This window comes from Lacibacter cauensis (assembly GCF_007830055.1).
Classification (GTDB): domain Bacteria; phylum Bacteroidota; class Bacteroidia; order Chitinophagales; family Chitinophagaceae; genus Lacibacter; species Lacibacter cauensis.
The window spans coordinates 57,672-115,342 of sequence record NZ_VLLE01000004.1; the positions used below are offsets into that span (position 1 = coordinate 57,672).

Consider the following 57,671-nt stretch of genomic DNA (forward strand, 5'->3'; position numbering starts at 1 on the left):
TGCACAATTTCATGATGGCACTGATCTCTTCTGTTGTGCGTGGCTTCACTACCACTTCGGGAGGGAAATGAAGATTCTCTGTTTCATCATGCGCATACCTGCTGAGCGACTCTTCATCAACAAAAACAAACTGTTCGCCAACAATGGACTTCAATTGTTCAACAATCTGCTTGTCCACTTTTGCATATCCGTCAACTGCAATCATGTGCTGAAATTTTGGGCGAAATTCGGAAAGGTAGTGCAGGCGGCAAAATCTAATAAACGAACCATTTTATTAAAACCTCGGACAGAGGCTTTGCCTGCGTTGGCTTTTATCGCCAAAGTATTCGCTGTAATAACCGTTTTTGATCAAAGAAAATTCATAGGCCCCGTTTGCATTATTGAAGCGTGCAAGGTTACTTGTTGTAGCATCATAGGTGAACGTAAAGCGAATGTCTTTCCATTCAAGCCCAATCATAGCAACCGCAGCATCATTCCAGCGGTAATAGGCTCCGCCAAAAACTACTACACTTCCATCGCCCAAAACATTGTGTGCAAGGTTACCGCCAAACACCAACTCATTGGCTTTTGCCTGTGATGAAAAATAAGCGTTGGGATTGACAATCCAATCGTCATTTACTTTAAAGCTTCCGTTTAAGAAACCAATGTAACGGCGTGGCACTTCATTAATACCGTTGCTGAAAAATGTTTCTTTGGGTTTGTTGATGTGATGTACCGAAACACCTGCATTGATATAGGTATTCTCCGTCGGGAAATACGCATAATTCATTCCTACCTGTAAATCGAAATAAGAAGTATTCGGATTATTTAAAACAGATTCGCCGGTAGGTGCGCCTGCATCAAAAAACTTTCCGTTCCATTGATTGTCGAATGTAAGCTTTGTAACATCTAATCGCTTGTTGGCATAACCTGCATTAAACCCTGCGCTCAACAAACTGCTTAAACCAATCATCTGGTGATATGCAACTGAAGCATACACTTTATTGGAACGGAGGTTACCTCGCCCGGCAACATCATTCAACAACACTGCACCTAAACCCACCCATCCGTTTTCAATTTTATTGCGGAACACCTGCGCATCGCCCCATACACTCGATGTACGGTAGGGCACAGGTATTGAGGTCCACTGATTACGAAAGTTGCCGCCAATACGATAATCTGCTTCAGGAATAAATCCTGTATTCGCAGGGTTGGTTGTTAACGGCGAATTCATAAACTGAGAAAAATGCAAATCCTGTGCTGCTGCAGTTATATGCAGCAACAATAATAATAACGCAGCACCGGTAATTCGTTTACACATCATAGCTCATCATTTAAGCATTTGTTTCGCTGTCGGTCTTGGGTTTGGTCAATCTGCAGGATATTCGGGTACTGAATTGCTCATTAACGTATCAACGTAACGTCTCCTTTCTTCTTTAGTTTTTCGCCGGTAAAATATTCCACATCTAAAGTCCAGGCGTAAGCATCCATTGGTTGTGGAATGCCTTTGTATTTCCCATCCCAGCCAATGTTTTGTGTGCGGCTTTCAAACACCATTAAGCCCTGTCTGTTGTACACACGCAACGTCATTTTGGTAATACCAAAACCACGTACCATAAACACATCGTTAATGCCATCGCCATTGGGTGTAAAGGCCGATGGCAGATCATTTACAATATTGATGATGGCTTCTACAGGAATACATACGGAATCCACACAACCTGCAGCATTGGTTACCGTTTGGCAAACAGTATTAATGCCCGGCGATGTATACTGATGAATGGGATCACGAAGATTGGATGTATCACCATCGCCAAATTCGTACAACCATTTTACAACATCGGCAGATGCTGTACTTGTAAAACGTGTAGGCGTATTTTCCTGCGATGGATTCGGACTGTATGTAAAGCCGGCTGTTGGCGGACCAACTGCCTGGAATGTACGTTCGGTAGAATCTACTGCGTTACAACTGTTCGGGTTAAAAATATATTGTTTGATGGTGTAGGTGCCGGGTGTATTGTACGTAAACCCGGGCGAACGGTTAGTAGATGTTTGTCCATCGCTGCTTACCCACAGATAAGTCAACGCACCAAGCGATGTATCTACTACATTAACCGTATCCGGTACACATACATTCGATACACGGAAGCCGGCTTTTATGTTATCAATAACCTGGAAGTTGACAAAGCCCGATGAATCGCCAAGGTTGCAATAATTTGAATCGATCAATACCAAACGAACATTGTACGAACCAACACCCGGGAACGTATGTGCAATTGGCGGAGCAAAGCCGGGTATGGTATCATTCTTCGAACCATCGCCCCACACCCACATAAACGATTTCAGACCAAATGGTCTTGATGCTGTTCGTATATCGCTGGTGTTTGTGAAATTAAACGTTAAGCTGTTGCAGTTCTGTCTTGCAAAGTTGAAACCAACATCAACCGAATCGGTCGTAACACGAATACGCATCATTGCCGAATCTTTTACATTACAGGAGTTACTGTCAATACCAATCACTTTTACATCAAAGAAACCGGTAGTCGTGTACGTATGTGTGAAAGGGTTGGATGTGGTGGTATCGTTCCTTGAACCATCGCCCCAAATCCAGATGTATTGTTTTGCTTTACGGATTGTATCGGTAAACTGAATTGTAGCAGGCAAACAGAAGTTTAATTGTTTGGCACCAACAGCACGCAACGATACATCAATACCTGCCAGATCGAAACGCATCTTCACCATACCAAGATTACAACCGCTGCCTCCGGCCGGGTTTACATTACCGTACACACCCGCCGAAATAGGGAATGGCGATGTTAACGGGGTACCACTGTTTACATTTTTACAGTTGGCACAAAGCGCTTGGTAAATAACACCATTGGCGTCAAAACGGCTGGTACCACCATCTACGTGTTCCAAACCGCCACCGCCGCCTAACTGGCCAAAGAAGCTGCCGTATAATTGTGAGGCTGCATTTTTCTGTAATACAAAAAAGTAAAAATCGCTGCCATCGGTGTTTCGCTGAAATGCATCAGGTGTAACCGGCAAGCCAGTTGTGCCTGCACTGGGATAACCTGTACCTCCAAAGTTGTTGGCTCCACCGCCCCAACCGGATACGTACACGTTTTCGCAATTATCTACCAGAAAAGCAACCGGTGAAATATTAGGACTTAAAGCACCATTTGTTCCAAAGGTTGTTGAGTATACAAACGCACTTAAATCGGGACGCAGCTTCGCAATAAATTGTCTTGAATTGGGCACTGAGTAAGTTGCATTCAATACCGGCCAACTACCGGTAGTGGTGCCCATTACATAAGGAAACCCTTTACTATCGAACTGCACACCATATACAATATCGATATTACCTGTACCCAGGTATGTAGAACGGTTTAAACTAACCGAACCTCCATTGTCCTGTAAACGGGCAAGGTATCCATCGGCTAAACCACCATTATAAGTAGTTTGCAGTGTACCGCCCGCACCCAATGGAAAATTGGTACTGCCGGTACCGCCACCAACATAAATATTTGCGGGGTTTAGCGGATCGTAGCTCAACACAAAACCGGCATCATCGCCTGAGCCACCAAGTACTGTGCTCCAGATAACAGCGTTTGCATTGGCATTTATTTTCAACACAACTGCATCTTGGTTGCCACTTAAACCCGATTGAAACCCATTTTGAACAGGAAAGCTTGTGGTACTGCCTGCAGCACCCGGTGATCTTGTTGAGGAGGCCAGTAATATATTTCCATCGGCAGCAAAAATCACCTCACTGCGACCATCATCGCCATAAAAACGCTGTAATGAGTTTGCGCCGCCACGACTGGCTGTAATATTTACACCGTCATCACCGGTACCACCAATGCGTAATGAGCCAATGATTGCAGTACCTGTAGGATTGATTTTTGTAACAAAAATATCGTAGCCACCACCTGCACCAACCAGTGTTCCGGGAAAGTTTGCACCAGAGTTTGTACGTCCGGCAATAACAAGATTTCCTGCAGCGTCGGCAATTAAACTGTGCGGCTGATCGAGACCGTTACCCCCTAAATAGGTGGCATAAATCCGTGTTCTTCCATCGGGCGAAAGTTTGATGATCGCAATATCCGGCGGCACACCTGAGCCGCCTCCCGGACCACCACCACCTGTACTTTGTATGGCGCCTGCTGTAACAGGAAAGCCTGTTGGCTGTGCAATACCACCGCCAAAAAAACTTCCGTCGGCACCCGGTGTTGCTGTAAAACCCCAGTTATCTGCCGTGCTGCGGCTAAAAGATGAGAACACCAATGTAGGATCGATGATTAGCACTGTTGATTTATTGTAGGCACTTACATCGAAGCTCACCGTATTACCTGTTACCTTGTATTTATTACCCACTACTTCCCGTTTGCCATTTACAAACTGGTACGAATAAGGTTTCAACTCACGGGCTTCACCAACCGATGTAGAAACAATCAGCTCACTACTGCGGATGCTGATTTTGTCGGCGCCTTCGTAACGCATCTGAATATTGGAAACATCGGCACCAGGATGAACAACAAGATCGTACTTCAGCTGATCGTCTTGTACATAATAGCGCACATCGATATTCGGATAAACATTTTTATAGGTAATTGCCTGGTAAGTTTTACAACCGCTTGCCCATTTAGAAGGATCATTTCCAATAAAATAATTCTCAACGCCCGGTAATGGCTTTTCCATGATGGGGGTTGAATTGAAATTTCCTCCAAGGAATTTTACCCGAAAAGCATGTGCCCTCAATTTATCGGGAGCTGTACGGAATTGTTGTTTAGCTGTTGAATCAAATCCATGACCATGATTAAACTCAGCCAATCGGAGATAATCTTCCGGATGATTGATTAAGATACTGTACCCGTCTTTGGTTAAGAAGAAAGCACTGTTGCCGGCTTCGGTTTTAAAGTGCACCTGTGCATCCCACTGCCCTTTGTTTTCTACAAAATACAATTGTGCAAAGCTGCACAGCGGTACAGCCAGTAACAGAAACGGAACAGAAAGGAGTCGGAGTACTTTCATGAGTTTTGATGCTGATCTAATGGACTTTGAATTTAATTATTTAAAACGGAAATACCCCGGCACATATTTCATTACGCAACTTTACTCCATTCCGTTTTTCCTTTTTTCGACAACAGGTAGTTTTTTAACAGCAAATTTTCTGCCGAAGAAAGATCAGGATCGCTTTGCAGCAGTTCGTCGCTAAAGATTTTTGCCTGTTCCAGAATTTCTTTGTCTTGGACTATGCTTGCAAGCTTAAAGTTTAACGTACCGCTTTGTCTTGTTCCTTCAATATCGCCCGGCCCTCTCAGCTCAAGATCCTTTTCTGCTATCAAAAAACCATCATTGGTAGCACACATTATCTTTAACCGTTCTCGGGCATCATTCGTTAATTTACTCCCTGTTAAAAGAATGCAAAAACTCTGTTCGCTGCCCCGGCCAACCCTTCCACGAAGCTGATGCAGTTGCGAAAGACCAAAACGTTCGGCACTTTCCATCACCATCACACTCGCATTGGGCACATCTACTCCCACTTCAATTACGGTTGTGGCCACCATAATCTGCGTGTCGTTTGTTTTAAACCGCATCATGTTGGTATCCTTCACCTCGGGTTTTTGTTTACCATGCACCATGCTGATGTAGTACTGCGGTTCAGGAAAAAATGCTTTCACTTCTTCATACCCCTTCATCAGGTTTTCAAAATCCATTTTCGAACTTTCTTCAATCAGCGGATAAATGAAATAAGCCTGCCGTCCTTTGGCAATTTCCTGCTTTACAAAATCCATGATCGATGGCCGGGCTGTTTCGTACCGGTGAACGGTTGTAACAGGTTTCCGGCCCGGAGGTAATTCATCCATTACACTGTAATCCAGGTCGCCATAGGCTGTCATTGCCATGGTGCGTGGAATGGGCGTTGCCGTCATCACCAATACATGTGGCGGCAGCTTGCCTTTGGTTTGCAGTTCGGCCCGTTGGGCAACACCAAAGCGATGTTGTTCATCAACAATAGCCAGCCCAAGGTTTTGAAACTGCACCGGATCTTCAATGAGCGCATGTGTACCTACGATTAATTGAATATCGCCCGATTGCAAACCCTCTAATATTTTTTCTCTTTCCTTTTTTTTGGTTGAACCGGTAAGCAGTTTAACTGTTAGCGGCATTTCCCGCAAAAGATTCGACAGACTGTTGAAATGTTGCTGGGCAAGAATTTCGGTTGGCGCCATTAAACAGCTTTGGTAACCGTTATCGGCCGCCAGTAACATGCTTAACAAGGCAACAATGGTTTTACCGCTGCCTACATCGCCCTGCAGCAAACGATTCATTTGGTGACCACGTGCAGTATCCTGCCGGATTTCTTTCAACACTCTTTTTTGTGCACCGGTTAACTGAAAAGGCAAATGATGATTGTAAAAATTATTGAACAGCTCGCCCACTTTATCAAACACTACCCCTTTCGAAAAACGATGACGGTTACTTTTGATCATACCCATCCGCAACTGTGCAATAAACAGCTCTTCAAACTTTAACCTGCGCAAGGCAGCATCGTATTGCTCCTGATCGGCTGGAAAATGAATGGCGCAATAAGCCTGGTAGCGAGATGGAAATTTTAATTTCTTCAGAATAGGTTCAGGTAAATTTTCCGGCAAGTCTTTCGGGTGAAGTTGCGGCAACAAGGCTGCAGTAAGCTTGGCAATATTGCGGCCGTTGAGCCCACGCACTTTTAATTTTTCTGTTGCAGGATAAATGGGTTCCAATACCGATTTACCATCTGCATTATAAGGCGTACGTACTTCCAGTTCGGGATGTACAATCTGCGGCTTGCCCATGAAAAAACCCAACTTACCAAACACCAAAAACTCTTCGCCAATGGCCAACATTTTCTGCACCCAGCTGATGCCCTGGAACCAGGTAAGCTCCATTGTGCCACTGTTATCACGAATATGTGCCACCAACCTCTTGCCTTTTCGTTCGCCCACCACTTCAAAATCAGTTAAGCGGCCCGCTACCTGCACATATTCCATTTGCATATTGATTTGCCCGATGGGTGTAATCTTTGTTTTGTCGAGATGGCGGTAAGGAAAATGTTCGAGCAGATCGTTAAATGTAAAAATGCCGAGTTCTTTCTTTAACAGATCGGCACGCAAAGGCCCAACACCTTTCAGGTATTCAATGGGGCTGCTTAGTATAGAAGCTGTTGTATTGATAGTTGTAATTAAACCGTGAAATTATTGAAGAATCGTTTTGCAACATTAACGCCGTGCTTTTTCCCACAAAACAGACTGCCCCTTTGTAAAATACCGAACGAGTCCGGCCAGCATGGCTGCATGCATAAACACAATATAAAACGGCACAGTAAAAAGAACGAACGATTTTTTTTGTCTTGCCAAAACATAACCAACTGCGGCAAACACGTAAAACAATAATTGTAACGAAAAAAAGATACTATAAAAAAGTTCATCTGTTGTAAGCACAAGCATACCGTTAGCAAGCAACATTACAATTAAAGCCGGTCCGCAAAACAACCAGCGTAACACCCGGTGCGAAAAAAACTGGAAACTTAACAGCGGGTAGCGAAACGGATTCAATGCACGTTTTACAAGAAACAACGACTGCATACCACCAGCAGCGATTCGTGTTTTCCGTTTCCATTCATCGGCTAGTGAAAGCGATGCAGCTTCTGTGCTCACTGCATCTGCAGCATAAGCTACCTTCTTACCCTGCATATTAACAGACAGCGACAAAAAGAAATCGTCTGTTACAGCATTCGCAGGAATAGGAACATACAATGCCTTTTTAAAAGCAAACAACTCACCGGCTGCTCCTACAACTGTATAAAAGTTTGTTTCCTGTTGTTTCAACCACGATTCGTAACGCCAATACAATCCTTCACCCGATACCGTAACTCCTCTTGCATCAACCACTTTCTTTTCGCCGGCAACAGCGCCCGTTGCATCATCATTGAGTTTAAGAACAAGCTGTTTAATTGCCTGCGGAGCAAGTGATGTGTTAGCATCGGTAATAACAATTACGGGGTTTTGGGCTTTTTCCACAGCTTCATTCACAGCAACAGATTTACCTTTTCGCAAACCCGAATGCAGTACCAATACACCGGAAAAAGAAGAAGCAAGTGCAGCAGTATCATCGGTGGAACCTTGCGCTGCAACAATTACCTGCAGTTTTTCAGTTGGGTATTCTGCAGCAAATGTGTTTTTAATTTTATCCGCAATTACTGCTTCTTCGTTATATGCTGCTATTATAACCGTAATAAAAGGTAATTCTGCCTCTGCCCCGTTTTTCTTACTGCTTTTAAACACTGCCAGTACAGACAACAGCAACGGATATCCCACATAACTATAAAAAATAATTCCAACAGCAGTATTAAACAGTACAGCCCACATGCGCTAAAAATAAAAAGAATGAGGCGAACGCCTTCATGAAACTCAAAAACAAGACTAAAATACCTTCAAGTGGGTATGATACCAATTTATTTTAATCACTATTATTGCTCTGAAATTGTTACAACCACCCGTTACAACATGAAGCTGATCTTCTGTATATTATTAAATGTGCTGTTAGTAAATGTAACCGCACAAGTACCCGAGAAGTATGCGTTAATTGTAGCCATTTCTAACTATGCACCTTCCACCGGCTGGAATCCCCTTAATTCAGAAAACGATATTCCGCTTATTAAAGAGTCCTTAAAGCGTCAAGGATTTAAAGAAGCAAACATTCGCATTATTCGTGATAAAGAAGCTACCAAGCAAGGCATTTTGCTGGCCATGCAGCAACAGCTCATCACCAAAGCAAAACCCGGTGATATCTGTGTATTTCATTTTAGTGGTCACGGACAACAGGTAATGGATAATAATGGCGATGAAGCAGATGGTTACGATGAAGCGCTTGTTACCTACGATTCGCCCATGGAGTACGAAGGTGGTACTGAAAAACATTTGCGTGATGACGAATTCGGTTTTAAACTGGAAGAAATAAGAAAGCATTTAGGCAGCAACGGCAACCTGCTGGTAATTGTTGATGCCTGCCATAGCGGTACGAGTACACGTTCCGGATTAGGCAACTACAGAGGTACAACAACCAAATATGCACCAAAAGGATACAAGCCTGCAACAAATACAAAAACCATCAACGAAGGATTATTTAGTTTGGGCGAAAGCAAACCAGGCCTTGCTCCAATGAGTGCATTTTTTGCATCTGCTGCCTCCGAGCTGAACCAGGAATGTGGTGAAGAGCATTGCGGCAGCTTATCGTTGGCATTTTCAAAAGCATTGGCAAAAGCCGATGCCAAAACAAGTTATCGAGGTTTGTTTGATAACATTCGTTTAGAAATGAGCAAAATGGTACCCGGCCAAACACCCAATGCCGAAGGCGACCTTGATAAAGAAATTTTTGGCGGTGCGGCTTTAGGTAAACCCACTTATTACACAGCCGAAAAAATTATTGGCAAAAAGAAAATTACCATCGGCTGCGGAAAAATTTACAGTGTGTTTGCAGGTACAACCTTACTCATCTATCCATCCAATACCTACAACAAAGAAACTGTAAAACCTTTGGCAAAAGCAGTGATTACTGCCGCCGGCGATTACAGCAGCGAAGCAGAACTGGATACCGAACTAAGCGAAGATGTTTTGAAAACAGCTTGGGTATTTTTAGATGAAGTAAGTTTTGGCGATTTAACCGTACCTGTAACGGTAAAAATCAAAGACGCACAACTTCAGCAACAAGTACAAAAAATACTGAGCCAGAACAAACAGGCAAAACTTGTAGCAGAACAAGGTGATGTATTTATCGAACAAGGTGCAGATGGTTTTTCTGCAGATTCATTTTATATTTCTACATCGGGAGATTATCGTTTAGGTGCATACAGCAACAAAACAACAGATGAAGCCATTGCAGCTTTTATCAATACAAAAATTGCAGGTTATGCACGTGCTGCCTACCTGCGCAATCTCAACATGAAAAACGAAGAGCTGAATGTGGTGTTTGAATTTGTGCCGATAGAGTATAAAAAAGCAGAAGGAAATAACAATGCCATCATTAAAGATCTGCCGTTGAAGAGTATTACAGATGCATCGGGCAATATCGTTTTTCAACACGACGACCGTTACAATTTACGCATCATCAACAACGGACAGGAACGGTTGTACTACAACATTCTGGAAATACAACCCGACAATCTGGTGAATGTATTGTTTCCGGCAAACAATCAGCAACCCATGGATTGTTTCATCAACCCCGGCGATACCGTTCGTTTAACCCGCATCTTTCGCATTGGCCCACCCGATGGTATGAATGTAATTAAACTGGTTGCAGCACGCTCTCCTTTAAACCTGCGTCAGGTGTTTGCAAACAATGGTCTTTCACGTGGTGACGTACCTAAGCCCAACAATCCGTTTGAAAAATTAATGCAGGGTATTAATAAAACAGATGCTGTACAAACGAGGGGTAGTGGCGAAGAAACCATACAGCCCGATGCTGTAAATATTTTTTCAGTACCATATAAAATCGTTCCTAAAAAACAATAATTCTTTCATCATCAATTTTAAACCTCAACAAAAAAACAAACAGTATGAAAAAGTTAGTATTTCTCATGTTCGCCGTAATTGGTTTAACCGTTGCATTCGGTAACAAAGCAACTGCACAAGCTGCAACTAAAAAGAAAGTAGCTGTAATTGCACAGGAAGTAAAAGAGAAAAAAGATTTACCTGGCCCCGAAGCCGGACCAAGAGAAAAGAAAACTCGTGGTTATTGCTATGCCTACTTTGATAACTACACAGGTCACTATGTAGATATTTGGGTAGAAGGCATTTACCAGGGTCGTCTTTCTCCTTATGCAACTTCTGTACGTATTGATGTTTGGGTACCTGGTAACTGGACAAAATGGTATGCTGAAACAACTGACAAGAGTTTGTATTGGAGCAACAGCAGCTATTGCAACGACAGCCGTGTATTTACTTTGAACCTGAAGAGATAAGTATTGTAACTACCTTAAAAAACAGAGGGTATAACAATTATGTTATACCCTTTTTTTATTAGCAAGCAATTATCCTGATTAAACAAAGAGGATAGGTCATCATCAAAAATTATCGTTATTTAATTTTCCAGCATTTCTGCAAGCAATACCGGAATTTTTTCAAAGTCGGATGTTTTATCGAGAAAATGTTCTGCGCCCAACTCTAAGCATTTGCGCCTGTAACTGTCGAATGCCTGGTTCGTAATCATTATTACCCGGCAAGGTTTCTTGTTGTTTTTTATATAGTTCAACAAATCAATACCGCTTTTGCCCGGCAAGTTTATATCCAACATGGCAACCTGTAAATCAATGGAATCGATAAAAGGTACAGCATCTTCAAAGCTGGCAGCCGTATAGAATCGAACTGATTGGAAGTCTTCTGAAAGAATTTCAACCATCCGTTCTGTATAGCTAACGTTATCATCTACAATCAACACCAAGGTATCAGCAATTTAAGTTGCAAGGGCAAATTATCCCATTTCAGTATAAATGAGTATCGAGCCTTTAACCGACAAAGTGTAGTAAAACAACTACACAATCAGATGAGTTTCTTTTCGAGGGCGTAACGTGTAAGATCGGCATTTGATTTCATGCCCATTTTCTCTAACACCCGGGAACGATAGGTACTTACTGTGGTAACGCTCAAAGCAAACTGGCTGGCGATTTCGCTTACTGCTTTTCCACTCGCAAGCATTTTAAAGACATCGAACTCCCTGTCGGAGAGCTTTTCGTGCAGTTGATCGGAAGCATCTTCTTCAAAGGCTTTTGCCAGTTTTTCGGCAATTGTTGGGGTAATAAATTTTTTGCCTAATTCAACGGTTTGAATGGCCCTGATAATATCGTCGTGAATGGTTTCTTTACCTAAATAACCTGCAGCACCTGCTTTAAGTACCCGTAACGCATATTGATCTTCGGGATACATGCTCATAATCAGCACCGGCAGTTTGGGAGCCATTTGCTTTATTTGCGATAAAGCATCGAGCCCGCTTCGGCCCGGCATGCTTATGTCGCAGATAACAACATCCCAGTCGTTTTGAATAATTTTATTCACCAGGGTTTCTGCATCGCTTGCTTCACCAATTTCTGCCGAAGGATATTCTTCTAACAATAATAAACGAAGTCCCCGCCTTACAATAGCATGATCGTCTGCAATTAAAATTCTTTTCATAATGCTGTTTCCAGGTCTTAAACAAGGTTAAGTTAAAGGCACTCTCACTTCTATTTTCGTTCCCTCGCCAGGTTTGCTTTTTACGGTAAATGTACCATCCATTGCAATTGATCGCTCACGCATGCCTAAAAGTCCGAGAGTTTTTTTGCCCGATATTTCGTTTATATCAAAGCCATTGCCATTGTCTTGTATATACAAAATAAATTCTTTGTTTTGATTTTTCAAATGTATATCTACTTGATTGGCATTAGAATGGCGGGTGATATTCGTTAACGACTCCTGCAAAATACGAAACAAGCCGGTCACATACGCATCGGGTAGCAACAAAGGATCGCCTGTTTTTTCAAGATTTACGGTAATGCCGGTGCGCTTGCTAAATACATCAATTTGCCATTCAATAGCGGCAATTAAGCCAATATCATCGAGGAGGCTTGGGCGTAACTCGGTGGCAATGCGCCTTACCGAGGCTACGGCACCATCCAGAATTTCCAGCATTTCATTCATTTTAACTGAAACAGATGCTGTATCGCCGGCAGTTATTTTTTTCTTCATCCATGCTACATCCATTTTTAGTACCGTAAGCTGCTGGCCGAGTTCATCGTGAATTTCTCTTGCAATATGCGTCCGCTCTTCTTCCCGGATATTCTGGAGATAATTTGTAAGTCGCCTGATTTGTTGATAGGAATCCTGCAGCTCCAGCTCGGCCCGTTTGCGTTCGGTAATATCAATACCCATCCCCACCAGGCATACTCCCTGATCGGTTTCAACACGTGCACCGGTAAAATAGTAGGGAATACGCTTCCCCGATTTGGTTACAAAATGCGCCTCGGCATCACTAATGCCTTTTACAAATACTTCGCCGATCCTGTTTTCGAGATAACGTTTATCATCACCTTCAAAAAAATCGAGGGGATGCATTTTTGCAATTTCAGCATCGCTGTATTCTGTAACAAGATGAAACTGTTTATTCCATCTGATGAATTTGCCATTTTGATCATAGAAATAAAATATACCTGGCAGACTGTTAATGATAGAATCTAACAGATCCTTTTCTTTCTGCAGTTGCTGCTGCGCCTGGATGCGGTCAGTAAGATCCCTGATAATAGCAAGGTTGGTTCCGTCGTGTAAACGCTTACTCCTTATTTCCGCTTCAATGAAAGAACCGTTACGGTGTTTCATTCTTCGTTGCTGTATAACCGACTCGCCTTTTATCAATAGATCGAACCTAAGCGGGTTGCTTACTAATTCTGCAGCATTCAACAGATCTGAAATATTAAACGCCGTTAAAGCATCTTTTGAATAACCCAAAAAGTTTGCTGCACTTTCGTTTACATCCATAATTGATCCATCTGGCTGAAAAATGATGATACCATCGCCTGCCTGCTCAATAAGGTTGCGGTATTTTTCTTCGCTTTTGTAAAGAGCTTCTTCAGCTTTACGACGCTCTGTGATATCTCGTATAATCGTATTCGCTTGTGTTTCGCCTGATGCAGTTCTGAATTTTACCGATGTTATTTCTGCTAAAAAAGTGGTTCCGTCTTTTCTGAAATGACGAAGCTCGCCCTGGGCTTTTCCATTTCGTTCCCGCTCTTCCTGGAATATTTTCCAATTGGGATCTGTTTCATCTAAAACACCTCTGCGCCCAATACTTTGTATTTCTTCTTCCGACATACCAAAGATGTTGCAGGCAGCTTTGTTTGCACCAAAAATTTTACCCTGGCCGTTTGTGATTAAAATACCATCCATACTGTTTTCGAAAAACATCCGGTATTTTTCTTCACTTGCATTTAATTCCTGTAATGCTTTTTTTCGCAGCGTAATATCCCGCATATAAACTGAAAGCCCCGATACTGATGGGTAGATATGCAATTCAAACCACTTGTCGAACCTTGTTAACAGTGTTTCGAGATAAATGTATTCACGCATTTCGAGTGCTTCACGCAATGCCGTTTCAATTTCTGCATCGGCTTGCTGAAATAAACTAAAGATGGAAGTATTGATGATGGAATGATCGCTGTTGCCAAACAATTGCTCTGCTTTTTTATTTGCATACACAATGCTGCTGTTGTTATCGATGCCAAGGAAAGCTTCTGAAATACGTTCAAATACATCAGTGAGTTCCTGGGTTTTTTGTTTTACCTGCTCTTCCAGCTGCTTGTTAAACTCCCGTAACTGCTGCTCCAGTTGTTTACCCTGCGAAATATCTCTGTGTACAGCTACATAACCGGTTACTTCGTTATTTGAATTGCGCAATACTGTAACAGAAGCCTGTACATGCACAACATGCTGGTGCTTACCGTAAAACTGGTATTCGGCCGTGTAGTAACCTTTTTCCAGCAGTTCGTGCAATAACTGCTGCGTTTTTTCTGGTGATAACGTTGTACGCAGGAAAGAGCCCATTGGCTTATTCAATACTTCCTCCCTGCTGTATCCATAAATTTCCTGTGCGCCTTTGTTCCAGCTTTTTATATTGAAATCAGTATCTGTTGAAAGAATGGCATCACTCGTTTGTTCTACCAGATTTGCAAGATGATTTTTTTCTGCAATCGTTTCGTCTTGCTTTTGTTCTCTTGCATTGAGTAAATAGGTATTCAACCATATTAAAGAAAGAAAAACAAGAATCATACTTGTAACAAACAGCGCCGAGCCAAACTCAAGATTGTAAATTCCTTCCTTCTGTCCTTTAATTCTCAAAACACCAATAATAACGGGCAACAGAAAAGCGGGTATAAATAATTGGCGGGCCATGTAACTGCCAGAGTAAATACTTGTAAACTGCCGCATAATACCAACGGTTGCGGTTGCAAATAAAAAAGCCACAGAAAACAGAAAGAAGCAAACAGCAGACATTGCAGACATGGGGATGTAATTCTGTACTTCGTAAAACTCCACTGCGCCAAAAACATAACCCAGTAAACAAAAAACCGCCAGCATTAAACTTAAAATAATGGCTGTTTGTACAACTATTACTCTCTTCCTGCTTGTTTCGTTTGAAAAAAGAACTGCTGCTGCAGAAAGCATAAAACAAAAGGCAGTGTTTGGAGCCATGTTATTGGCAAATCCACCAACAGTCTCGTTAGCAACATCTCTTTGAAACAATAACAGATCGAGTGAAAAAGGTACCTCATAAATAACTGATAGCACTTTCCATACTGCAAGCAAAAAAATAACTACACTTACAATGTTAGCCAGCAATACTGCAATTTTATTGTAACTGTACTTTTGCTTTAGCTGAAACGAAATAACAAGTAGAAAAAAGAAAATAGCAGTAAGCGGATTCATTGCAACCGAGCCCGGCACCAGGTGTTTTAACCAATCGATGGAAAAGGCCCAACCTGCAAACATCAGCAGCGAAATGCCAACAATGACCGCCAAAAGTGTGTCGGCCGTTTTTAGTAGTTTTGTTTGAAGTGGAATATCGGGCAAAAGCAACTGCATGAATATTAGTTTCGGTTATGTGATTTGGGTCAGGTTGTTTATCAAGGCTGAAGTGCTTCAATTGGTTCGCTTTTATGCAAGGGCAGCTGCACCTCTATCTGCATGCCGCCATTAATTTGTTTTGTAAGAGTAAATTGTCCTCCCATCATCTCCGCACGTTCTTTCATACCCAGCAAACCAAGTGTTTTACGCTTAACAACAATGGAAGTATCGAATCCCTTTCCGTTGTCGGAAACACGTAATATTATTTTTTTACTTTCTTCTGTCAGTTCAACTGTTATTTCTGTTGCTTCTGCGTGGCGTGCAATGTTAGTCATACTTTCCTGGTAAATACGAAAAAGGCTGGTAGCATGTTCTACTGGAAGAATGGTTTGCACATCTGATGTGGCAAAATGGGTATGAATTCCTGTACGCTTACCAAACTCGCTAAGATGCCATTCTATTGCCGCTACTAAACCAAGATCGTCGAGCAAACCGGGTCGCAGATCGGCTGCTATACGGCGAACAGACTGCACTGTATTATTCAACAACTCAAGCACGCCTTCTGTTTTCTCGGTAATAGCAGGAATGTTTAATGCTTTTATTTTTTTTCCCAGCCACGAAATATCCATCTTAAGTACAGTTAGCAGCTGTCCCAGTTCGTCGTGAATATTACGGGCAATGTGTTTACGCTCTTCCTCTCTTGCATTTTGAAGATGCGATGTAAGCTTACGTATTGCCTTGTAAGAATTGTTAAGTTCTGTTTCGGCTTTTTTACGTTCAGTAATATCCCGTATAAACGCAAGGAAACGTCCATCCGATAAAAACTTTGCATTAATTTCAATATCGATAAATACACCATCCTTTCTGCGCATTCTTCGCTCGCTGCTTGCACCACGTTCCGACTTCATTTCCTCAAATGCAAACGGTTTTAATTTAACTTCCTCAGGGTCGGTAAGATGATATATAGTCATTTCCATCAACTCTTTTTCGCTGTATTGCGATAGCTTGACAGCTGCAGGGTTTACCACTACAAAACGACCTGTTTGATCGGCTATAAAAATTGCATCCGTTGCCTGGTCAACAAGCGTACGGTATTTCTCTTCGCTTTTTATCAATGCTTCACTGGCCTTTTTCCGTTCTGTAATATCCATCATACTTCCCGTCATTCGTATGGGTTTGCCTTCGTTATTGCGTACAATGTATGTACGGTCGTAAATGGCAATTATTTCCTTTTTATGATTATACATCCTGTATTCACTTATCCAAACATTTTCGTTTGAATTGAAGACATCATAAAAACTTTTTAATACAGCAGCACGTTCTGTTTCAAGGATATTGTCCTCCCAAAGCTGAAACATAGGAGCTTCATCTTCTAATGTAAGTCCATAAAGCTGTTGATGAATTTCGTTGCTCCATGTGTAACCGGTTACAAGATCCATTTCCCATAACGCTTCATTGGTTGTTCGGGCAATTAATTCAAACCGTTCATTCGAATGAACAATTTTTTCTTCGGCAATTTTGCGTTCAGTAACATCCATCATACTACCCGTCATTAAAACAGGGGTGCCGTTGTTATCTCTTTCAATGTAACAGCGATCGAAAATGTATTTATAACTATCACCGGTACGAAAGCGGTACTCAGATATAAATACGTTGGTATCGGAAGCCAGTGCATGATCCTGCATATCCAGAAGACGTTGCCGATCATCGGGATGAATGCGATCTACCCATTCTTGTTTATTGGGTACAGGATCTGCTGCGGTTAAACCATACAACAATTGGTGATTTTCGTTTGCCCAAAGGCTGTTATCAGTTAAGTTCCACTCCCAAACTCCATCGTTTGTTGTGCTGCTGATGCGAATAAACCGTTCATAAAACTTCTGCAATTCCTGCTTCGCCTGCATTTGCGCTGTTCCGCTACGTTCAATGGCTGAAAGATTGGCTTGTGTCTGCGCAAGCTTTGCCTCACCTGCAAGTATAGTTGTGCGTATACTGCTTACTATTTTTTCTGCTGTTAACGAATCTAGAAGCAGACAATCACTGATACCGTTTCGCAGATATGGAATAGCTGCTTCAAAGTCGGATGCATTACAAAGTAAAATTGTTGCTGTACCGGGGTATTGTGCAGTAAAGTCGGGAAAGTTGTTCGTTAAAAAATCGAGCGATACAATGTATAGATCATACTGGCCTTTTGTAGCTTTCTGCTGAAATAGCCTCTTCGTTTCTGCACGCTCACAATGATAACGTATTTGATCATTTTCTGTAAGAAGTGATAAAAAACGGACTGCCTCTCCACCGGAAACACCCAAAAGTATGTTTACCTCACTATGCATATACGTTTACGCAACAATTATAATGATTTGTACAAGTGTTTATTTGGAGTTTTCACAAGGAACGGATAAAATCACCGGCTTAAGTTACTCAATGTGAAGCATATCTGACTGATCGTTTTTTCTAAATGTGACGTTAGCTGTTATAACTGTGTAAGGGACTTGAAGCTCGTAGTTGAAGTACTACAACACCGCTTATTAATCTCTTACAATTTCTTCCATTGTATTACGATTTTTATCTATAGATATACGGTGTTTCTTTGTACTATCAATTACGATAATAATTGGAAAACCATATATAGCCATCCTTTAAAGGAATTACCCGCTGGCTAAAAATCCAAAAACCTATGATAAGATAAAGAGTTTACCCTGAATCCACAATTGTAAAATCCGTATCCTATTTTATTTAAGAGTTACTTTGTAGCTGTACCCTACTGCAACAATTTAGTTCCGGTTTTCAGTTCTGTTAGATCTTACGCATTACTTGCTCCTTGCCCTTTGTGTCGCCTGTAAATTACACAATACCTTACTGCAACCGAATTTTCCGGTACGCTCATTTTTGCTAAACACGCCCAGACCAACTCAGTTTTTAACCTTAGATTCTGTAAAATAAAGTGGTCTTTTCAATTGAAAATACACTTAGTCGATTATACATGCATTTTGTCGATTATACCCCTCACATAACAAACGGGCGAAATATATTTGAACTCCGAAAACGAAAAGGCTGTTTGTTGCAGCCTGCACAAATCTGATTCCTGCCGAAGATCCCTCTAACTAATTTCTAGTTACCCATCCACTTCCTCCATGTTTAAAACCGTACCTGACGCCAGACGTCAAATTTTTATTATCAAAAAAAATTAAACATGAAGCAATTTTTTACCCTCGCTCTCTTTGTAATTATTTCTTTAAGCGCAGAAGCGCAGGTTGGAACTGTATATCGTTTACAGGGAACCTTAGGAGGAAATGTAACGGCTGCTACAAATGGTACCGCTGCTGATGGTTTCAGACGCTCTTCCATATGGAAAGTTGTAAATGCCGATGGCAGCTTGGGTGCAAATCAATCTCCAACCAGTGGAGCAACACTTCAAATTTTCGGCATTAGCCTGGAAGTAACATCCACCATGAATTTAAGTGCGTTTGACTTTACCATTCAAATCAGAAGCGAGTATCGTGATTTTGGTGGCACTGGCGGCACCATCCGTTTACATCGTGGACGATTACACATAAATGATGTAACGCTTACACTGGGAAGCAACTCCAGCGTTACACTTGGATGGGGTATCTATTCAACTACATCGCCAACGGTAACCTATTTTTTACCGGGCTTTTTACGTTTACAAGACCAGAGTGCAATTATTATTGGCACAACAGCAATTGCAGACCGTAGAAGTGCTTCTAACGGCGATAGTTATTTAAATGCAAATGCATATAATGTTACTGCTACATCCGGCACAAATTTCGACAACGCTACAAGTAACAATACATCTAACAATGGTACAACAACAGTTATTCCGACAGGTACACAACCTCCAACAGCAAACATTACAAACAAAATGATAGCACGGCCGGGTGGTGCCTTGTTTACAAACTTTGCATTGTTTTATAATGCAGCATCGGGAGCTGGAGGAACTGCTGTTGCACCCCTGCCTGTTCAATTAATTAATTTTAGCGCAACTAAAGCAACTGGTAAAGTTATACTCAGCTGGGCAACCGCACAGGAAATTAACAGTGATTATTTTGAAGTACAACGCAGTACTGATGCAGCTAAATGGGTTACCGTAACAACTGTAAAGGCAGCTGGTAATTCCGGTAATGTAATAAACTATAAAGCAGAAGATGCAGCAGCATCAACTGGTAATGTTTACTACCGTATTAAAATGGTAGACCAGGATGCTACATTTAGCATTTCAAATATTGCCCGTTTATCTTTTGCAACATCTAACGGCAAAATATTTGCATATCCTAATCCAGCTTCAAACTACACCGTTATCAACAGCGATCAGGCATTAGCGGGCAAAATACAGGTGGAAGTAATTAACTATGTAAGTGGCGTAAGAATGTTACAACAGGTATTTACTAATCCGGGCAACTCTTTCCGGTTAAATATGAATCAATTGCCTTCCGGTAACTATGTAGTAAAAATCTATAATGATCAAGCATTACTCCAAACTGTAAAACTTGCAAAATATTAATGAAGTCATTTTCATCTATAAAGCATGTTCAGAGGTAAAAAATAACGATTGCATGCAAGTTTTACAAAAGCAGCAATTAATGGAAAACCAAAAGGAGATGTTGTTACATCTCCTTTTTTAATGTCTAAAACAAGTGGAACAGCTAACCAATCTGGTAAATTATAAATATATTGGAATGATTTCTTTTACATAATTTACAGAAGGTATTTATCTTATTCAAACTTATGGCACAACTGAAATGCGTTTTAATAGAAGATGATGCGCTTGCGAGAGCTATCCTTATGAAGTTGATTGAGCCACATCAAGATCTATTCCTTGCTGCCACTTTTGAAAACATAAAAGATACATTAACCTATTTTGATACAAATACGGACATTGATCTTTTGTTTTTAGATGTAGAGTTAAACAAAGAATCCGGTATAAAATTATACGAACAGTTACCTTATAAGCCTGCTGTTATATTTACTACTGCACACGAAGGTTTTGCATTTACTGCCTTTGAGTTAGGAGCCATTGATTATCTGAAAAAACCAATTACACAAGAACGCCTTACAAATGCATTAACCCGCCTGGATAAGATAAAAACGTCTGCGAATACTTTTACCGAAAAGCAAAGTCGTAACCTTAATTTGGTTTTCAAAGAAGGAAGAACGATGATTACATTGAACAGCGCTGATGTGCTTTTTTTTGAAGCCTCTAAGGACTATGTAAAAGTTGTTACTGCCGCAAAGAGTCATATGGTATTGATAACAATGAAAGAGCTTCAGCAAAAACTGAAGCCTGAATTGTTTGTCCGAATCAGCAAATCTTACATTGTGAACAAAGAAAAAATTACCAGCGTGGATAATGAAAAAGTGCATATACAACAATACGGCTTTAAAATAAGCCGTATGTTAAAGAAGGATATTACAAAGCAACTTACAGTTGCCGGTAGTTAATCCATTACTTCTGTAAACAGATGCTGGTTAGCATCAATATACTTAATGAGCTGTACCGATTTTTTAATCTGTAGCTTTTGATAAATATTGTAACGATGTGTATCGATAGTTTTGGAACTTAAATCCAGTTGATCAGCAATTTCACGAGCGCTCATTCCTTTGTAAAAAAGATAAGCAACCTTCTTTTCTTTTTTGGTGAGATACTTAGTAGCAGCTTCAACATTTTCTGAACTATCGCTAAAGAAAATACCGGATATTAACTCCTGTACTTCCCTGCAACGATAACTTCTGCCTGCAACAACATCATTAATTGCAGCCATCATTTCATTTAAAGGAGATGTTTTGGTTATGTAACCAAATACGCCTGCAGCAAACGCCTGTTTCACAGTTGGAAAATCGGTATGGGCAGAAACTGCAAGCAGCTTTGTTTGAGGCGATACTTGTTTGATTTGCGGAATAATGTCAAGCCCCGATCCATCAGATAATACGATATCAAGTAAAATAACATCAGGCTTATGCAGTGTTGCTTCTGCAACGGTATCACCTTTAGAGCTGGTCTTTGCTACAATTTTATAATCTTTACTTCTGCCGAGAACAGCATTCCACATTTCTGCAATCAAAACATGATCTTCTGCTATTAGAATTGATATTGCCATCTAAATCAAAATATTTATTGTTGTAAATTATAGAAAAATATCTGTTGCAAAGAAACGAATCATTACTGTTTAAGTTGATTCTGATAAAAAAACAATCAGCTTTTTCTACATATCTAATACTTTATACTTAAATCTTTAAGTATAAAGAACTACAAAAAATCCGAACGTAATTGTACAATACTTTCGTTAAAAATATCTACCACATGCATTATACGTTTCTGCAATAAGGTATTAATGTTTGCAAATTTTATTTCCTGTTCAATATCAGCAATTTCAACTTTCAACTTTGTCATTCCTATTGTTTCTGCTGCAGGTTTTAGTTTATGCAAAACCGTTGCAACTTTATCATAACTGTACTGGTCAAGAGCCAGCTTTAATTCCTCTACCATAACAGGTGTTGAAGCAACAAAAATATTAATCATGTTCAGTAAAAAAGATTGTTCGTTGCTCAAACTCTTTAAATAAGAAAGATCATACACTTTCGTTTTGCTGCCTGGCATCTTCTGCTGTTGCAACTGCGTAATTGTTTTTTGCAGCACATCAGTTAATTGCTGTTCGCTAAATGGTTTCGTAATAAAATCATTCATTCCGGCTTCAAGATATTCCTCACTTTTACCTTTAATTGCATTTGCTGTAAGGGCTATGATTGGAACGCCTGCTTTACGTTTATTGTGAAGATTTCTTATTGCACGGGTAGTTTCAACGCCATCCATATAAGGCATTTCAATATCCATTAGTATTATGTCGTAATCATTCTGTTGAAATTCCTCGAGTGCAGCCAACCCGTTATCTGCTATGTGAAATGCATAGTTTTTACTTTGCAACATGTGTTTTAACAAAAACTGGTTAATAGCAACATCTTCGGCAATAAGAATACGAATGGCACTTTCTGGTTTAGGAGGAGTGAGCCTCGTTACTTCATTGTCAATATTTTTCTGCACTTGTGCCAAAGGCCAGGTAAATGCTACTGTAAAAACAGAACCAACATTCTCTGTACTTGAAACAGTAATTGATCCTTGCTGTGAATCAACAAGGCGTTTACAAATAGCTAATCCTAAACCTGTGCCACCGTATTGTTTTGCAATTGCGCTTTTTCCTTGCGAGTAGGGCTCAAATATGTGCGTTAATAATTCTGAATCGATACCGATACCTGTATCCTGAACTTGAATTGTTACCTCAACTTCTGTTTGGCCTTTCTGTTTTACTTGTAGCTGTACAATTATTTCGCCTTGCTGTGTAAACTTAAGGGCATTACCCAAAAGGTTATGAATCACCTGGCTTAACCGGTATGAGTCGGCCCGAATAATCAACTCCTTAACGTTACTAAGCAATGTAAACGACAGATTTTTGTCTATTGCATTTAGCCGGTATATACCACTTATATCTTCAACCAGCTTTACAACGTCAAATATTGTTTCTTCAAGAACGATTTCATTGCTTACAATTTTTTCAAAGTCTAGCACCTCGTTTACAATACGCAGCAAGTGAGCTTCCGATACTTTTATAATTTCAACAAACTCACGTTGCTTTTCGGTTAGGTTTGTTTTATCCAGTAATCCTGTAACACCCATGATGCCGTTTAAAGGCGTGCGTATTTCATGGCTCATTGCCGCTAAAAAACGATCTTTCATTACAGACGACTGCTCAGCTTCAAAACGTGCTTTTTCCAACGCCTGCTCCATCTTCTTCCGTTCAGTTATGTTCAACCCATAACCAATCATTATTTCCACCTCACCTTCTTTGTTCAATACAGGATTGAAATTTCGTAACTGATACACTTCCGATCCATCGGGCTGCAGTAATCGTTCTTCGAAACTTAACAGTTTGCCTTCTTTTTTTACTGCATCAAAAATCGCTCTTCGTTCATTGGCTATCTGCCTTGGTTTGTTTCTAAGTTGCACATAATCTTCATCTGTTTTACCAATTAACCATTTACGCAACTCTTCATCCTTAACGGCAACAGGATTCAAAAAAAGATAGCGGTGATCTTTATCAAACACAGCAATATCTGCAGGAATTTTATTTAGAATTTCTTCGTAAAAAACTTTCTGCCGGGTTAATGCCTGCTCTCTCGTTTCTTCTTCAGTAATATCATGATACACCCACAAATGTCCAAAGTATTGATTGTTACTCCAGATTGGTATAAAGTCACGGCGTAACACTTTTCCTGTAAGCAGTTCTAATTTATCGCCCGATACAATCGTTTTATTCTGCAGCACTCCTTTAATCCGCTCAACAAAATGCTCTGGGTTTTTAAACAGATGTTTTGTTTGTTCTGCTGCTTCGGAACAATCCGTTCCAATAAGGCTTTCGGGACTTACAGGTATACCGAAGGTGTCGCAGAACTTTTGATTGACCAATGCAATGGTCCTGTTTTCGTTTTCCAACAACACTGCCGATTGCAGGTTAGCAATAAGAGTAGTTAACCGGTTTGCCGATCGCTCAAGACTACGATCGAGTTGTTCCTGGTTGGTTATATCACGGCCATATACATTAATATAACCTTCCTTTTCCAGCATAATGCAGTTGAACGAATAAAACTGTTGCCCTGCTTCTACTTTTAAAAAATATTTTGGGCTGTTTTGAAGAATTTCTGCGATTACAGCTTTCCAGAATTGTTTAGTTTCAAAAACGAGCTTGTTATAAACAAGTTGAGGAGGCAAGTTTTCTGCTGCAGGGTTTTGAAGAATGACTTCGCCTTCAAAATTAATACGGAACAAAGGATCAGGGTTTTGCATTGGAAATAATGCAATATCCTCAATGGCTTTGTTGGCATTTTTCAACGCATTCTTCTGTTCATTTACAGTGGTAAGTAACTGCTTAATTTCGGTTGCTGCAATTTCCTGCGTTTTGATGACATGCAACAAATCAATCATTGGATCGTGATAAGCAAAATCATTCAGCACTAAACTCCGTTCACGAACTTCCTTCATTGATCCAAACCAGGGCGAACCAACAAACAAAAGCAATTCGTTGCCTGTTTGTTCAAACTGCCCACGTAACATAAACGGATCAGTTTGTTTGCTTTCAATAATCACCAATTGATCCTGCAAAAGCCTGAACGCCTCAAAACTTGGCTGCTCTACCTGGGGCCGCAACAAGGTGAAATTGTTGGCAAATACGGCACCGCTGGATAAATCAATGATTTTCTTCAATGATTTTCCTGCATGCACAATGTTCAATTCCTTATTCACTAAAAGATGAAAAGGGAATAATCGTTCAAACCGTTCTATATCAAATGTGAGTTGCATTACCAGGATACCTTATATATTTCATGACTGGCGCCTTCATCCCTGTTCTGCAACAGTTCAATTACAACTGTTGTATTATACATCTTGGCAAGACCTTGCAGCAACCCACATACAAATTCTTTTAAGCCCTGTCTTTTTGAATGGTAATGTACACAAACAGAACTCGCCTCTATATCTGTAATTTTAAACTCAGGGGGTGTGAGGCGTGGATACATCAGCATAATGCGGTTATGAAACAAAGGAAGATTACAAAGAAACTCTTTGAGGTTATTTCCCCCGGCTTCCATTAGGGAACCATATTTTTCTTTGCCGGTTTTTAGTACCCAATGCTCACCAAACATGATGAGTACATCGCTTAGCGGAATTTTCATTTCATCTGCCACCGCAGCGGCCAATTGATAAGTAATTGCATCATCATATGGCTCGTTGCTGATAAAAAAATCAACATCTACAGCGCTGCGGGCTTTAATCAGTTCCCACTTTTCTTCGCCGTAGTTTTCTTTAACCAGCTCTTCGATAGCTTTGTTTACAATTCCGTACATAGTTTAAATAAGGTGGCTGTAATAGAGTAGCGGAGCAGGTTTTAATCGCCGGTAAACCCGCATGTTTGCAGTTCTACAAATTTAACCTGTATCTATTAAAACAAATTGAAACAACAGCTACGGAAAACACCGCAGCTCATTTTATGTATTTTTTATTACACGTAAGTAGTAATCTATACTACAAGATGAGAGCTACTTGCCTATACAAAAATTATAGCTTCCTTTATTATCAAGCACTTACAGAGATTGGGCAACAAATAGACAACAAAGGTGACTAAAACAAGTGCAAGAGTACAACAAAGAAAAGAAAAAATGTTGTTGCCTTTAGGGTGTGCTGTGCCTTATCATCAGCAAAAGCAAAGATAAGGTTTCTACTTACCTAAGTTGCTTGGTAACCGTCTCCGGTTGCAAGCCCATGTACTGGCAAAACTCATCAACAGTAACAACCTGGTGTTGTTGCTTCTTGAAGTGGTCTTTAATCTTCTTGATGAGGTTTCTACCATACCTGTCGCTTCTGCCTGTGATTACCTGAATGTCTTTAGGATAAATGCACAGTCTATTCATTATTTCAATTATACAACTTAATACACTATCCATACCGATGCTATGCCTTTAGTATGGAAGTGATGTTGCAAAGATAATTGTTTTTCATAGGCGGTAAAAGTGTGTTTGTTGGAATAATGCGGAATAAACGGAACGGATGACCTTACACATTTGCAGAGCCTTGATTGTGCTTCTAATTTTGTTTTCAAATGCTGATAAAGCAGCATGAAACGAAACAGATTTACTAATCCATAAAAAGTTTAAACAATGGCAAAACTTAAAGGTATTTTGAAAATTGAAGGCACTCTGGATGAGTTGACTTTCTACAAAACGCAGGACGGTCATTTGGTGAAAACCAAAGGCGGTGTTTCTGCTGAACGAATTGCAAACGACCCGAATTTTCAGCGTACCCGTGAAAACGGTGCTGAGTTTGGAAGTTCTGCAACTGCTGGCAAATTGCTTCGCAATGCTGTCCGTAATTTGATGATGAACGCTGCTGATAGTCGTGTTACCAGCCGCTTAACTCAAATCATGACACAGATTAAAAACTATGATACAACTTCTGCAAGGGGTGAACGTATCGTTGCAGTTGGTATTGCTGACCCTGCTGCGTTGGCATTGTTGAAGGATTTTGACTTCAACGATAATGCAGCTTTGGGTGGTGTGTTGTTTGCTCCGTTTACCGTAACTGGTGCAACTGGTGCAATCAACATCCCTGCCTTTGTGCCTATCAACGATATTGCTTACCCTTCCGGTGCAACTCATATCAGTTTGAAATCTGCTTATGCGGTTGTGGACTTTGCGAATGGAACCAGTGCAATTGAATACAGCCCTGTAACAAACCTGCCTATTGATGGCACAAACACACCTGTTACACTCACACCGGCTGCTGTTCCAGCAGGTGCAGGAACTAAGTTCTACCTGATGTTGATTGAGTTCTTTCAGGAAGTAAACGGGGTTCAGTACTCCTTAAAAAATGGTGCTTACAACGTCCTCAACATCGTTGAAGCTGCGTAAAAGTTGTTCTTTCTTTCAGTTAGGAAAATGCCTCACCAGTTTGGTGGGGCTTTTTCTTTTTCAGCAATGCCCTAAAAGGGCAAAGCTGAAAGGAAACGCTGACCAGTGGAATGAACCCACAAACAGCAACCGCATGGAAGATTATAAACCCTGATGCCAGGCGAAGGACACCAATTGAAAGAAGCCCTGCGGATGTAACGCTGATACCCGAAACGGGAAACAGGCACAAACGATGAAAGAGCAACTGAAGTGAAAGGACAAATGCCTGACTGGCTGCCTGATGAAATACGTGGATGCTTTTGCATAATGAAAAAATTTAGATGCTTCTCACTGCAAGGCGGATAAAAAAACCAAAAGGAAACGGAATAAATGATAGCCTTGTGCGGTGGCTTTGTGTTTATGCCGTAGTCTTTTGGTTTTTTTTCTGTGGGTCTGTGCGGTTGCCCGCCTTGCTATCTTTGCATCTTAAATTTTGAATGAGCAAAAGCGGTGCATCGGCTAAAGGCAGCCGTTTGGATTACCTTTTTAAGTGGCGGTAAATCATTGCCCTTTTTACATCTGCTAAGAGCAACAAATATTCCTTCATCTGTTTTTCCTTGCGTTCAATCAGCTTTACTTTATGCACATCTTTAGCAAAGGCATATTGATTTTTTGAAACTGCTTCTGCCTGTGCTTTTATAGCAGCCCTGAAATCATCTATCCGTAAAAATGGAATAACCGAACCAACAAGAAACTGTTGAAAATGCTTTGCCTTCCATAAGCCGAAAGAAAGCGTTTTGTAAAAATCAAATTCATCTGAATTTTTACAGGAAATTACAAAGCAGTTAGGGCAAGGTTTTTCAAGTGGTTTGCCACTATTTAAACCTTTGCAGAGAATGAACAAATCAAATTCAGTTGTTTGATTTTTGGGATTGAAGCTGTGAACCTTTGGACAGTGCATAATACTTGCTTTAAAATTTGTATCTGCTTTTGTCCTTGCCTGTGCTTCGCTACGCTTCGCACATAATATTTTAACAAAGAAAAAAAACAGAAAAAAAAAGAAAGCAATCCCATAGGTGGCGTGGGAAAAAAACCAAAAGGAAACGGAATAAGTCCCGAAGGGTGAAAGGCAAATACCAATAAAAAATAAACAGACTATTTGCCTTTCATTATGCCGTAGTCTTTTGGTTTTTTTATCAGCGTGGGCTTGTGCCAGCCACCTAACTTTGCTGCACTTTTTATTTTTATTTTTTTCCTTATCTATTTTCTACCGATTGTATTTCACTGCATTTATTATTCATTCAAAAAGTGATTTTCTTTCGTGGGTTGGCTGAGGTAAACACTTCGCAGAAAAAATAAAGCATACCGCTTTCAATCGTGCGGTGGGTTAAGAGCAAATGCAATGACTGAACGGAATGGAGCAAACTGCAAGGGTGGCTTGTAGTGGCATGAGCAATTTGCTTTGAAGCGTTTGCGGCTTTTGTAAATTATCTAAACACAAAAGCCATTGAAGCAGAGGTAAAGCAAATGCCATGACACGGAAAGCCTGTGTGATGGATTTGCGAAATGAAGAGAGGGAATTGCTTTTGCTGTGCGGTGCTGAGGTGAGTGAAATGAACGAAGGCGAAATGTAGTGAAGGATAGTGTAGAGAATGAAGCGAAGCGAAATGAACGAAACGCCTGAACGAAATGGAGATGCAGTGAATGAACTGACCGCAAGCACATGGCAATAAAACTAATCATGCTTTATTTTTTTCTGCACTGCTGAAAGGGTGGCGGGGTGTCGTGGGTCTTCGGGTGGGGTGCGTTGGCAAAAAGCACGGCTTCACTTTTGATAAAAAGTGCTATGGTGTTGGATACTTAACATAATGTTCTTATGTGACAGCCTGTGCGGTTGGATGCTTGCATAAGCGATAGCAAAAGGCTGTGCGAAGCGAACACATAAGGCAACATTATGTTTAAGTAGCTTCCGCCAATTTTTATACTGGCATAAGCGAAACGGTGGTGGTGGTTGGAGTGTAGCGTCTTTTTGTTTGGTGTGAAGGGTGGCACAGCTCTTTGCTACCGCAATGGAGTCCCGATTTTTTCGGGACGGAATGAGGATAGCAATGTGCTGTATGCGTTGGCACACACCACACAAAAAGTATGACAGTTAAAAATGGCGGCAACACCATAGATGCAGTGGAAGCGTTTGCCTTGTGCGGTAGCCACTGCATAAGCCGTGCTTGTGGGTTGGCAGGGTGGGTCTATTAACTTCGTGAGGAACGAACACTGATTTATCCGGCTTAGGGATTACGAATGTAATTTTTGTTTGATTTTGGTATTCGTGAATTACGCTTCGCTCCATTTGAAGCGGAAATCCTTTTTGCGTGTCAGGATTTGTGTTCCGGACAAAAAGATTGTAGCGTAAAGCCCGACCGCAGGGGAAGCAACTAAAAAAAATCCACTTGTATTAGTTTTCCAAAATGTTATATGACAATACTTTGGGATTAAACAACTGTTATCAGTGGTTTCACAAAAAATCTTTTCTTATTTAATTTGAGGTGGAATAACTAAAACGGGAACGTTGGCGTGTTTCACAACATATTCAGCTATACTTCCTTGAAAAAAATGCGATAAGCCAGTTCTACCATGTGTACCTATTACAATTACCCCTGCTTCCCATTCTTTTGCTGTATTCAGTATTTCTTCTTTCGGAAAACCTTCGGGTGTAAACTTGTATAACTGTTTTGCACCATTGTACATTTTAATCATCTGCTCAAGGGTTTCCTGTGCTTCTTTCAGTAAAATCATTTCGCTTTGTTCCCTGGTCGGACCTGTTTCTATGTTTACACTTTCTTTTGTTCTGTCAATTACATACAACAAGGCTACTTCTGCATCCAGTGCATGTACTAACTGGAAACCAACTTTTGCGGTTTTCAAAGAAAATGGGCTACTATCAACGGCTATGAGTATTCTTTTAAAAGTGGTTTCCTGTACCATATTGTAGTTATATTAGTTTAATGCTATTAATACCTGCTACAACTGCTAACAACGCTGCTGCAAAACTTCCTAAGCTGTATAGAACAAAGAGCAGTGTGTTACCTTCCTGTAGTAATTTAATGTTCTCGTAAGCAAATGCAGAAAATGTAGTTAAGCCACCACAAAAACCTGTAATGAAAAACAATCGCCATTCGGGTGTAAACCAATGATACCGTTCTGAAAAGGCATAAAACAATCCTATAAAAAAGCAGCCTACTACATTCACTGCAAAGGTAGCATAGGGAAATACGAAATGACTGTGTCTTGCTATCCATACACCTGTTGCATAGCGAAGCAATGAACCCATTGCACCACCGAGGCAAATGCTTATTATTATTTTCAGCATAGCTTATTCTTTGTATTCCCAGTATTCTACTTCTTTGTAGATAACAGTGTTGTTTTTTAAAATGTCTTTATGCGTTTTAAAAAATGATTGCAGCTTCTCTCTGTCATCTACCAATTCGATGCAAACAGTCAAGCCTGAATTGTCGCCTTCTACAGAATGATGTGCCATTTGACCACCTTTTTGAACGGCTGCATGGGTATGAAAAACATGGGCATTCATAATGCCCGATGCCTTTGCTTCCTGCATAATCTTCAGGTATTTTGTTTTTGGAAAGAGTTTTCTCAACAACGTTTTCGACTTCACCGCTTCGCCTGTGGTCATGTAGATGCGGAGCTTTCCAATCTTTGTAATTTTCAATTCTTCACTCATGCTTTCTTATTTTTTTGCTTGATTTCTTTGATAGTGTGTTCTTCTGTATGTGTTAAGTGAAACTTTGATACCGCTACTCTTTGCGAACCATAAATGCCTGAATGTCCACTGAAATAATAGGCAGTGAAACAAGCCACTGCATAGTAAACGACATTGTTAGAGCCGAATAATTCTACACCCATCAGGGTACAGGCAAGTGGGGTGTTGGTTGCTCCTGCAAAAACTGCAATGAAGCCAAGTCCAGCAAATAAATCAACAGGTGAACCACTGATGGTTGCTAATGTATTTCCAAGTGTTGCACCAATAAAAAACAACGGGGTTACTTCACCGCCTTTAAAGCCTGTGCTTAATGTAATGGCAGTTAATAATAATTTCCAAAACCAACTCCATGTATCTGCACCATTTGTATGAAATGCGGAAACAATGCTTACGCCACTTGTAGGATTGGTGACACCTAAACCCAGATAATCAAATGTGCCCAAAGCATAGCTGATGCCGATAACCAGTGCTGCACCGATAAAGGGTGTTATCCAATTGTTGTGGATGTACTTTGCTGCTCCGTCTTTAATCATGTGTGATGTTTCAGCAAACAAATAGCCAACCAAACCAAAGGCTGCACTTGCAACAATTACTTTGGCAAGCAATAGAAAATCGAATGAGAGATAAGGCAGCCAACGTGTAGTATCTTTAATTTCACCGATAAATGCAATGCTGTAGTGGGTGTGGTGAATGCCATAAGCAGAACAAGTAATGTCGGCAAGGACACTAGCAATTAAACAGGGAGTAAGGGCATCGTATTTAATTCTGCCGATAGCAAGCACTTCCATCGCAAATACTGCACCTGCTATAGGGGTTCCGAATACTGCACCGAAACCTGCTGACATGCCACACATGAGCATTATTCTCTTGTCTCGGTGTTTTAGTTTGTACCAATGTGAAAATAAAGATGAAATACTACCCCCCATTTGAACTGCTGTTCCTTCTCTACCTGCTGAACCACCAAAGAGATGTGTAATTATGGTAGAGAATAAAACCAAGGGCGTCATTAGTGTAGGAATGCCGCCCCCTGGCTTGTGTATTTCGTCCATGATGAGGTTATTACCTGCATCAGAATTTTTACCGTAAAACTTGTAAAGAAATGTGATGAGCAGACCAGCTAAGGGTAGTAAGAAAATAAGCCAAAGATTATTCCATCGTGTGGCTGTGGCTATATCGAGCAACCAAAGGAACAGGGCAACTAATGAGCCTGTGACAAATGAAATGGGAACGATAAGGGCTGTCCAATAAAGTAAATGCCTCGCAATTTTTACTTGTTCAAAAGAGTATTTGTTTTTGTTCATCCTACAAATAGATTATGATGTAATGATATTACTATTTGTAGGTGCCATTAGCTTTAAGAAGCGGTTGGGTCAGGAAGACACCATTTCCTGTTTTGGGTATGCAAAAATAGCAAAATAGTGCCACATATTCAACGGAAATGTTTATCCCTTGATTAATCTGAACTTGAGGAACTTATCAAATAAATTATTTCAAATTTTTAAAGACTTTTATAGCACCTGATGATGAATACTGCAAATAGTCCTTTCATTTCCAAATCAAAATTATCATGCCTGTTAAAATAAATGCTGCACCTGCTAAAAGTTTTCCTGTGATTGGTTCTTTGAGAATTATGAATGAAAGAATTAATGTTACTACAATACTTGCCTTATCAATAGAAGCTACATACGAAACTTGCCCTTCTTTCATTGCACGGTAATAAAATATCCACGACAATGAAGTTGTGATGCCTGAAATTGCAAGAAACATCAAATTTTTGGAGGAAGTTTGTTGTAATTCAACAAAAGCATTGCGAAACAAAAAAGCGTTTGCACCAACAATTGAAAACACAACTGCTGTCCGCACTGCTAAAGCGGTGTCGCTGCTTAAATCTTTCATTCCAAATTTTGCAATGACAGATGTAAGCCCTGCAAACAGCATTGAAATGATTGCATATAAAATCCATTTTTCCATAATAAAAGATAGTGTTTAATATTTTTGTTTATTTCTATACAACAACCGCATTAAACTTGGAAATACCAACAATAACATCGGCAAGCCTACCACAAACCCACCAATCACAGCTACTGCCAAAGGTTGCTGCATTTGAGCACCTAACCCAATTCCTAACGCCAAAGGCATAAGGGCTAAAATGGCTCCGATAGCTGTCATTAGTTTTGGTCGGATACGCAAAGCGATTGCATAGTTTATTGATTGGTCAACATTGTTTGTTTGTTGCATATTGAAACGGTATTGTGCAACGGTGAAAATTGCATTTTCTGCCAGTATGCCCACAATCATAATGATGCCTGTGTAACTGCTTACATTTAAAGGAATGTTTGTGAGATATAAGGCAATGATGCAACCGCAAATACCCATGATAGAAATGAAAAGAAGTAAAAGTGAAAGCAACCATTCTTTAAATAAAAACATAAATACTCCGAACACTAAAAGTGTAGCCATGATAAGGATAAGCAGGAGTTCTTTAAATGATTGTTGTTGCTCGGAATATGCACCGCCATAAGCAATGGAATATCCTTTTGGCAATGGCAATTTTGAATTAAGTTGTTGCTGAATTTCGGTAATGGCACTTCCTAAATCTCTATTATCTAATCGGGCTGTAAGCACTACGCAAGATTTTAAGTTTTCTCTGCGTTGTTCGTTTTCGCCTTGAACAATTTTTACATCACAAAAAAATGTGAGTGGTCTTGTTGTTCCGTCAGGTAAAAAAATGAGTTGCCGTTTGATGTGTTCCAAATCATTTATATTCATATCGGCAAACCGCATTACAATTCTTCGCATTTGTTCGCCTTCCTGAATTTGCCCTACTTGTATTCCTGCTGTCATGGCTGCCTGTGCAGGCGATGGAATGGGTTGATTGGAGTTGATGCCCAAAGTAATTCCGCCTGTATAAGCTGAAAGTTGTGTCTGAAAATCAAGCAACGAAATTTTGTATTGATTTAATAGTTCCTGATTGGGTGTGAATACCAATGAAGGACCCGCAATTCGTAAACCGTTATCAATATCTGCAATGCCTTGAATGTTTCCTATTATTTCTTCGGCTTGTTTGGTAATGTTTTGTAATTGGGTGTAATCATCTCCAAAAAACTTTACTTCAATAGGTGAAGGTGTGCTCATTAAATCGCCTAACAAATCGGCTATACGTTGTCCAAATGAAATATGTAATACGGGTTGTTTGGCTGAAATTTCCTTTCGTAAATCATCAATTACATCTACTGTTGTTTTTGTGCGGTGTTGTTTTAGCTGAATAGAGTAATCGCCAAAGTTCTGCGGAACGGTGCTAAATGCCATTCTTATTCCTGTTCTTCGGCTGTATGTTTCAACATCGGGATGGGCAATGATTATTTTTTCAATTTCCCTTAATACTCTGTCAGTTTCCTTCAATGATGTTCCGGGTGGCATGAAATAATCTAATACAATTGTGCCTTCGTCTAAATCGGGCAAAAAACCTGTTTCCAATTTTCCGAAACTAAACCATGCTGATAACACAAAAATAATTATCAATGAAAAGGCAAATACTGGTTTGTTAAAAAACCAAGTAAGCCATTTCAGTTTGCGAATGCTTTGTTCGGCTGTTTTGTGATGCGTTTTTTTAGGCTGTTTAAAGCCAATTATGATATGAAAGACAGGCAATAACAACCATGTTACAAGAAACGAAGTTACCATAGTAAGCTGCATAGTGTCTGAAAGCTCTTTGAAAAAGCTTCCTGCTAAACCACTCATCATTCGGAAAGGAAAATGTATTACAATGGTTGCTAATGAAGAACCAATCATGGCGGGAAATAATTCGTGTATAGCCTCCTTTACAACACTAAAACGGTTTTTTTCGGGTTCGTCTTCGTGCTTTCTGTAAATCTGTTCTATGATTACGATGGCATCATCTATTATCAAACCAATGGACGCAGCAATAGCACCCAATGACATAATGTTTATGCTTATTCCTACTAAGTATAAAACAAAAATGGTGAATGCTAATGTTACCGGAATTGTAAGCATTACAACCAAACTTGCCCTCCATGAACGAAGGAAAATAATCATTACGATGATAGCTAAAAACAAACCTTCGTAAATGGTTTTAATTACGCTGTGGATGCTGTCGCCAACAAAAGCAGATTGATTGTAGTAAGGTTTCAGCACCATCCCTTCGGGCAATTGCTTTTGAATTTCGGCTGCTTTGCTCTCACATTCTTTTGCAAAATCAATCAAGTTTATTCCAGGTTGTTTTACCAAGTCAATCAATACTGCATCGTGTCCATTTGCGTTTACAACCACAAATTCTACTTGTTCTTTTAATTCAATTTTAGCAATGTCTTTTAGTTTGATTAATCGTGTTCCATCGTTTTTTATAATGGTGTTTTCCAATTCTTCAATGTCCATTACCCTTGTGTCGGTAAGCGACAAATACAAACGGCTGAAATCTTCTACCGCACCATTTGACAACACATAATTATTGCTATTGAAAACATTGATAATTGTATTCGGTGTAATGCCCAGCGATGCCATTTTTATCGCATCGGGAACAATTACAAACTCTTTATTTTTTCCTCCACGAACCACCACATTTGAAATGCCGTTTACCTGCGAAAACATAGGTCGGACAATGAGATTGGCTTTGTCTTTTAGTGCAACTAAACTGTGTTTCTTGCTTTCTAAGGTGAAGCCATAAACAGGAAAAGTGCTTTGGTTCATTGCTTCGGCTGCAATACTCACGCCTTGCGGAAGGAAGTTTTTAATTTCATTGATACGGCTTTCTACCTGTGTTTTGGCATTGTAAATATCTGAACCCCAATCAAAGAAAATATCAATTACACAACTTCCCCTACTGGTACTGCTCTTTACAACCTTTACTCCTTTCACCTTTTTTGCTGCACTCTCCAAAGGCTTTGTAACGGTTATCATCATGCGGTCAATAGGCTGCTGCCCCGCATCGGCAATTAAAGTAATTCTTGGAAATAATACTTCGGGAAAAAGATTGGTTTGCATTTGGGTATAAGAAAATATACCTGCTGCCAAAAGCAGTAAACCAATAAATAGAATTGGCTTTTTGAAGATTTGGAAAATGTTTTGTTTGCTCATTTCGCTTTAAGGGTTGTGATTGATATTAAAGCGGTGTCGGGCAAACCGTAATTTCCTTTGCTTACTATTTTATCGGTAATATTGAACTGTGGCGATAAAACTTCTATACGGTCTGAATTTTTATTGCCGACTGTAACAGGAATTTTAATTGCGGTGCTGTCGTTAATGAGTTTCATTACCCAAAACTCTTTCATCATTTCATCACTCAATACGCAGGATTTTGGCAACACTTGTTTTTTGTTTTGTGTGCCTTTGCTGATGCCTACTTTTACCATCATATTTTCAGGGAGAAATAAATTTTCATTGCACTTTGCTAAAATGGTTTGAGTTTGTGCGGTTACATTCATTGCTGTTAGTGCCTTTGTGAATGTTGCTGAATGCTGTGTGTTGTCGGGTAAAATAAGTGTGCAAGTGTTTCCTGTTTTTGTATAAGCAGTAAATTCATAAGGCACATTTACCTGAAAAACTAAATCGTTGCTTTCGGCTATGGTGCAAAGTTGCGTTCCTTCTAACACATAGTCACCTGCTTGTTGTTTGTCTAATGTTGAAATTATGCCCGTTGCTGATGCGGTAACTTTAATTATTCCAAAGTTTTTGAGTGTGCTGTCAACCTTTGAAACATCCGTTCCTAAAGCTCTGCTTTCCTTTGATTGCAACACATACAACACATCGCCTTTGCTCACTTTATCGCCCAGTTTCACATTTACCTGCGTGATAAATGCCGGAATAGGAGCTGTAACCAAATTTCGTTTTAAGTAGATGGTTGTGCCAAACAAAGTCAGTTCATCGTTGATGGAACCGTTGCTGATTGAAACAACTTCAACTGGTGTTTTAGGTATTGTGTTTTGTTCCGTTTTTGTTTCTGTTTTACTTCCGCAGGAAGCTAAAACCAAAACCAAAGCGATTGAAAAGTATTTGCGTAGTTGTTTCATTTCTCTTTGTTGTTATTTACCAGTTCCAATAATTGTATGCGTTTATGAGTGATTGCTGTTGTGAAAAAAGCAAGGTATAATCCCGTTGAGCCGTTGCCATATTCTTCAACACCATCGTGTAATTGATTATAGATAGTTGTCCTGACAGGATTTCTTTTTTGTAACTATTCAGCAATACCTTATAATCTTTTAGTTGCTGTTCTGCAATGGAAATGCGGTCTGTATAAGATTGCAGTTCGGTTAATATTTTTGATTTGCGAACAGTGTTTTGAGTAATGAAATTGCTTTTGTAAAACGAAACCGATTGCTCCAAAACCTGTGTCTTATTTCTGTTGATTGACTTCTGATTTCCATCAAAAAAGTTGTAAGTAAAAGTTAATCCGGCACTAATGCCGAAGCGTTTGGGAATTGTTGGTGCATAAACTGCATTCAGTCCGGTGTTTGCAAAAAGACTTACCTGCGGTTTATATTTTAGTTCAAATGCTTTTTGCTGTGCAATTAAATTCAAACTATCCAAATGATATTTTTCCAAAAACATTGAATTAGAAACGGTGCTATTCAAAGTCAGATTAGTGTTTTGAAGTTGCACTAAAGCTGTGTCGTTAATTCCGCAAAGAATGTTTAAGTCCATTAGATCTCTGCGGTAGGTGGCTTTGAAATTGGTTAGTTGAGCCAAATAATTTTGGTGTTCAATATTCAGCAGGGTAAGGTCGGATTGTTTGTAGATGCTGCTTTCCACTAACTTTTTCAACACATCTTTTTGGTCTTCCAGCAATTTTACCATTGCTTCTGCATAATCAGTTTGCTTATTGTCCTGCAAACACAAAATGTATTGGTCAGTTACAATTTTCTCAATATCGTGTTCGGTTAGTTTGCTGTTGTTCTGATTGATTTGAGAAGTAACTGTTAATTGCTCACTGGCTGTTTTGTAGCGTTGTCCGTTAAAAAGAGGTTGGGTAACATTGAGTAATGCCTGATATGTTCCTCCATTTGTTGCAGCAAAGTCATAACCGTAATAATTGGTTGCTCCGTTTGAGTTTGGCTCAAATGAAGTTTTGTTATTGTCGGTTGAAATGATTGGTGAAAAAAGGTAATTGGCGGTTACGCCAATTTGTGGTTTGGTATAAAGGGCTTTCAGGCGTTCAGCATCTAACTGGTTTGCCTTACTTTGATTTTTGTTGTCGTTAATTAATGGGCTGTTTTGCTTGGCTGCTGTTGTGTAATAACTCAAATTGTTTTGTGCGAAACAAATATTGGTAGCTAAAAGCAGTAATGCAAGAATGAGTTTTTGCATCTTAATCTTTTTCTTCTGATAAATATTTTCCTTCTCCATCAAACACAATTTCTTTTCCTGTGATTTGGATTTCATAGGTATTAGAGCCATCCTGTTTGGTTATTTTTTCGCAGCCCTGAATTTTTTCGTTGGGGTAGTGGGCTTTGATGTAATCGGGAATAGCGGAGGCATTTGGCAACTGGCTTTCGGCAATTACCAATTCTGTTTCTGTTACCTCTGCTTTGTCGTTAAACGATACTGCTCCTTTTTCTTCTCCATCTTTGTATTTGGCTTCCCAAATTGGCGGTTCATCATTCCATTTCAAAATAGTTGCGTTGGGATGAAGTTTTACAAATGCTTCTGAAATGTTAGCTGGAACTTGTCGGGTTTTAGCGGCTTGGTTGCAAGCGGATAAAATCAGAACTGTAAATGCGAATAGAATTATTAGTTTATTCATGGTTGTGGTTTTAATCCTTCGTTTCTTTAATGAATTTTCCGTTGCTATCAAACAATAAATCCAAGCCTTTAATTTCGGCTTCATAAGTAACCGTGCCTCTGGCATCAGTAATTTTTGCAGCTTCTTTTACCTTTTGTCCTTTGTAGTTGCTTGCCACATACTCCAAAATTCCTTTTGGCAATTGGTTTAATTCAATTTCTACTTCGGCTTCCAGTATGTTGCCTTGTGCATCAAACAAAACTGAATTGTCAATTTTATTGAGGTCAAAACTTGCTTCAAACTTTTCTCCTTCCTTATCCCACTTTACTTCTTTGATGCTTGGATAGTGTTTTTGAAAGGATGTTTTTACGGATGCAGGAACATCTTTTTCCTGTATTTTTTGTGCAAAGGTGAGTGATGTAATCACCGCTGCAACTAACATTGAAGCTAACTTTTTCATTGCCTTGTTTATGAAGTGAATTAAAATTTACAGGGCAAAGTTGCAACCCGATTTAGAAGAAATTTAGAATTTTTAGAAAGCCACCGAAAACGAATGAAAATTGTCGGCAAATGAGTAGGTGATTTTCCAGTTGTTCAGGTCTGCAATCTTCTTGATGATAGCCAAACCCAAGCCGTTTCCTTGTTCGGATGGGTTGGATTTTGCAAAGCGGTTGAATAACTTATCTGCAACCAAAGGTTGTGGTTGTCCTGTGTTTGAAAAGGTAAGCGAATTGCTTGAAAGGATTACAACTATTTGCCCATCACTTATATTATGCCGAATGGCATTTAGAAACAAATTACTGATAAGGATTTCCGTCAAAACAGGATTTGAATTTGTTGAAACGGTTTCATTCAATTCTGTTTTTATTATAAGATTTTTTGCCTTTGCCTGTTCGGTAAAAAAATCAAGGTGCTTTTCAATTGCTTCATACAAACTGATTGTTTGTTTCTCGTTGTAGTTGTCGTTTTCAATTTTAGAAAGCAGTAATAGATTTTTGTTGAGGCGGTTTAACCTTGATACACTATCGTTTAATGAACTTAAAATTTGGTTTTGCTGCTCTGTAAATTCTGCACTCTGAATAAGTGTATCAATCTTTGCCTGAAAAACGGCTAAAGGCGTTTGTAATTCGTGTGCTGCGTTTTCTATAAATTCCCGTTGGCTGTGGTAAATGGAAGTATTGCGTTCAATCAGTTTTTCAATGCTTTGATTTAGGCGGTTAAATTCCTCAATGTTGGTATTGGTAAGTTTAGGTTGATTGGATTTGTCAATTTCAAATTGCTCAATTTTCTGCAAGGTTTCGTAAAAAGGTTTCCAAAGATTTTGCGATAATCTTTTATTGATAATTAATAAGCCAACAAGCAACAGCGAAATGATGATTAAGAAAAGAAGTGCAATGCTTTTCATTAAATCTTCTGTTTCCACTAAGTTAATTCGTGCTGAATAGGTGTAGGGTTTTCCTTCAATGGAAACAGGTAAATTGAGTTCCCTGTATGGTTCGTTTTCGGAATTAAGTGTGTCGTAATAATAGCTGTAAAAAATGGTGTCTTTTTGTAGGGGCTTTGCTACAATAATTTTTATATCACGGTTAAATTTGTTCCAAATAGATATGTCCGCTTCTTTCAATTGTGCAATGGAGAATTGCAAAAATTCATTCTTGCGAAGTATCAATGCTTCGTCTGCATCATCAATGTATAGCTTCTCGGTAAGGAAATAAAACAAAGGTGCTGCTATAATTAAAATCAGCACTGCAAAAATTAAATATGCTCTTGATGTTTTATGTAATAGTTTTTTAGTCATTCTGCCACTTGTAACCTAATCCGTAAACTGTTTTTATATAGTCGCTGCAACCTGCATCTTTCAATTTGTTTTTAAGATTTTTGATATGGGCATACACAAAATCGTGGTTGTCCAACATATCTGCCATATCGCCTGAAAGATGCTCGGCAATAGCACTTTTTGAAAGCACTTTATTTTCATTGCCGATTAAATATAACAGCAAATCAATTTCTTTTTTAGTGATGTCAATTTTCTTGCTTTTTACTTTTACTGTTTTAGAACGAATATCAATTTCAATTTCGTTGTAAGCAACAAGATTGTTGCCTTTGAAGTTTTTTCGCCTGATGAGTGCTTGTATTCTTACAAGCAATTCAGATAAATGAAATGGCTTTGTGAGGTAGTCGTCTGCCCCCAAATTGAACCCTTCAATTCGTGTGTCCAAAGTTTCTTTTGCAGAAATGATGATTACTCCTTCGATTTTATTTTGCCGTTTTAATTCCTTCAAAATTTCAAAGCCGTTGCCGTCAGGCAACATCAGGTCAAGTAAAATACAATCGTATTCATAGATTGAAATTTTGTCAATTGCATTTTTTAAATTGTTTACCCATTCACATATGAAGCTATTACCTTTAAGGTAACTTCTGATGCTCTCTGCAAGCTCCTTTTCATCTTCTATGAGTAACAATTTCATGGTACAAAACTCGGTTCCAATTTTGAATTAATTTAGAATGGCGAATTGATTATAAAAACCAAAGACTTTCTCTTCCAAAGTCAGGCAGTTTGTCGTGTTGGAAATAGGGATAAATCTCTGCAACCATTTCAGGGTATTTGATTGTAACTGGCAAACTTTGCTGATTGGTGCTTTTCCAATACATACGGCTGAACTGATAAACCTGGTCAATGAGTTGTTCAACTAAATTCATATCATCTAACATGCCTTCAACAGTTGATGACAAAGCAATCTTCACCGGAAAGTGATATTCCTTCTGTGCTGGTTTTGCCGTTGCATCGTAACGGGTATTATTGAACAACAAGTATTCTGATTTACCAACTTTTACAATTGTACCACTGTAAGGCATCAGGTTATTGCCGTCTTTTAAGTCAAAGCCTAAAAGTTCTTTGCTTTCTGTTTTATTGATGGTTACAACGATTACAGGAATATTTAAGCCTAATGTATGCAGCGTTCTCAGGATGGGTTCTAATTCCTTTTTGCCAATGTCTTTATAGAAATGAATAACAAGCCTTGAAGCTGTGTAATTAACTGCAATGAACTTTGCAACTGCTTCACGAATAGAACCTGCAAGACTTACAGTATCGTTGCCTTTAAAACAGTCAAAGCCTTTAAACATTCCCTCGTTATTAAAGCAAAATGCAGAGCCTACAAACCTTGTTTTTCTTGTTACTGAATAGAATGCTCCAACGCCAACAATCAGTTCGTTATTGGTTGGTCTGTTTAAACGCCACGGCACACCGCCCAACTTTGCCAGCATTGCGATTTCAATATGTGGCAGGAATGTATTGAAGTAAGAATTTGGCTTACCGTTTTTGTACAGGTGTTCGCTTTTGATTACCTGTGAAAGCACACCTTCATACAATAGTATTTCTTTGATTTTATAATAGATGTTCTTCCTTGCTTCGTCTTTCTCTAATTTGGGAACCGGATTAACAAACAAAGCCATGTATTGAGTATCGGGAAGCCATTCTGCATTTTTCACAGCATTTTTCACTGCTGTAACTGCATTTTGTACTGTATCAAACTCAACGTTCTTTGAAATATCTAACTCAAAAGGAACTTTGATGTAGTCCTGCATCTTGGGGAATGGAAATCTATCATCTTTCCAACCACTGTTCAGATACTTATATAACTCGGTAACTGCACCTGCTTTGTCTGACTGCTGATAAATGAAAAAGAATTTGAAATTGCTTGGCTTTTGTGGCAACTGGTAAGGACCTTTTGACTTAAAATCTTTCTTGGGTTCTTTCCCTGTTCTATTGCCTGAATAAAGCAGGTCATTTGATGTAGAACTAATGACCCGATACTGCTCTGCAATTGGCTTATAAAAACCATTTGAACTGATTGGAATTAAGTTGCGGAAAGTATCGTTATCAAAATACTTGGTGTAAAAGTCTTGCAATACATTGAGGTATCTCGGATAGCGGTTTGTTAAATTTGGTACATCGTGGGCAATCTCTAAATGTGGTTTGATGTCATTACTCAATACAGGAAAGCACTTATCAGGCATATTGATTACTTCCTGCGGTCTAAACTTCCATTTGTATAAGATGCCATTGCAAACTATCCAATTGTAAAGGTTAGTATTGAAGTTGTAAATCTCTGAAACAGGTTTAGCAAAAACTTTTGTCGTGCCGTCATAAGACAAAACTATTTCGGGTTTATCTGTAACCCTTGCATGTTGCACCTTTACAGTAAACTGGTTGTACACATTGTATTTTGCATTGCTTTTATCCTTGTCGTGAAACCATACTTCTGTTTCGCTGGTGAAATTCTGATGGATAATGTCAGCAATGCCCATGAAATAATCCCGAATGAGAAAACGGTAATAATGATTTGCGAACCTGTAAGAAACAGATAAGTCAATCTCCAGTTCTATTGCACCCTCTTTGGCTGGTTGAAAATCTGTGTACAGTTTGTTTAACTCTAACAGTTCTAATGCAGAAAGTTTATCATCAAGAAGCCCTTGCAAATCATCTTTGAACACCGGGTAATAATCAGCCTGTTTCTGCTTATAAAAAGCAAATTTCTGTTTCCCTTTAGGTGGGTCAAATGGAATGATGTTTAAGAGTAATTCTTGCTGCATAAAGTTTAAATATTTTCTAAACGGGTTATCCAATTATTGAATCTTGGAGATTTTGCCCTTATGCGTTCCAAACCAATTGCCTCAGAAAGAATATCACCATAAACAACCTTATTGTAACCGTTAATAATTCTTTCTAAACGATGAGACGGAGAAGTAGCTTTATTGTTGTTTATCATTTCAGGATTTGCATAATCAGCAAAGGTTTTTTCAAGCTCTGCCATACCTACTAAATCTTCTTTTGGTATTTGACTTTTGATGACGTCAATATCATTGAAAAGCAATCCTTCAAATTCATGCAATTGCAAATAAGGAATAAATCTATTTTGAAATTGTGGGTCAATGCTCTGTAACATTGATTGCTCTAGGCTATCCATACGGCTGTATTTGTCTACAATTGTATGTGCTGCATCCCATCCCGGAAACTGGTATTTTGCATACATGCCATAATAGTCAATAAAGGTGGTCACATAAGCATCCGGTTCTGCTTTGAGGTGTGTATCGATTTGATCTTTTAATTTACTCCATTTAACAATACCACCTCTTGATGCCTTAATTAAGGGTGTTTGCAAATAAATATTTCTGTTGATGAAAGGAACCTGTAAGTTAGTTTTAGCAAATGCTTGCTCTGTAGGTCCTTCGCAAATCATAATTATCCTTTTCATAACCATTTACTAAAAGTTTGGTTGACCTGTTGTAATAATGTTTCTTTTCCATAAATCATCTATGGTGTAATCTTCTAACCAGACCTTTAATTTCTCTGAATCTAACCTTTCAAAAATGCTTTCTCCGTTCTTTTGGTCAACTGTAATCACATTTTCTGGTTCAAAATGACTTATTAAGTCAGTGGACTGAGTTGCAATAATTACTTGGCACTTTTTTGCTGCTACAGATTTTACCAACCCTGCAAGTTTGGAAATTGCCGTTGGGTGCAAGCCCAATTCAGGTTCATCAATAATGATAGTTTCCGGTAGATTGGGCTGAAGAAATAAGGTTGCTAAAGCAATAAAACGAATTGTACCATCTGACAAATCGTTTACACCATATACAGTAGAACTATACTTGCTTTGCCATCTTAGTTTCAGGTTTCCGTTACTCTCTGGACGAAAGAAAAAATCTAAAAAGTATGGAGCTATGCTCTGGATTGTTTTTACAATGAGATTGTAGACAATAGGTTTTTCTTTTTGAATGTTATACAAATAAGCACCCAGATTGCTACCCTTTTCATACAAATAGTATTTATCGTTCTCAATGTTTGATTCCTTATTGAATGGCGAATTTTCACCAGTATCATGAAAGTGATATTTCGCTAATTGCTTTAGATAATTTCTTATGTAGTCTGCTCTTGGGATTGTTTGATAACGCAAAACAGATTCGGGACCAAATGATGCAGCATCTACGGGGTTTTTATAATAGGGATTATTACCATACCATAAACCCTCTTTTGTGAAAATAAAACCTGCATCACCTTTCTTTATTGTAAAAGAGTAGCCGTTGGTATTGGGAAAATACAAGTGTGTTGAAATTTCCTCTGTCACTTTATCTCCCTTGTGTAAAAAAGTATCTATACCTTTTAGAGCAACAAACTCTTGTAGATTGCGATTATACACCTGCTTTAAAAAATCAAAGAAGGATAAAAAATTACTTTTACCACTTCCGTTTGCACCAATAAGAATATTGATGGGTTGGAGCTTTAGGCTTAACTCTTTAATAGATTTATAGCCGTTTATGTCAATTTTATTCATTTGACTTTGTTTTGTTCGTTCTTAATGTGCTTAAATGCTTCCTTCTCGTCTTGTTCAATAAATATTTCAACTGCCTTTTTCGCCACGTCAATTAATGACTTCGACTGCTGCTCTGCTAACTGAACCGACTTAACCTTTTTTGTTATTGCTTTTACATTCTTAGATACAGGAATAATTAAACCTGCTACATCTGTATTCTTGATGTGACCAACTGTGTCAGCAATAGTCATTTGCCTTAACAACTGCATTTGACCTATTTTACTATTGATGACAAGAAGAATATACTCAGAGGTGAATTGCGATTTGGGTTTGATTTGAATATGACATACACGCTGATTAACATATACTGGCTCCACAACTAAACTGCTATAAAACCATTTAAGACCATCCATGCCAATCACAATATCACCAGTATTTGCCTTTGTCAATTTTAGTTTTCTTACATAATCATTATCCAACTTAGTGAGGTCGGCTGTTTGGATAAAATGAGGTTTACAATCTCTAATCCTTATGAAAGGTTCACCTTCACCCACCTCGATAAACTGTTTACTTTGAAAAGGGAAACCATTTTTTATTACTATTTCTGAACGCAGTTTTGTTGTTTCAAACTTTGATAACCGTTCAAGTAATTCAAGGCAAGCTGCATCCCAAAATTCAGCATCTAATCTGTCGCCTTTAAGCATTGTACTTAGTTTTATAATTGAGTGATTGTCCTCAATTTCAAACTGTACTTTGTAGTTCTTGAATTTAATTTTCTTTGGCTTCCAAGTGTCTAAATTCAATTCCTTGAAAAGCATGTCTTCTGCTGCCTTATACTCTTTTAAGGCTTTTTGCTGAAGGCTATAAGATGTTTCAACAAGCTGCTGTATCTCATTCTGAAACTTCTTACTTACTACAGGTATCGGGATGGTGTACAAATATGACGGTGCAATTTCAGGCTGCAAGCCACCATACATTCCTTTATCTATTAATTTCCGACCATAGAATGAATTAAGGAAAACGCCCAAATAAAACGGGTTGACCTTTTTTGTTCTAACGATAAGAATATGAGAAGATGCAATTAATGGTTCCCTTTGCCCAAAGTAAATTGCAGTATCCCCGAAATTTGCTCCTGTTCTTGTAATTACAACATCACCATGATTTACTAAGTTGCTCTTTAGCTTTTTAGCATCATCTGAACTGATAAAAACCTCTGAACTCTCGAATGTAATGTTCAATGGTCTTAAATTCTGGGTTCTAAAAAAAGTTACACCCTCGTCTGAATATTCTCGTTTAATCTCTGAAGGATGCAAGATTACGGTATCAAGATTTCCAAGAGTTTTATACTTTTTACTTGTAACAGCATCATAAACCCTCAAATATTCTGGATGATAAAACTCCGCATCAATACGTAATCTGCCTTCTAATGCAGAAAAGTTTATTGCTGAGTATTCAAAGTTTTTATACTTTCTAATGTCCATCTTAGTTGTTTAAGAAATCAAATGCTACATCACCTGCCTTAGCTCTTTTTTTACCCCAATCCTCATACGCATCGGCAATCATTGAAAGGTCAGTTTGGTAAACAGGATTTTTATTTTCATCCAGCACTACATTACCTTCCTTATCCTGTAAAAAGATATACTCCCCTGAGTTGTTCTTAAAACTAATTTTGCTTGTAGCGAAGAATATTGGATAATCTTTAATCTCTTCGCCTTCTTCATATTTCTTTAGAAACAACAAGCTCGTTTTTGTGCCTGTATGTGGTTTGAAGCTATTGCCATGCAAACCAACGACTGCCAAAATCCTCGCCTTGCTGGTTACAAACTTCCGAACATACTTTTCACTGCTATTATTGAATATGCCCTGTGGCAGAACAATAACAGCTCTTCCCCCTGGGTTCAACAAATCAAGAACCCTCTCAATAAAAAGTATATGCCTATCAACTTTCTCCCACTTGCTTTCGTTCTTTTTGAAGTTGATAATTTCTTTTATCCTTGGGGTCAATTGTGGCTCAAATAATTCGCCTTCCAATACAGCATCTATCATTACCTGAGATATTAACTGACAAGCAAACTGCTGGTCATCTTCACTTTCCAAATCAATTTCCTCATCTTTATTTATCTCTTTCACTTTTGCAATTATGCTTTCAATACCTTCATCAGTAAAGGTTATTTCAAACTCCTCTGCAATGGTATTTATCATTGCTTTAATCTTGCCAGTATCAATTTTAAAAGTGTAACGATGCCCTAAGATTTCATTGTAAAGATTGATTAATGATTTTTCCTGTATATCGCCTGCGAATGGCGGGTTGCTCATTACTATATCAAAATGCAAGTGCTTGTTTTTATCATCACTTATCAAATCTTCTTTTTGAAGTTCAACAGTAATTTCAGGTGTCCACTTGGGATGCTCCAAAGAGTTTTGTTTAAAGATGTGTGTTTTACCATCACCTGCAATCAGCATTATTGCTCTTGAAATTTTTGCTGACTTTTCATCAAAGTCAATACCCCATAAATATTTTGAAGCATAATTAACCTTTGCTTTCTCGGTGGTCATTTTGTATTTATTCCACACATACTCCATTGTATGCACAAGAAAACCTGCTGAACCACAAGCCGGGTCAATTACATATTCCTTATTGCTTGGGTTTATCATTCGTACACAAAAATCAATTACAGGTCTTGGTGTGAAGTATTGCCCTTTCTTGCTTTTAGCAACATCAGGTATTAAATATTCAAACGCTTCATCAATGATGCGGAGGTTGGAGAAAAACAGTTTAACTTCTGTGAGTTCACCAACACAAACGTTCAAATGTTCCGGTGTTAATTCAATGCTATCAGAAGCTGCAAAAATTCCTTTCCATTCTTTCTTTGCATCATCAAACAGTTTGCCTATTTCCCTTTTGGTTACTTCTGCTGTTTTGTATTGGCGGAAAAGCAAGGATTTATCCTTCCTGTTTTCTGCCTCCCATTCATCATACAACTTTGCGTAGATGAGTTTGAAAATCTCTGTAAAGCTGTCTGCACCGGAATTAGCAAGTACAAGTTCTTCCAGCACTTCAATAATCTTGCGAAGATTGAACTGCTTATTTTCATTGATCTTCTCTAATTCAGATAAGGTCCACTTACGGCCAAGAATAATGTCTTTGATTGAGGCTGCCGGATGTTCTTCATCTTTTACCTGCTGATATTCCGCTTCAGTAGGAATGTCTGGTAAGCTATCATCAAACTCTTTTGGGTATGGTCTAAAAAGCCTTGTAATGGCATTACCGTTTACACCAACACCAAGCGGAGAACCTTCATTGTTCAAATAGCTTTTAAGCTGCTGTATGCTATTCTTTTGGGATGGAGCTTTTACCTCCACCAAAATCCACGGTGTTGTTTCGTCTTCCTGGTAAACAACTATATCAGCCCGTCCTCGTCCGTTCCTTCCGAAACTTACATTCTGCTCACACTTCAACCTGTTTTTGGGATAGTGATAATGTTCTGTCAATTCAGTAAGGAATAATTGCCTTACAATTTCTTCGGGTGCAGATTTGCCTGTGGCTACATTGTAAACCAATTTGTCTTTTCCTTCGCTGTCGTGACTTTTTAAATACCACTTGCCTTTTTCCTTCTCAAAGAATTTGAGTTTCGGAACGTATTGCTTTTGCAGTGACAGATCCGTTTCCCAGTTGGGCAGTATTTTTGAAAGTATATCCATTGGTTTACTTGTTTTTCTTTTTTGTTTTACGATACTTTATTTCGTCCTCAGCAACCTGCATTGCTTTAAGTGCCAAATCCTCATCTTTCGTTACATCAATAATCTGGTCCGCTAACCAAAGTGTAAGCAATTCATCGTTGCTGACTTTCATTATTCGGGCTAACTGAATTACCTGCTCTTTCTTGGCTTTGCGTTCCCCTCTCTCAATTTTACTAAGCATAGGAGTATCAATTTCCAAAATAGAAGCAACCTGCCTTTGCAACAAATTATTCTGCTCTCTGAGTTGCTTTAATCGTTCACCAAATTGGTTTGCCATCTCATTTTTATTTTGTTTTAGTGATGGCGATTGCCACTAATGATGTAATTGCCATAACCTGAAATTTGACTTGTCAAATATTGGCAAATATAGGAAAAGAAAAGCAATAGAATGATAAGAAACTTAGCAAAGCTGCAAAACTTGCAAAGTCTGCAAAGTGTGCAAGGCACACCTGCACCCCAACACCTGAAAGGTGAAGGGGTTAGGATTTGCGGTACAGACCCGCCTTTAACTTGGTGAGGGAAACTCCGGTAGCCGTTTTTAGGATTTCATCAACTGAACGGGCTGAAAGTTTGAATTGTGAGCCTAACTCTGTTGCCTGTTTCCGGGTGAACTCTTCCGGCAGGGCTTCAAAGAATTTGCGTTTGCTGTCGCCTGATTGGAAACTCATCACTTCGTTCTGCTTTGGCAGGTTGTTAAACATGAGTAGACTGTGTTGCAAGTAAGTTTGTGCAATGGCAAGGGCTGTATTAAAATCTTCATCGGTGCAAAAAACTGTGTCGGTAACTTCACCGTTCTCAAACTTACGGAGTGCTGAAAATATCATGCAAAGCCTGAACATGATTAAGCCTAAACGGTACACAATGCCTGAAGCCTCCTCACTGGTAAAAATGGTTACTTCTGAAAGGATGCCTGAAAAGGTTGTGTTTAAAACCTGCCATTGTTCGGGCTGCAATTGTACCACTGTTGGCGACTGTTCCAAAAAGCCAATCATGTCTAACACTGATTGAGAAAGTGCCTCAAAATGGTCATTGAAAACAATGGTGTGGCTCTGTGGTGAAGGGTCTTGCCAAACAATTTCATTTTTGAAAGCATAGAACAGGAAGCGGCTGAATAAGCCATCTTCTGCTGATGCAATCAGCTTTGGAGCTTGTGCCGGAGTGCCTGACAAGGCAACGGCTAAACGTGGCTCGTTGATTTCAATGTATTCGTTATTGGTTTTACGGGTAAGGGTAATTTTCTCATGGTGGAAGGCAGCCCGCAGGGCTGGCGAATAGTCGCCCCAATCTTGCTTTTTTGCTCCACTCATGGTATCAGCTTCAGTTTCGCAAATGATACCTTGCCCATCGTTGTTTTGCAGGTGTTCAATCATCCTGGAATGTGAACTGTCGGCAGGAATGAAAACGATTTTGAAAGGTGGTTCATTCGGTTTTTCGGGTGCAGGTTCTCCTTTCTTTCTGTTGCGTTGGAGTTCCTTGTAATCTACCATTTCAGCATCATGCCTTTTCTGGGCTTCTCTGCTTGCACCTAATACCTGTTGATGGTATTTGTCAGCCAATCGTTTTGCGTTCTTTAAAACGCCCTTTCCGCTTGCAGCAGGGGCAATGATAAAAGTGTATAGATGCGGATGCACTCTTTCCTGAAAATAGATGCCTGTTACTTTTGGAAGGCAACCGCTAATGATTGCAATTGCACCAGTGAAGAACACATCTCTTTTCCGCTTGTCGGAAAAGGCAATTGAGCCTTCTTTAAGGATATGGGGCAAAGCCTCATAGACTTCATCAGGAATGGTTGGAGTGGTCTTTAAATAGTCCTCTAAAGGGTCTTCATCTTCCGCCTGTGTATTGGGCTTTGCAGGTTGCAACTTTGCAGACTTTGCAAACTTTGCAAATTCACCTGCATGGTGGGTGTAGGCACTTTTTACCGCTTCAAGAATTTCTCTTTCAGGTAGGTCAAAATGCTGCGAACATAAAAGTTCAGTATCGGGCTGCGATATACCAGCTCTGTTGCAATTAGAAGCAAGCAGATAAATAAAATTGTTTCTGTTTCCATCTGTGTATGATGCTTTTTGATTTGTGAATTGAATTTGTTGATTGAAAAGGAATGCAGCGTTCAGATTTGTATCAGGTAAATCCCGCATCACTTGTGCTGCGGGTTGCTGCTTTTGCTTAACCTCTTGCTTGGTGATAATTTCATGTACTTGTACTTTGAATTTCTCATTGTAAATATTCTTGTACAGTCCAGGGTGATAACTCACAAAGCAAAGCCGGGTAATGTCCTTGCAGCTTGGGTCTGCCTTCAAACCTGTTGCTTCTTCGTAATACTTCTGCACTTGTAAATAAGCGATGTCGTGCTGTTCAATGTCTGTATCTATTTCAACAAACACTTTTAAACCGTTACCGCTTGGGCTGATAAAGCATAAGAAGGTGTAAGGGATTTCGGAAATGACTTTAAAGGCTGTATTTAGTTGTTCAGGTGTCAGCTTATCAAAATCTAAATGCACAAAACCGCTGTACATTTCAATAAACTGCATTTGCCTTTTCTCTGTGAATACTGCGGATGGAGTGAATGCCAACAGTTGCTTTTTTTTGTTGGCAGCTTCTTCCGTTTTGCCTTGCTCCAGTAAAGCCCTGATTTCTTCTACCTCTGCTTTGTATTTGCCGGAAGCAATATCATTACCGATAAGCAGCAATGATTTTTTTTCAACCGGCACGGTGAAGTTTTTAAATATCGTACATGATGCCATTGTTCTGTTCTTTCAGTTAGTTAAAAAATTCTACTTGCTGCGTTTGTTGCGGATTACATAGTCAGTAGCCAACTGGTCAATTTCATCGGCTGCTGATTGGCGGTTACGTTGTAACCAGTTATCCAACTCCTCCCGTTTGAAGTAGAGTTTTTTACCCTGCGGACAGAAATGGGGAATGTGCTTTGTACTTGTGAGCTTGTACAAATGCGAAGGACTTACATCTAAATATTTGCAAGCCTCGTTAAAGTTCAGGACTGTTTTTTGCAACAGGTTTTGCTCATCCAGCTTGTTAGCGATTTCGGTGAGCTTGTCTAAGATTAATTCTTCGTGTGCCATCTTTTTTAAATTTTTAAATTGATGGCACAAACCTCCTAATTGCTTGAGGGGCAAAGGTTAAGGGGTTAACCCCTTACTCAGATTACTGAATAATCTTAATGTTTTTTATTGCAGTTGTTTGAAAATCTTGTCAATGTTTGCACTCTCCTTTGGCTCAATTTTATTCTTTGAACTACTTGCCGAAAGGTTGTTCGCTTTTATCAATGTGTCCTTCTTAGAATAGAAGATTTTTGATTTCTCAATGTTTGCCAATGTGAGGCTATTGAAGTAAGGCATAAACTTGTCAATGCAATAACGGAAATGCTTTGTTTCGCAGCCTAATTGAATTTTAACTGCACCGGGTAAAATACTTTTTGCTGTAAAGGCTTTTATAAGTTCGTCTGCACTGGTAACATCTTCATTGAGTAGGTCTATCTGATAGCACAATTGATTTACAACCGTTGTAAGTTTTGCAACATCATCTTTGAAGCCAAAGCAAACTGTATCTTGATTACCATTGTACTCTGTATTGCCTTCTGTATCTGCATCAGGCTTTCCGATATATTCTATTTGTTGAACTGCGGAAATAGGTAATTCCAAATCCAATAAGTAAAAATCATCCAGTGAAACGGTTTGCTGAAGCTGGGTTTCAAATGCTTTCTGAATGCTGAAATAAAGCAGTATCAATGAATGTTTAAGGTAATGCAAAGCAAAGTGAATATGATTGCTGCTTTCATCGGGTGTTGTAGTAAAGCCTTGTTCCTGTAATTCGGCTGCGGTTTGTTTGGCTAAGACTTTTATGTCGTTAAGGATTTTGCCAACCTGATACTGTATGTCAACTAAATCTGAAAGGGTTGCTGCTTGCAGCAACACAGCATTGTAAACACGAAGTGTTTCTGCTGTTATTACGAAGTAATAAAAATTCGTCACCGGGTCTTTGTAGCTCGGTAAATCTGTTTTGTATTGCAAAGGCTGCAAGGGGTCTTTAGTATTAGCAGCAACAGGCAGAAGTTTTTGAAGGGTGGGAAAGTCTGTAAGTAATGCTGTGATTTGCTTATGCAAATCTGCATTGGTAACTGGTGAAGCTGCTTTTGCAGCTTTCACCAATTCAACAAACCGCCTTGTATTGGTGGTGTCAAGTTTCCACGGCTTTAAAGTACCGTGCATTATACTGTCTAATATTTTTACTTCCATTACTATAAATCTATTTTGATGCGGTTTGCAGCTTCTTTCTTTTTATGGTCAATCACTTTTGCATAAATCTCTGTTGTCTTTAAATGCTTATGCCCTAACATTTTTGATACTGTGTAAATATCACTACCTAAAGTTAGTTGTAATGTTGCGTAGGTGTGCCTTGCACAGTGAAAGGTGATTGTTTTGCTTATACCTGCCCTCATTGCCCATTGCTGCAATCGCAGGTTGTGCCAGGCTGAATATTTCAACCCTATAAAAACTCTTTCTTTTGGTTCGCCTCTTTCACCTAACAAACTAAAAGCCTGTTCGGAAATGGGTAATGTTTCAGAGCCTTTTGTTTTCTTTTGAGTGTAGCGGATGTAGTGCCCGATTTCATCAGAGTATTGCAGCTCCATCCATGTGAGTTTTTGAATATCACTCCAACGCAAACCAGTTAAGGCACTGAACAAGAAAGCTGTTTTCATTTGTGGTATATCGCATTCAGCTTTAGCCATCGCCTGTAATTCTTCTTGTGTCAAAAATTCTCTTTCCGGTTCACCTGCTTTTATTCCTTCAATGGTATCGCATGGGTTACGCTGTATGATTTCATCTTTTAAAGCCTGTTTTAATGCTGCCCTTACTTTATTGAAATAGGAGCTTTGCGAATTTTGAGAAAGTGGCTGATTGGCAGGGGTACGGGCTTGCTTCATCAGGTATTCTTTGAAACCTTCCAACCATGCTTTATCCACTTGGGTAAATGTTACATCATGCTTGCAATACTTCTTCATGTGTTTTAGCACACTATCCCAATTGCCATAATTGCCCTGACTGTCTTTCCTTTCTTCCATGAGGTATTCAAAGTAGCGAAGGAAACTGCCTTTCATCTTGCCCTGGTCTTGGAAACCATAAATGCCATTCTGCAACTCCAAATGTCTTTTGCTGCGGATGGCTTCTGCAAGTGCTAAGTTCTTACGGTTTTCTTCCTTCTGTTCCTTTGTCAGTTTACCTTTCTCCGGGTCGGGATAAAGTGTAAGCTGCAAATGTTCATAGTTGCGTTTGCCTTGATGGTAGTAGTCAAGGTATAAAGTGATTTTATCACCTTTGAGCCGTTGGCGAAGTGTTACTTTCATTCTTTCAGTTATTTAAAAAGATTATTAATTTCTGTTCTTGGAATGATAGTACGACTGCCCAACTTGGAAGCCTTTAAACTCCCTGCATCAATCAACCTGTAAATGGTCCATCTGCTGGCTCCGATTAACTGGCAAGTTTCCTTTACACTCAGGAACTCCTTTTGGGTAACAATGGGGTTGAATGGTTTCTGCTCATTCTCTTTCTGAATAACAGCTTCAACCTTTGCATTTCTTGCCCTCTGTTTGTAGGCTGCACTTGCACAGCGATGGGAACAACATTTAGTTGTTGTCTTCTGTGTAATGAATTTTTTGCCGCAGTGCTGACAGGTTTTTTCTACTTTAATCGTACTACTCATTTTGTTGCTCTTTGTGGCTAACTGTTGCAGGGTGTAGCTGTGTGTAGCATCATTTCACCACTTACTGAATTTTTGTTGCTCGGAAACATGAGCAACAAATCAAGGCAACAATTAGGCAACAAATATAAGTAAAAAAGAGTAGTTTGGCAACAAATAAAAGAAGGAAAAATCAGCTAAAACCTATGAAAAACAAGCACTTAGCAAACAAAGGAAAGATAATTACTTTCCGATACAGAATTTGCTGAAGATAAAATCCAGCCTGTCTTCGTTTGTAATTTCGCCTGTTATTTCTCCAAGGAAGTGCAGGCAACGCCTGATATCCAAAGCAAGTAAATCTCCAGACAATTGATTATTTAACCCATTAAAAATATCCGTCAATGCTTTTTGTACTTCCTGGAGAGCTGTATAATGGCGTGCATTTGTGATAATGGTATTTTCCGTTTGAACAGTACCTTGTACTACTTTATCAACCAATCGTTGTTTTAATAAATCGATATGCAGTTTCGATTTAGCAGCAATAAAGAGTACCGCATCACCAGAAAATTTTTCCTGCGCAACATCTTCAGTTAAGGTGTCTACTTTATTGCCAACCAGTAAGAAGTTTGTATTATGTTCCTGAATTTGATGGTAGGCGGCTTCAACTGTTGCCTGTGTTTCTTCGTTTACATCAAACAAATAAACCACAAGGTCAGCGGCCTTCATTTTTTCAATGCTCTTTTCTACACCTATTGTTTCAATTACGTCCCTGCTTTCACGAATGCCAGCTGTATCGATTAAACGAAACAGGATGCCGTTGATATTGAGTACTTCTTCAATCGTATCTCTTGTTGTTCCTGCAATGTCGCTTACAATAGCTCTGTTTTCGTTTAACAACGTATTAAGCAGTGTTGATTTACCTGCATTAGGTTTGCCAACAATGGCTACACTTACACCATTTTTAATAACGTTACCGAGTTTAAACGACTGCAACAACTCGGTTGTAACCTGCTGCATTCTTGCAATAAGTTCATAAAAGCGTGAGCGGTCTGCAAACTCAACATCTTCCTGCGAAAAGTCGAGCTCTAATTCTATTAAGGCTGAAAACTGTATGAGTTGTTCCCTTAGTTCTTTTAATACACCCGAAAAACCTCCACGTATATTGTGCAATGCTGTTTTTTGCGAAGCTTCGGTATTACTTGCAATTAAGTCTGCAACTGCCTCAGCCTGTGTTAAATCGAGTTTACCTTTAAGAAAAGCCCTTTGTGTAAACTCACCGGGTTTTGCCAAACGTGCACCGTATTTGGTAAGTGTGTGTATTACCTGCTCTTGTATAAACGGAGACCCATGACAGGAAATTTCAATAACATCTTCGCCTGTATAACTTCGTGGGTTCTTGAATAATGAAACCACCACTTCATCCAGAACCTTATCACCATCTTTTAAAAAGCCTACATGGATTGTATGCGATTTTTGCTGTGCTAAATCTTTAGATGGAAACAATTGGTTAACGATTGTAATTGCGTTGTCGCCACTTAAACGAATGACTCCTATTGCACCAATACCATGTGGCGTTGCCAAGGCAACAATTGTATCTTCCCAACCCGATAGTTTTCCAAGCATATTGCAAATTTAACGTTTGCCCGCTTGCCTTGCTACTTTTGTGCAGTTGCATCTACCAAAACATATTTACGAATATCAAGTATTCTCATTTCATCCATCACGTCAATCATCTCTTTGTACGAAGCATCAGGACCTGGGGCAATTAGTACCGTATAATTCGAATCACTATGCAGCTGATCGATAATACGTTTACGCTTGTTCAGCAGATGATCCCGTAAAGTATTTTGATTATAAAGTGTGAGTGTGCCTTTTTGAATAGGGCGACTTTCGAATCCTTCAAAATAATCTACAACACCATTGCCTTTCATCTGCAATGTAATGGTCGCTGACTCAGGTGTTTGACTTGGATCTACAAGTTCTCCGTCATCAGGTACATGCAAACCAAAAGCTCTTGGTTTGGATAGTTGTGTTGTAAAAATGAAGAATGTAATTAAAAGGAAACCAAGATCTACCAGTGGAGTAAAGTCAACACGTACTGTACGTTTGTCGTTGGTATCAATTGCAGCCATAATAGTTGTTTTTATTGAGATGGCTACACGAAAAAAATCCATACCGCAAACAGAAATTGTTTGTTTGGGCCTTAGCGTATAAACAAAAGTCCCCATCGGAAATCCGATGGGGAGCTTGCTTGTATATTCCTTCTTGAAAAGGTCTTACGGTTGCTCATCTGGCAAGCGGAACGTAATCTTCTGACGGCGCCATGCTTTTACCTGACGACCGTTTTGAATTGCAGGAATCCACTTTGGTCCACGCTTGATTGCATTTACTGCAACCTCAGCTAATTTAGAACCTTTCATTGAAAGTGCTTCCACATTACTTACGTTGCCTTCTTTATCCACGATAAACTGAACCTCACATGTACCTGCTTGACCATCGTCAACCAGATCATCGATATTTTTCTCTACTTCACGTTGTACATATTGGTTCCATTTACCTTCTCCACCAGGGAACTGGGCTTCTACCTCCACTTTGGTAAACACCTGGTTTTCGTCTTCCTTAGGAGCTTCCACCACTTTGGTTTCTTCTTCTACTTTTGGAGGATTTACTACTTCAGGATCTTTAATACCTTCCTGGTCGATTTTACCTACGTTGGTAATTTCTTCCTGCTCCTTTACTTCTTGTTTTTCATCGAATTTTTCGTCTTCTACAATTTTAGGAGGCGTAAACTTCGTGATTTCAATTTTCGGGGGCTCCTGCTTTGGAGGAGGTGGGGGTGGCGGCTCAATTTTTTGAGGCTCTTCCTGTTTAATATCGGCCAGGGTTACATCCTGTACCTTTACTTTCGTCTTATCAGCATTACCTACGCTGCGGCTAACAATCACACTGATGAAAATCAACAGAGCCATCCCTGCTGTAATCAACAAAGCTGTTGTTAAACGGCGTTTGTAATTTTTTCGGAGTTCATAAGCACCGTAATCTTTATTCCTGCCATCAAACAGGATATCAAGAAAATCGGCGTTTAATATTTTATTTACTTCCATAATTAACGGTTGTGTTTTGTGTTAGATGCAAAATCCGGATTATTCCATACGTTATTTTCCGCCGGCTGCAGGAGCTGGGGCAGATGTTCCTTCGGTTACCCGAATTAAAGCATTTTCGCCCTCTGCTATATCTACAACAGCGTAACGTTTAATTTCCAGTATCTGCATTTCATCAAGCATGTCCACTACATTTTTGTAGTTCGCTTCTTCGTTTGGCTTGATGATCACAACGAGATCTTTTTCTGCTGT

Annotated in this window: 46 protein-coding genes and 1 riboswitch (2 of these 47 cut by a window edge); of the genes, 5 read left to right on the top strand and 41 right to left on the bottom strand. The window is 39.3% G+C overall.

Going from position 1 to position 57,671, the window contains the following annotated elements; translation table 11 throughout:
- The 5 genes from IQ13_RS10410 to IQ13_RS10430 form a co-directional block, all read right to left on the bottom strand.
- Window positions 1-205: the 5' portion of an FAD-binding oxidoreductase gene (locus tag IQ13_RS10410; protein WP_144886314.1), read on the bottom strand. 1,214 nt of this gene lie to the left of the window's left edge; only the first 205 of its 1,419 coding nucleotides appear in the window; its start codon is at window positions 203-205; its stop codon lies off the left edge, out of view.
- Window positions 206-274: 69 nt separating this feature from the next.
- On the bottom strand, window positions 275-1,303 hold the full coding sequence (locus IQ13_RS10415) for a PorP/SprF family type IX secretion system membrane protein (RefSeq protein ID WP_144886315.1): 1,029 nt from the start codon (window positions 1,301-1,303) through the stop codon (window positions 275-277).
- Between the two features lie 80 nt (window positions 1,304-1,383).
- On the bottom strand, window positions 1,384-5,013 hold the full coding sequence (locus IQ13_RS10420; RefSeq protein ID WP_144886316.1) for a DUF7948 domain-containing protein: 3,630 nt from the start codon (window positions 5,011-5,013) through the stop codon (window positions 1,384-1,386).
- Window positions 5,014-5,084: 71 nt separating this feature from the next.
- Complete coding sequence (gene recG, locus IQ13_RS10425; protein WP_144886317.1) at window positions 5,085-7,205, bottom strand: ATP-dependent DNA helicase RecG; 2,121 nt, start codon at window positions 7,203-7,205, stop codon at window positions 5,085-5,087.
- A 36-nt stretch (window positions 7,206-7,241) separates the two neighbouring features.
- A complete protein-coding gene (locus IQ13_RS10430; RefSeq protein WP_144886318.1) occupies window positions 7,242-8,390 on the bottom strand; it encodes a glycosyltransferase family 2 protein in 1,149 nt (382 codons plus the stop codon).
- 75 nt (window positions 8,391-8,465) lie between these two features.
- Between IQ13_RS10430 and IQ13_RS10435 the strand changes: the two genes are divergently transcribed.
- Entirely contained in the window at window positions 8,466-10,532 is a 2,067-nt protein-coding gene (locus IQ13_RS10435) for a caspase family protein (protein WP_144886319.1), read from the top strand.
- 44 nt (window positions 10,533-10,576) lie between these two features.
- On the top strand, window positions 10,577-10,981 hold the full coding sequence (locus IQ13_RS10440) for a hypothetical protein (RefSeq protein ID WP_144886320.1): 405 nt from the start codon (window positions 10,577-10,579) through the stop codon (window positions 10,979-10,981).
- Window positions 10,982-11,100: 119 nt separating this feature from the next.
- Here the strand turns inward: IQ13_RS10440 and IQ13_RS10445 are convergent, their stop codons facing one another.
- The 4 genes from IQ13_RS10445 to IQ13_RS10460 form a co-directional block, all read right to left on the bottom strand.
- On the bottom strand, window positions 11,101-11,457 hold the full coding sequence (locus IQ13_RS10445) for a response regulator (RefSeq protein WP_242009546.1): 357 nt from the start codon (window positions 11,455-11,457) through the stop codon (window positions 11,101-11,103).
- 101 nt (window positions 11,458-11,558) lie between these two features.
- Window positions 11,559-12,188 (bottom strand): response regulator, encoded by a 630-nt coding sequence (locus IQ13_RS10450; RefSeq protein ID WP_144886322.1) that lies wholly within the window; start codon window positions 12,186-12,188, stop codon window positions 11,559-11,561.
- A 27-nt stretch (window positions 12,189-12,215) separates the two neighbouring features.
- The gene (locus IQ13_RS10455) at window positions 12,216-15,626 is read right to left on the bottom strand and encodes a PAS domain-containing sensor histidine kinase (protein WP_144886323.1); all 3,411 of its coding nucleotides are present in this window, start codon (window positions 15,624-15,626) and stop codon (window positions 12,216-12,218) included.
- A 41-nt stretch (window positions 15,627-15,667) separates the two neighbouring features.
- Window positions 15,668-17,941, bottom strand: coding sequence for a sensor histidine kinase (locus tag IQ13_RS10460; RefSeq protein WP_144886324.1), 2,274 nt, complete (start codon window positions 17,939-17,941; stop codon window positions 15,668-15,670).
- 860 nt (window positions 17,942-18,801) lie between these two features.
- Here IQ13_RS10460 and IQ13_RS10465 point away from each other — a divergent pair.
- Both IQ13_RS10465 and IQ13_RS10470 read left to right on the top strand, forming a co-directional pair.
- Window positions 18,802-20,130 carry a T9SS type A sorting domain-containing protein gene (locus tag IQ13_RS10465; protein ID WP_144886325.1) on the top strand — a complete coding sequence of 443 codons (1,329 nt, stop codon included), beginning with the start codon at window positions 18,802-18,804 and terminating at the stop codon, window positions 20,128-20,130.
- 224 nt (window positions 20,131-20,354) lie between these two features.
- Window positions 20,355-21,068 (top strand): LytR/AlgR family response regulator transcription factor, encoded by a 714-nt coding sequence (locus IQ13_RS10470; protein WP_144886326.1) that lies wholly within the window; start codon window positions 20,355-20,357, stop codon window positions 21,066-21,068.
- On the opposite strand, the gene IQ13_RS10475 is transcribed toward IQ13_RS10470, so the two are convergent.
- The 4 genes from IQ13_RS10475 to IQ13_RS10490 form a co-directional block, all read right to left on the bottom strand.
- Window positions 21,065-21,724, bottom strand: coding sequence for a response regulator (locus tag IQ13_RS10475; protein WP_144886327.1), 660 nt, complete (start codon window positions 21,722-21,724; stop codon window positions 21,065-21,067). The two genes, IQ13_RS10470 and IQ13_RS10475, sit on opposite strands and share 4 nt — an antisense overlap.
- Before the next feature lie 149 nt (window positions 21,725-21,873).
- Window positions 21,874-24,975, bottom strand: a complete 3,102-nt coding sequence (locus IQ13_RS10480; protein WP_144886328.1) for a response regulator — start codon at window positions 24,973-24,975, stop codon at window positions 21,874-21,876.
- Window positions 24,975-25,517, bottom strand: a complete 543-nt coding sequence (locus tag IQ13_RS10485) for a heme NO-binding domain-containing protein (protein WP_144886329.1) — start codon at window positions 25,515-25,517, stop codon at window positions 24,975-24,977. The genes IQ13_RS10480 and IQ13_RS10485 overlap by 1 nt, the downstream gene beginning before the upstream one ends.
- 375 nt (window positions 25,518-25,892) lie before the next feature.
- Entirely contained in the window at window positions 25,893-26,081 is a 189-nt protein-coding gene (locus tag IQ13_RS10490) for a hypothetical protein (protein WP_199758237.1), read from the bottom strand.
- 246 nt (window positions 26,082-26,327) lie between these two features.
- Here IQ13_RS10490 and IQ13_RS10495 point away from each other — a divergent pair, with 246 nt between their 5' ends.
- Entirely contained in the window at window positions 26,328-27,077 is a 750-nt protein-coding gene (locus IQ13_RS10495; protein ID WP_144886331.1) for a hypothetical protein, read from the top strand.
- Between the two features lie 517 nt (window positions 27,078-27,594).
- Here IQ13_RS10495 and IQ13_RS10500 read toward each other — a convergent pair.
- From IQ13_RS10500 to IQ13_RS10635, 28 genes are all read right to left on the bottom strand, one after another.
- The gene (locus IQ13_RS10500; RefSeq protein WP_144886332.1) at window positions 27,595-28,017 is read right to left on the bottom strand and encodes a DUF6943 family protein; all 423 of its coding nucleotides are present in this window, start codon (window positions 28,015-28,017) and stop codon (window positions 27,595-27,597) included.
- A 1,568-nt stretch (window positions 28,018-29,585) separates the two neighbouring features.
- Window positions 29,586-30,038: a universal stress protein gene (locus IQ13_RS10505; protein ID WP_144886333.1), complete on the bottom strand. Its 453-nt coding sequence runs from the start codon at window positions 30,036-30,038 to the stop codon at window positions 29,586-29,588.
- A 7-nt stretch (window positions 30,039-30,045) separates the two neighbouring features.
- Window positions 30,046-30,423: a fluoride efflux transporter CrcB gene (crcB, locus tag IQ13_RS10510; protein WP_144886334.1), complete on the bottom strand. Its 378-nt coding sequence runs from the start codon at window positions 30,421-30,423 to the stop codon at window positions 30,046-30,048.
- A 3-nt stretch (window positions 30,424-30,426) separates the two neighbouring features.
- Window positions 30,427-30,792, bottom strand: coding sequence for a DUF190 domain-containing protein (locus IQ13_RS10515; protein ID WP_144886335.1), 366 nt, complete (start codon window positions 30,790-30,792; stop codon window positions 30,427-30,429).
- A complete protein-coding gene (locus IQ13_RS10520; RefSeq protein WP_144886336.1) occupies window positions 30,789-32,132 on the bottom strand; it encodes a voltage-gated chloride channel family protein in 1,344 nt (447 codons plus the stop codon). The genes IQ13_RS10515 and IQ13_RS10520 overlap by 4 nt, the downstream gene beginning before the upstream one ends.
- Window positions 32,133-32,163: 31 nt before the next feature.
- Window positions 32,164-32,229, bottom strand: a riboswitch (Fluoride riboswitch).
- A gap of 147 nt (window positions 32,230-32,376) precedes the next feature.
- Window positions 32,377-32,802, bottom strand: a complete 426-nt coding sequence (locus tag IQ13_RS10525) for an EamA family transporter (protein ID WP_144886337.1) — start codon at window positions 32,800-32,802, stop codon at window positions 32,377-32,379.
- A gap of 15 nt (window positions 32,803-32,817) precedes the next feature.
- A complete protein-coding gene (locus tag IQ13_RS10530) occupies window positions 32,818-35,925 on the bottom strand; it encodes an efflux RND transporter permease subunit (protein WP_144886338.1) in 3,108 nt (1,035 codons plus the stop codon).
- Window positions 35,922-36,857, bottom strand: coding sequence for an efflux RND transporter periplasmic adaptor subunit (locus IQ13_RS10535; protein WP_144886339.1), 936 nt, complete (start codon window positions 36,855-36,857; stop codon window positions 35,922-35,924). The genes IQ13_RS10530 and IQ13_RS10535 overlap by 4 nt, the downstream gene beginning before the upstream one ends.
- A gap of 16 nt (window positions 36,858-36,873) precedes the next feature.
- The gene (locus IQ13_RS10540) at window positions 36,874-38,151 is read right to left on the bottom strand and encodes a TolC family protein (RefSeq protein WP_158637368.1); all 1,278 of its coding nucleotides are present in this window, start codon (window positions 38,149-38,151) and stop codon (window positions 36,874-36,876) included.
- A gap of 1 nt (window position 38,152) precedes the next feature.
- Window positions 38,153-38,587: a PepSY-like domain-containing protein gene (locus IQ13_RS10545; RefSeq protein WP_158637369.1), complete on the bottom strand. Its 435-nt coding sequence runs from the start codon at window positions 38,585-38,587 to the stop codon at window positions 38,153-38,155.
- 10 nt (window positions 38,588-38,597) lie between these two features.
- Window positions 38,598-39,026, bottom strand: coding sequence for a PepSY-like domain-containing protein (locus IQ13_RS10550; protein WP_144886342.1), 429 nt, complete (start codon window positions 39,024-39,026; stop codon window positions 38,598-38,600).
- Between the two features lie 72 nt (window positions 39,027-39,098).
- A complete protein-coding gene (locus IQ13_RS10555; RefSeq protein WP_144886343.1) occupies window positions 39,099-40,364 on the bottom strand; it encodes a sensor histidine kinase in 1,266 nt (421 codons plus the stop codon).
- Window positions 40,357-41,034: a response regulator transcription factor gene (locus tag IQ13_RS10560; protein WP_144886344.1), complete on the bottom strand. Its 678-nt coding sequence runs from the start codon at window positions 41,032-41,034 to the stop codon at window positions 40,357-40,359. Before IQ13_RS10560 ends, IQ13_RS10555 begins: the two co-directional genes overlap by 8 nt.
- Window positions 41,035-41,083: 49 nt before the next feature.
- Window positions 41,084-43,162 carry a Piwi domain-containing protein gene (locus tag IQ13_RS10565; protein WP_144886345.1) on the bottom strand — a complete coding sequence of 693 codons (2,079 nt, stop codon included), beginning with the start codon at window positions 43,160-43,162 and terminating at the stop codon, window positions 41,084-41,086.
- A gap of 5 nt (window positions 43,163-43,167) precedes the next feature.
- Entirely contained in the window at window positions 43,168-43,824 is a 657-nt protein-coding gene (locus IQ13_RS10570) for a DUF4276 family protein (RefSeq protein WP_144886346.1), read from the bottom strand.
- A gap of 9 nt (window positions 43,825-43,833) precedes the next feature.
- The gene (locus tag IQ13_RS10575) at window positions 43,834-44,904 is read right to left on the bottom strand and encodes an AAA family ATPase (RefSeq protein ID WP_144886347.1); all 1,071 of its coding nucleotides are present in this window, start codon (window positions 44,902-44,904) and stop codon (window positions 43,834-43,836) included.
- The gene (locus IQ13_RS10580; protein ID WP_144886348.1) at window positions 44,901-46,364 is read right to left on the bottom strand and encodes a restriction endonuclease subunit S domain-containing protein; all 1,464 of its coding nucleotides are present in this window, start codon (window positions 46,362-46,364) and stop codon (window positions 44,901-44,903) included. Before IQ13_RS10580 ends, IQ13_RS10575 begins: the two co-directional genes overlap by 4 nt.
- A gap of 1 nt (window position 46,365) precedes the next feature.
- Window positions 46,366-48,585: a type I restriction-modification system subunit M gene (locus tag IQ13_RS10585; protein ID WP_144886349.1), complete on the bottom strand. Its 2,220-nt coding sequence runs from the start codon at window positions 48,583-48,585 to the stop codon at window positions 46,366-46,368.
- A 4-nt stretch (window positions 48,586-48,589) separates the two neighbouring features.
- Window positions 48,590-48,901, bottom strand: a complete 312-nt coding sequence (locus tag IQ13_RS10590; RefSeq protein ID WP_144886350.1) for a helix-turn-helix domain-containing protein — start codon at window positions 48,899-48,901, stop codon at window positions 48,590-48,592.
- 202 nt (window positions 48,902-49,103) lie between these two features.
- Window positions 49,104-51,368 carry a DUF3987 domain-containing protein gene (locus IQ13_RS10595; RefSeq protein WP_144886351.1) on the bottom strand — a complete coding sequence of 755 codons (2,265 nt, stop codon included), beginning with the start codon at window positions 51,366-51,368 and terminating at the stop codon, window positions 49,104-49,106.
- Between the two features lie 30 nt (window positions 51,369-51,398).
- Window positions 51,399-51,704 (bottom strand): helix-turn-helix domain-containing protein, encoded by a 306-nt coding sequence (locus tag IQ13_RS10600; protein WP_144886352.1) that lies wholly within the window; start codon window positions 51,702-51,704, stop codon window positions 51,399-51,401.
- A 105-nt stretch (window positions 51,705-51,809) separates the two neighbouring features.
- Window positions 51,810-52,877: a DUF6617 family protein gene (locus tag IQ13_RS10605; RefSeq protein WP_144886353.1), complete on the bottom strand. Its 1,068-nt coding sequence runs from the start codon at window positions 52,875-52,877 to the stop codon at window positions 51,810-51,812.
- A 2-nt stretch (window positions 52,878-52,879) separates the two neighbouring features.
- Entirely contained in the window at window positions 52,880-53,986 is a 1,107-nt protein-coding gene (locus tag IQ13_RS10610; RefSeq protein WP_144886354.1) for a site-specific integrase, read from the bottom strand.
- Between the two features lie 8 nt (window positions 53,987-53,994).
- Window positions 53,995-54,342 (bottom strand): helix-turn-helix transcriptional regulator, encoded by a 348-nt coding sequence (locus IQ13_RS21700; RefSeq protein ID WP_144886355.1) that lies wholly within the window; start codon window positions 54,340-54,342, stop codon window positions 53,995-53,997.
- A gap of 219 nt (window positions 54,343-54,561) precedes the next feature.
- Complete coding sequence (gene mnmE, locus IQ13_RS10620) at window positions 54,562-55,941, bottom strand: tRNA uridine-5-carboxymethylaminomethyl(34) synthesis GTPase MnmE (protein WP_144886356.1); 1,380 nt, start codon at window positions 55,939-55,941, stop codon at window positions 54,562-54,564.
- A 32-nt stretch (window positions 55,942-55,973) separates the two neighbouring features.
- Window positions 55,974-56,450, bottom strand: a complete 477-nt coding sequence (locus tag IQ13_RS10625; protein ID WP_158637371.1) for an ExbD/TolR family protein — start codon at window positions 56,448-56,450, stop codon at window positions 55,974-55,976.
- Between the two features lie 144 nt (window positions 56,451-56,594).
- Window positions 56,595-57,422, bottom strand: coding sequence for an energy transducer TonB (locus tag IQ13_RS10630; RefSeq protein WP_144886358.1), 828 nt, complete (start codon window positions 57,420-57,422; stop codon window positions 56,595-56,597).
- Window positions 57,423-57,473: 51 nt separating this feature from the next.
- Window positions 57,474-57,671: the end of an ExbD/TolR family protein gene (locus IQ13_RS10635; RefSeq protein WP_144886359.1), read on the bottom strand. 366 nt of this gene lie beyond the right edge of the window; the window shows 198 of its 564 coding nt (coding positions 367-564); the start codon falls outside the window, past its right edge; it ends in the stop codon at window positions 57,474-57,476.

Excerpts from the sequence above, each read along its gene's own strand:
- IQ13_RS10415 (WP_144886315.1), bottom strand. The coding sequence starts at position 1,303 with ATGATGTGTAAACGAATTACCGGTGCTGCGTTATTATTATTGTTGCTG.
- IQ13_RS10420 (WP_144886316.1), bottom strand. The coding sequence starts at position 5,013 with ATGAAAGTACTCCGACTCCTTTCTGTTCCGTTTCTGTTACTGGCTGTA.
- IQ13_RS10430 (WP_144886318.1), bottom strand. The coding sequence starts at position 8,390 with ATGTGGGCTGTACTGTTTAATACTGCTGTTGGAATTATTTTTTATAGT.
- IQ13_RS10435 (WP_144886319.1), top strand. The coding sequence starts at position 8,466 with ATGATACCAATTTATTTTAATCACTATTATTGCTCTGAAATTGTTACA.
- IQ13_RS10440 (WP_144886320.1), top strand. The coding sequence starts at position 10,577 with ATGAAAAAGTTAGTATTTCTCATGTTCGCCGTAATTGGTTTAACCGTT.
- IQ13_RS10450 (WP_144886322.1), bottom strand. The coding sequence starts at position 12,188 with ATGAAAAGAATTTTAATTGCAGACGATCATGCTATTGTAAGGCGGGGA.
- IQ13_RS10455 (WP_144886323.1), bottom strand. The coding sequence starts at position 15,626 with ATGCAGTTGCTTTTGCCCGATATTCCACTTCAAACAAAACTACTAAAA.
- IQ13_RS10460 (WP_144886324.1), bottom strand. The coding sequence starts at position 17,941 with ATGCATAGTGAGGTAAACATACTTTTGGGTGTTTCCGGTGGAGAGGCA.
- IQ13_RS10465 (WP_144886325.1), top strand. The coding sequence starts at position 18,802 with ATGAAGCAATTTTTTACCCTCGCTCTCTTTGTAATTATTTCTTTAAGC.
- IQ13_RS10470 (WP_144886326.1), top strand. The coding sequence starts at position 20,355 with ATGGCACAACTGAAATGCGTTTTAATAGAAGATGATGCGCTTGCGAGA.
- IQ13_RS10475 (WP_144886327.1), bottom strand. The coding sequence starts at position 21,724 with ATGGCAATATCAATTCTAATAGCAGAAGATCATGTTTTGATTGCAGAA.
- IQ13_RS10480 (WP_144886328.1), bottom strand. The coding sequence starts at position 24,975 with ATGCAACTCACATTTGATATAGAACGGTTTGAACGATTATTCCCTTTT.
- IQ13_RS10485 (WP_144886329.1), bottom strand. The coding sequence starts at position 25,517 with ATGTACGGAATTGTAAACAAAGCTATCGAAGAGCTGGTTAAAGAAAAC.
- IQ13_RS10490 (WP_199758237.1), bottom strand. The coding sequence starts at position 26,081 with ATGAATAGACTGTGCATTTATCCTAAAGACATTCAGGTAATCACAGGC.
- IQ13_RS10495 (WP_144886331.1), top strand. The coding sequence starts at position 26,328 with ATGGCAAAACTTAAAGGTATTTTGAAAATTGAAGGCACTCTGGATGAG.
- IQ13_RS10500 (WP_144886332.1), bottom strand. The coding sequence starts at position 28,017 with ATGCACTGTCCAAAGGTTCACAGCTTCAATCCCAAAAATCAAACAACT.
- IQ13_RS10505 (WP_144886333.1), bottom strand. The coding sequence starts at position 30,038 with ATGGTACAGGAAACCACTTTTAAAAGAATACTCATAGCCGTTGATAGT.
- crcB (WP_144886334.1), bottom strand. The coding sequence starts at position 30,423 with ATGCTGAAAATAATAATAAGCATTTGCCTCGGTGGTGCAATGGGTTCA.
- IQ13_RS10515 (WP_144886335.1), bottom strand. The coding sequence starts at position 30,792 with ATGAGTGAAGAATTGAAAATTACAAAGATTGGAAAGCTCCGCATCTAC.
- IQ13_RS10520 (WP_144886336.1), bottom strand. The coding sequence starts at position 32,132 with ATGAACAAAAACAAATACTCTTTTGAACAAGTAAAAATTGCGAGGCAT.
- IQ13_RS10525 (WP_144886337.1), bottom strand. The coding sequence starts at position 32,802 with ATGGAAAAATGGATTTTATATGCAATCATTTCAATGCTGTTTGCAGGG.
- IQ13_RS10530 (WP_144886338.1), bottom strand. The coding sequence starts at position 35,925 with ATGAGCAAACAAAACATTTTCCAAATCTTCAAAAAGCCAATTCTATTT.
- IQ13_RS10535 (WP_144886339.1), bottom strand. The coding sequence starts at position 36,857 with ATGAAACAACTACGCAAATACTTTTCAATCGCTTTGGTTTTGGTTTTA.
- IQ13_RS10540 (WP_158637368.1), bottom strand. The coding sequence starts at position 38,151 with ATGCAAAAACTCATTCTTGCATTACTGCTTTTAGCTACCAATATTTGT.
- IQ13_RS10545 (WP_158637369.1), bottom strand. The coding sequence starts at position 38,587 with ATGAATAAACTAATAATTCTATTCGCATTTACAGTTCTGATTTTATCC.
- IQ13_RS10550 (WP_144886342.1), bottom strand. The coding sequence starts at position 39,026 with ATGAAAAAGTTAGCTTCAATGTTAGTTGCAGCGGTGATTACATCACTC.
- IQ13_RS10555 (WP_144886343.1), bottom strand. The coding sequence starts at position 40,364 with ATGACTAAAAAACTATTACATAAAACATCAAGAGCATATTTAATTTTT.
- IQ13_RS10560 (WP_144886344.1), bottom strand. The coding sequence starts at position 41,034 with ATGAAATTGTTACTCATAGAAGATGAAAAGGAGCTTGCAGAGAGCATC.
- IQ13_RS10565 (WP_144886345.1), bottom strand. The coding sequence starts at position 43,162 with ATGCAGCAAGAATTACTCTTAAACATCATTCCATTTGACCCACCTAAA.
- IQ13_RS10570 (WP_144886346.1), bottom strand. The coding sequence starts at position 43,824 with ATGAAAAGGATAATTATGATTTGCGAAGGACCTACAGAGCAAGCATTT.
- IQ13_RS10575 (WP_144886347.1), bottom strand. The coding sequence starts at position 44,904 with ATGAATAAAATTGACATAAACGGCTATAAATCTATTAAAGAGTTAAGC.
- IQ13_RS10580 (WP_144886348.1), bottom strand. The coding sequence starts at position 46,364 with ATGGACATTAGAAAGTATAAAAACTTTGAATACTCAGCAATAAACTTT.
- IQ13_RS10585 (WP_144886349.1), bottom strand. The coding sequence starts at position 48,585 with ATGGATATACTTTCAAAAATACTGCCCAACTGGGAAACGGATCTGTCA.
- IQ13_RS10590 (WP_144886350.1), bottom strand. The coding sequence starts at position 48,901 with ATGGCAAACCAATTTGGTGAACGATTAAAGCAACTCAGAGAGCAGAAT.
- IQ13_RS10595 (WP_144886351.1), bottom strand. The coding sequence starts at position 51,368 with ATGGCATCATGTACGATATTTAAAAACTTCACCGTGCCGGTTGAAAAA.
- IQ13_RS10600 (WP_144886352.1), bottom strand. The coding sequence starts at position 51,704 with ATGGCACACGAAGAATTAATCTTAGACAAGCTCACCGAAATCGCTAAC.
- IQ13_RS10605 (WP_144886353.1), bottom strand. The coding sequence starts at position 52,877 with ATGGAAGTAAAAATATTAGACAGTATAATGCACGGTACTTTAAAGCCG.
- IQ13_RS10610 (WP_144886354.1), bottom strand. The coding sequence starts at position 53,986 with ATGAAAGTAACACTTCGCCAACGGCTCAAAGGTGATAAAATCACTTTA.
- IQ13_RS21700 (WP_144886355.1), bottom strand. The coding sequence starts at position 54,342 with ATGAGTAGTACGATTAAAGTAGAAAAAACCTGTCAGCACTGCGGCAAA.
- mnmE (WP_144886356.1), bottom strand. The coding sequence starts at position 55,941 with ATGCTTGGAAAACTATCGGGTTGGGAAGATACAATTGTTGCCTTGGCA.
- IQ13_RS10625 (WP_158637371.1), bottom strand. The coding sequence starts at position 56,450 with ATGGCTGCAATTGATACCAACGACAAACGTACAGTACGTGTTGACTTT.
- IQ13_RS10630 (WP_144886358.1), bottom strand. The coding sequence starts at position 57,422 with ATGGAAGTAAATAAAATATTAAACGCCGATTTTCTTGATATCCTGTTT.